The organism is Azospirillum sp. BE72, from assembly GCF_031455875.1.
In the GTDB taxonomy this organism is placed as follows: Bacteria; Pseudomonadota; Alphaproteobacteria; order Azospirillales; family Azospirillaceae; genus Azospirillum.
In genome coordinates, this window is record NZ_JAVDTO010000006.1 from 56524 (window position 1) to 113019 (window position 56496).

A 56496-nucleotide genomic window follows, 5' to 3' on the forward strand; every position below is an offset into this window, starting at 1 on the left:
CAGGATCATGCCGCCGGCGATCAGCGCCGCCATCGATCCCACCGACAGGTCGATGCCGCCGGAGATGATGACGAAGCACATGCCGATGGAGATGATCCCGATGAAGGCCGTGCGGGTCAGCACGTTCATCAGGTTGTCCCAGGTCGCGAAATCCGGGTTCAGCGCCGTGCCGACGATCAGCAGCAGCACCAGCCCGATGACCGGGCCGAAGCGGTGCGGATCGAACCGGCGCGCCGGCTTGCCTGTGGACACGGTGCGGACCTCAGCGGACGGCGTGGGGGCGGGTGTGGGTGCTGACGTCGGTCCCGCTGGCATCTGTCCCGATGGCATGGGCAATCAACTCCTCTTCGCTGAGCCGGTCGGCGGGCACGGTCGCGGTCACCCGGCGCCCGCGCATCACGATCACCCGGTGGCAGAGCCCGATCAGTTCGATCAGTTCGGATGAGATCACGATCACGCCGCGCCCTTCGGCGGCCAGCCGCGCGATCAGGAAATAGATGTCCCGCTTGGCGCCGACATCGACGCCGCGCGTCGGCTCGTCCAGCACGAAGACGCGCGGGTCGGGCTCCAGGAACTTGGCGATGGCCAGCTTCTGCTGGTTGCCGCCGGAGAGTGACGACGCCGTTCCCTGCGGATCGCCGCGGATGCCGAAGTTGGCGACCGCGTGTTCCAGCGCCCGATCCTCCGATGCCGGCGACAGCAGCGGCTGGGCGTGGTGGCGCAGCGTCATCAGGGTCAGGTTGTCGCGCAACCCCATCTTGACGTGCAGGCCCTTGCCCTTGCGATCCTCGCTGAGATAGGTCAGGCCGTTGCGCATCGCCTCTCGCGGGGTGCGCAAGGACACAGTGCGGCCTTCGATCTCGATGGTGCCGGCGCTGCGCGGGCGCAGGCCCAGAATGCCCTCGAACAGTTCGGTGCGGCCGGCGCCGACAAGCCCTGCGAAGCCCAGGATCTCGCCGGGAGCGAGGTCGAAGCTGACATCCTCCGCCCAGCCGGGGACGGTCAGGCCGCGCACCGCCATCAGCGGCTTGCCGATGGCGGGGATGTGCTTGTCGGGGAACATGTCGGTCAGCTCGCGCCCGACCATCAGCGTCGCCATGCGCTGACGCGGCGTCTCGGCGGTGGGGGCGCGGGCGACGAAGCGGCCGTCGCGCATGACGATCACCTCGTCGGTGATGCGCTCCACCTCGTCGAGCTTATGGGAGATGTAGACGATGGTGACGCCGTCCCAGCGCAGCCGGTCGATCAGCCCGAACAGCCGGTCGCATTCGGACGGGGTCAGGCTGGCCGTCGGTTCATCCATAATCAGCAGGCGGGCGTTGCGCAGCTGCGCCTTGGCGATCTCCACCAGCTGCTTTTCGGCGACGATCAGGTCGCGCACCTTGGTGTCGGGGTCGCGCTCGAAGCCGACCTGACGCAGGGCGTGGGCCGCCTGTTCGCGCATGGCGCGGTCGTCCAGCAGCCAGCCGCGCTTGATCTCGTGGCCGAGGAACATGTTCTGGGCGACGGTGAGGTCGTCGGCGAGGCTGAGTTCCTGGTGGATCAGCACGATCCCACGCTTCTCGGCGTCGCGGGAGCTTATGAAGGTCACCGGCTGACCATCGATGCTGAGCGTGCCGGAGGTCGGCGCGTGATAGCCGGCGAGGATCTTCATCAGTGTCGATTTGCCGGCGCCATTCTCGCCCAGCAGCCCATGCACCCGGCCCGGATGCAGGTCGAAGCTGACGCCGTGCAATACACGCACGGCTCCAAACTCTTTGGTGATGCCGTCGAAGGCGACATGCAGGCTCATGGCTCCGCACCCCCTGACGGCCTTTCCACCGTCCGCAAAGCTGCGGCAGGGCGGATGCCGTCCATGACGTTTCTCCCATCGCGGAGCGTGTCGTCCCGGAAGACGCCGCTTCGTCTGTTGAGCGGATGGTAAGCCCGACGCTTTGGACAGACAATGGACGACTTCGAACATAATTTGGTAAAAGTGGGGTGGGTGTGGTAGGGAGGTGGGGTCGTGCTGACTTCGGTTGCCCCCACCCCAACCCTCCCCCGCTGGGCGGGGGAGGGGGCAGGTGCGTGTTCGGAAGGGGAGCGGCAGTCCCTCCCCCGCCCAGCTCTCGCACAAAGCTCCGCTTTGTGCTGTCGCGGCAGGCGGACCATAGGTCCGCTGAGAGCGGGGGAGGTTAGGTGGGGGGCTAACTCCCCATGTTCAGAAAGGCACAAGCCGATGGTTGACTGGCAACGTCTGTCGGACGGCGAGCGCGCCATGCTGGAGCGGCTGTTCTGGTCGGGCGGGCTGTCGCGCGGCGAACTGGCGTCGTCCGTCGACTTCTCCAAAAGCAAGGCAAACCTGGTCATCGCCAGCCTTATCGGCCGCGAACTGATCGAGGAGGGCGGGGTGCAGCCCTCGTCCGGCGGGCGGCGGCCGGAGGTGCTGAGGCTGAGCCACCGCATGGGGGTGCTGGCGGGGATCGACATCGGCGCCACCAGCGTCGACGTGGCTCTGCTCGCGCCGGACATGACGGTGCTGGACCACCGGTCGGAACCTGCGGACGTCCGCGACGGTCCGGCCGCCCTGTTCGCACGTGTGCGAGAAATGCTGCGCGAGGCGCGGGAACGCTGCGGGATCGGTGCCGCGCAGGTGCTGGGGATCGGGGTCGGCGTGCCGGGGCCGGTCGCCTTCGACAGCGGCATGCTGGTCAATCCGCCGCTGCTGCCGGGGTGGGAGAGCTTCTCGATCCGCGATTGTCTGGCCGAGGAGTATGCGGCCCCGGTGTTCGTCGACAACGACGTGAACATCATGGCGCTGGGCACCCATTGGCGCCTGCGCGGGCAGCTTCAGAACTTCCTGGTCGTCAAGATCGGCACCGGCATCGGCTGCGGCATCATCTGCCACGGCATGGTCTATCGCGGGCGGGACGGTTCGGCCGGCGACGTCGGGCATATCTGCGTCGATCCGCAAGGGCCGCTCTGCCATTGCGGCAATGCCGGCTGTGTCGAGGCGATGGCGGCGGGTCCGGCCATCGCCCGCATGGCGGAGGCGGCGGCCCGCGCCGGGGAAAGCCCGCGACTGATGGAATTGCTGGAGCGCAACGGCGCGCTGACCACCGTCGATCTCGGCAATGCCAGCCGGGCGGGCGACGCCGCCGCGAATGCCATCGTCCAGCAGGCCGGCGCCCATATCGGCCGGATGCTGGCCGCGGTGGTCAATTTCTTCAACCCGTCGCACATCTTCATCGGCGGCGGCGTCGCCCGGATCGGCCCGCTGCTGCTGGCCTCGATCCGGCAGAGCGTCTACCAGCGCTCGCTCGCCCTCTCCACCCGGCATCTCGACATCCAGTATGTGCCGGAGGTGGAGAGCGCCGGGGTGATCGGGGCGGCGGTGATGGCGGTGCAGGAAACCATGCTGGCGGGGGCGGGCAGGGAGCGGTCCGGCCGCCCCTGATGCCACTCATGACCCGCTTCTGCATGCGTGTTATGCCGCGCGCACCGCGGTGATGAAGGATGTGACCTCGCCGCGCAGCGTTTCCGCTTCGCGGGCAAGGCTGCTGGCGGCATCCAGCACCTCGGTGGCGGCGGAGCCGGTTTCCAGAACCGCATGGTTGACGCCGACGATGGTGGAGGACACCGAGCTGGTGCCGCGCGCGGCCTCCGTTACGTTGCCGGCGATGTCGCGGGTGGCGGCACCCTGCTCCTCGATCGCGGCGGCGATGGTGGTGGTGATCTCGCTGATGCGGCCGATGGTCTGGCCGATGCCCTGGATCGCCTCCTGCGCGCCGCCGGTGGCGAGCTGGATCTCCCGCACCTTGGCCTGGATTTCGTCGGTGGCGCGGGCGGTCTGGCTGGCCAGCGCCTTCACCTCGCCGGCGACGACGGCGAAGCCCTTTCCGGCCTCGCCGGCGCGGGCGGCCTCAATGGTGGCGTTCAGCGCCAGCAGGTTGGTTTGCGCGGCGATGGTGTTGATCATCTCCACCACATGGCCGATCTGGTCGGCCGCCTCCACCAGGACGCGCATGGTGGTGTTGGTCTGGTCGGCCTGGGTCACCGCTTCGCCCGAGATGCGGGTGGAGGCGGCGATCTGTCGGCCGATCTCCAGGATGGAGGCCGACAGCTCTTCCGTCGCCGAGGCCACGGTCTGGACGTTGGCCGACGCCTGTTCGGACGCCGCGGCGACGGCGGTCGCCTGCTCGCTGGCCTGGGAGGCGGTGGTGGACATGGCGCCGGCGGTGCCCTGCATCTCGGTGGCGGCGGACGCGACGGTCTCCACGATGTGCATCGCCTTGGCGTCGAAGTCGCGCATCAGCGCTTCCAGATGGGCCACGCGCTTTTCCTTGGCGGCCTGTTCGCGCGCCTGTTCGGCGGCGAGCCGGTCGGCAGTGATCATGCTGTCGCGGAACACGGTGACGGCCGCGGCCATGCCGCCGATCTCGTCGCTGCGGTCCAATCCGGGGATCGCCACCGCCATGTCGCGGTCGGCCAGCCGGCGCATCGCGTCGGTCATGGAGCGGATCGGGTCGCTCACCCGGCGCTTGGCGACGATCAGACCGACGATGGTCAGGGCGATGGCGGCCACCACCAGAAGGCCGGCAATGACGGCGTCGCGCGTGGCATGGGCAGCCTGCGCATCGGCACGGGCGACCATCCGGTCCACCGCGGCAAGCGCGGCATCGACGATATAGCCCTGGCTGGTGGTGTCCTGTTGGCGCATCGTGCCGATCTCCACCGGCGACTTGCGTCCTTCGGCGAGCGCGGCGAGCACCGCCTTGCGCTGTTCGACCAGCGGGCCTTCGAAATTCACCCTGGCCTTCTCGACCGCGCTGCGGATGGTGTCGGGCGTGTCGGGACGGGCGGCGGATTCCGTCACCAGGGTCCAGGCCTGGGTGGTGCGGCCGATAGCCTCCGCCACCGCCTGTGCGTCGGCCGCGGTCCAGGCTTGGCCGGTGGCGACCGCAGTCTGGATGCGCAGCGCCATGCCGCCGGCATTCAGCCGGGTGTTCCAGGCGGCGCGCTTGATGCCCAGCAGGTGATCGACCATCGGATCGGCCAGCTTCAGAGACGCGTCCAGCAGATCGGTGGCGGCGGTCAGCGCGTCGAGATAGGCGACCGGCGCCGTCGCCCAGGCCGCGGCCACCGACGGATCACGCGCCGACTTGCCCTGCCGGAGGGCATCGTCGACACGCCGACGCAATTCGGCGAGCGTGTCGTGCGTGCTGCGCAGCTTTTCCGTTGCAGCCGGCAGGCCGGGAAGGTCGAGCCCGCCCAGCTTGGCGGCGATGGCGGCGTAGCCGGCCTCCGCCACCTCGCGGTTCGCGGAGATCTGGCGGAGTTCGGTGTCGCCGAGCGATCCTTCGGCCCCCAGCGCCGGTCCGACCAGCCCGCGCTCCAGCCGGATCGCCAGCAGCGTGCGCAGCAACTCTCGACTGGTCTCGCTGAGCGCGGCGACCCTGTCGGCGGTGCGCGTCCGGTTCACCACGTCGATCATCGTGTAGGTGCTGGTGGCGATCAGCAGCAGGCCAAGCGCGGCGACGACAAGGCCAAGCGTGGCGCGGATCGACAGCCGCGGAAGGAGCGTGATCATGGTCAGGTCCTGTCTATGCGAAGAGTTCCGGCCTGTGCGGAGGGAGCGGCCGTAACGCCGGCCGGCATGAGCCCGGGAGGTGTCCGGGTTCGTGCGGCAGTGGGCATTCGACGTGGTCCATGGTTTAAACCAAAGACAATAAAGGAAGCAGAGCGGTCAGCCCGGCTCTACCCTTATTGACAACTGGACAGTTCCTTCCGCCGGGGCATTCCTTCGACGTTGATATACTAGTATGTTAACTCATAAAATTTTGAGAATGCAGGCATATTCAAAATGTGGATCAAAATGCCGCAGCAGGTCCCGTGGAAACTGTCAGTAAAATTTGCAGAAATTTCGAATAAAAGAGCCAAGAGCGGGCTAGGCTACCTTGTGATGGTAAGGTGCGCGCGGGTTTTGCGATCAGTGTTTGTGCATCCCTCGACTTTGTTCGGACCAGGCGCTTTCATGAGGCCATCGGCGCAACCCTGATTTGCTGGACTGCGCCGCTGAGCGTCAGTGAACGCCGCCACTGTGACCACCGGGGCTTCCTCCCGGCCCGGCGCCTGATCCGGGACCATGTCCGCGGGGGCCCCTGCCTGGACCGCCACCGCGGCCGAAGCTGCTGCCGGGTGTGCCAGCCGGTCCCCTGTCCGGTCCGCTGAACCTGCCGCCGGCCGGCGAGGATGCACCGGGTGAAGGTAGGCTGCCGGCGCGCGCCGGGCCGGATGGTGCATCTGCGTCGGTGGCGGAGCGGCCGGGTTCCGGTGTCGGTCCATCCATGCCCGGCCCACCCGGTGGGCCGTCAGGACGCTGACTTTCACGCGCCAGTCCGGCGGCGCGTGCCGCGGGGTCGGCGCCGGACAGCGACCGCCCGCCCAGGCGCGCGGCACCGAAGGCGCGGCTGCGGCCGAGTCCGCCACCGGATGTCACCACGCTGTCGATCACCACCCGTGCCGGCGCCGCGCCGCGATCCGCCATGTCCAGCTGGGGGCCGCCGGGGAACGCCGTCTGTCCCGACGAATCCACATAGGTTTCGACCGACAGTGCGCCGACAGCCGAGCCGAAGGGGTTGAAGGGATCTAGAGTGACCGACAGCGCCGCGTTGCCGGAGGCATCCGCCGCAGCCAGAACTCCGGCGACGCGGACGAGGCTTCCGACCGGAGGCATGGCAGCGCTCACCCCGCGCCGAAGCGTTACCCCGGCGACGGTGAGAGTGGTGGGTGTGGCCGCATCCAGCCGGCCGCGCAGGATCCAGCCCCGGGCCGGGTCCCAGGGATCGACCCGGCTGGCATCGACGACGCCGTCCGGCCGGCGCAGGCCGGAAACGGCGACCCAACGGCCGCGGGTGAGCGCGGTGGTTCCCTCCGCATCGGCGAGGTCTATGCGCTGCCCCATCACCAGACCGCTGCCCCCCTCCGCCCGCTCCACCGGACCGGCCACGACATAGCGGACCTCCAGCGTGCGTGCGGTGAGCCCGGTCGGTCCGCCGGGGCTCGCCGTCATGGCGACCGTATGGCCGAGCCTGACCTCGCCGGGCTCCGCCGGCCGGCCTTCGATCCGCACCGCCGTGGTGGGCGGCAGATCGACCCGCAGGCCGTTGACCCAGACGCTGCCGAAGGCGGTCACAGTGCCGATAATTCCCGTTTTGCCAATCCCTGTCCCGCCGATCCCGCGGTCGGTGACCGAAATGCCGGTTCCCCCGATCCCGCGGTCCGCGACGCCGCCATCGCGGGAGGAGCCGTCGCGCAGAGGGCCGCAGCCGGCGGCGACCAGCATCAGCGTCAGCAGAAGGTTGCGGGCCGGAGTGCCGGGCGGGCGGCGAAGCGGGGGGCTGGCTGAATCGGTCACGGCGGGGCGGCTCCCCCACCGGCATCGGTGGTTTCCTGCGCAGGCGCGGGCGGTTCCGCCTCGTCATAGAGGTAGAGGCCGGCGGTGAAGCGGTGGTTGGCGTCCTCGCGGCCTGCATCGCCGTCGGCAAGGTCGGCGGCCATCCGGTTCAACTCCACAAGCATCGCCATGCCCAGCCGGTCCGCCTCCCGGCGCAGGGCGGCGATGGACTCGGGGCTCAGCCGGTCATAGGCCAGCGCCCGTTCCAGGAAGGGCGGCGCGCCGCCCGCCAGATTGTGCCCGGCCGCCGCCAGATGGTCGGCAAGGTTGCGGCCATAATAATAGGCGAGCTTGTCCAGGTCGCCGCGCGGCACATGCGCCGCCGCAGCGAGTTCGAGCAGGCCGTCCGGCCGCTCCGCCACCAGCCCGGCATGCAGCAGTTCGTCCAGCAGGGCGCGCGGGCGAATGTCTTTGCTGATGGCGGTGACCAGCGTCTCGAAACCGGCCTCGCCATCGGCTGAAGCGGTGCGGGGCAGGGGGCGCGGTTGGCCGTCGGCATCGCGGAAGGCGGCTTCGGTCAGCCAGCGGCTCAACACCTGCGATCCGAACGACGGTGCCGCGGCGGCGGCGGCCTCCGCCGGCGGCGGAGCGTTGCGGATCTGGCTGACGTCCTTGCGGTGGACGCCGGTCAGCAGGGTGATGCGGCTGTCGGTTATCGGCTTCCCGGGGAGCGCGAAGCCTCGCTCCGCCACCTCGACATACACCGATTTCAGCAGGTTCGCCAGCATCGGCCAGGATATCCCGAAGCCGATCAGCGTCCGCACCAACGGCACCAGCACCCGGCGAACCGCCGTCAGCACCCCCGGCGGGGGAGCCGCCCCGGACAGGCGGGCCCCCTTCGGGCTGTCGGATTCGGGGTTGCGGGTCGGCACGCGCCGGAAACTCCAACAAAGCTTGGCAATGACGAGGGCGATCATGCCCCGGGACAGAGCCGACAATAGCGCGGCTCAGCGGAAAGGGAATCACCTTTTCGCTTGATGTGGGAAATTTTCCCACGCATCATGCCGGCGGTGCACCGGTTCCGCTCCGGCGCATCGTTCCAGCGCCCCGTGGTGAAGGAGCGGCCGTCCGGCCGTAACCCGCATGAGCCTAGTATCGTTCGACCAGTCCGCCCACCGGAACTCACCGGCTCCATCCTCGGTCCTTCCTTTCCGAACGCGAGCGTCCGACATGGTGTCGTCCACCGCCCGTCGCGCGGCCTTCAACCGATCCGCCCTGGTCCGCAGTGGCCTGTTCGGGGCGCTGGCGAATCTGCTGGTGGCCGGCAGCGCGCTTTATGCCGGTCCGCTCCAGTCGGCCCTGTGGGACGGCGCGGGGTATGGTGCGCTGCTTGCTCTGGTCGCCGTCGCGCTGGGACTGTTCGCCCTCCATGCCCTGCTGGACTTCGCCCAGGCGCGGGAACTGGCGCGGCTGATGCCGTCGGGAGGAGCCGTGGCGTGGCTGGACCGCGTGTGGGTGCTGGAGGCCGTGTGGGCACCGGTCCATCTGGCGGTCCTGGCCTTGCTGCATCCGCTGCTGGGCGCGCTGGCGATGGCCGGCGTCGCGGCGCTGGCGGCGATGATCGCGCTTGGCGCCACCGGACCGGCGAACCCGATGACGGGGAGGTCGCAGGTCGGCCGACCGGTCGGTAGCGACGGCTTCGGCTGTGCCGACGCCTTCCTGGCCGGTCTGCGCTTTTGCGAGACGGTCTATCGGGTGCTGATCGTGGGGATGGCCGCCGCTCTGCTGATGCGGGGCGACCTGCAGCCCGGCCTATTCGTCGCCACGTCGCTGATCGGCATCGCCGCGATGCGCACCGCCTCCCGCGCCGCCGCCCGCCGGCATGCGGATGTCAGGCGGTGGCCGCCTTGCTGATGGCCGGCCGGATCTGATCCGCCCCCACCTGATCCGGGCTGCTCGCAGAGAGGAACTCGCAGAGAGGAAAAGGCCGGTCCGCCCAGAAACGGGCGGCCGGCCTTTCGCTTGTTGACCTCTCGCTTGTCAATTCGGCGTCAGATCGCCGGCCAGGTCTCCGCCACCAGCCGGCGGACCTCGTCGGCACTGTCGGTGCCCAGCGCCGCTTCGGCGACGCGGCGGCAGTCCTCCATGCGCAGGGTGCGGATGAAGGCCTTCAGGTCGGCGATCACCGCCGGGGTGGCCGACAGTTCCGTCACGCCCAGCCCGATCAGCAACGGCGCCGCCATCGGGTCGGAGGCGGAGCCGCCGCAGACCGCGACCGTCCGGTCATAGGTCTTGGCCCCCATCACCGCGAGACGGATCAGCCGCAGCACGCCCGGATGCAGGGCGTCGAGCTGTGCCGCCACATGCGGGTTGCCGCGATCCATCGCCAGCACATACTGGGTCAGGTCGTTGGTGCCGATGGACAGGAAATCGGCCACCGCGCTGATGCGGTCGGCGATGAGCGCCGCGGCCGGCACCTCGATCATCGCGCCCAGCTCGATCGGTTCCGCACGGCCGAGCTTTGTCCGCTCCTCGTCCACCATCCGGCGTACCGCCAGCAGTTCCGACGGCGAGGCGATCATCGGCACCATGATGCGGCAGGCGCCTGCCGGCTTCACCCGCAGAATGGCGCGGATCTGCGCGCGCAGAAGCTCCGGTTCGCGCAAGCCCACGCGGACGCCGCGCAGGCCCAGCACCGGGTTCTCCTCCTTCGGCAGCGGCAGATAGGACAGCGGCTTGTCGCCGCCGACATCCAGCGTGCGGATCACCACCGGCCGGCCTTCAAGCGCGTCGGCGATCTGCTGGTACTGCTGATACTGCTCGTCCTCGGTGGGGGCGGACTGGCGTTCCAGGAACAGGAATTCGGTGCGCAGAAGGCCGCAGCCCTCCGCCCCCTCCATCACGGCGCCGGGGGCGTCGCTGACCCGGCCCAGGTTGGCGAAGACCTCGATCCGCGTGCCGTCGGCCATGCGGCAGTCCTCGCCGGCGGTGCGGCGGTTCTCCTCGCGGCGCGCGGCGCGGGCGGCGACGGCGGTGCGCGTGGTCGCCAGCATGTCCTCCGGCGGGAAGACCAGAAGTTCGCCGCGGTTGCCGTCGATCACGACGGGGGCGCCGTCCGGTACCCGTTCCGCCTGCCGGCCGAGCGCCACCACGGTCGGGACGCCGAGCGCCGCCGCCAGGATGACGGCGTGGGAGGTCGGGCCGCCATGCGTCATGCCGATGCCGGCCAGCCGCCCCGCCGGGACGCCGGCAAGGTCGGAGGGGAGGATTTCGTCGGCCAGCACGATGCTGCCGGCCGGCAGTTCCGCCAGACCGACGCTCGGCGCCTTGCCGGCCAGCACGGCCAGCACCTGCTGTTCCAGGTCGCGCAGGTCGGCCGCCCGCTCGGCCATGCGCGGGTCGGCCAGCGCCGCCAGCGCATCGGCCTGCAGCCGCGCCGTCCGCTGCCAAGCCCATTCCGCGCTCTTGCCGGCGCGGATGTCGGCAAGCGCGCCGTCCAGCAGTTCCGGATCGTCCAGCAGTTCGCGGTGGGCCTGGAAGATGGCGGCGTGTTCCGGCATCCGTTCGGCCGAGCGGCCCAGTTCCGCGATCACGCTGTCCAGCGCCCGATGCAGCCGCGGCTCCTCCACCGCCGGTCCGGCGCCGTCCTCCGCCACGCGCACGGCGCTGCGGAAGCGGCGGACGACGGATCCCACCGCCTGTCCCGGCACGGCGATGGTGCCTTTCAGCAGCACCTCCTCGCCGGGGCCGAAGGGCGGGCCGACCTCCTCCTCCACCGGTTGGGCCGTAGGGGCGGCGGGCGTGGCGGCAACCGGCGCTGCCGCGGTCGCGGCACCGTCGACGACGGGATCGCCCAGCCCGCCTTCGATCAGCACGGCGATGCTCTCCGCCATGTCCTGGGCTCCGGGGCCCGCGGCGCGCACGGTCAGCCTGTCGCCCAGCACGGTGCCCAGCCCCATCAGGGCGACGACGCTCTTGGCGTTCGCGCTGCGGTCGCGGCATTGGATGGTGACGGTCCCGGGATAGGCCTTGGTGGCGGCGACAAGCGTTGCGGCCGGCCGGGCATGCAGCCCGTTGGCGATGGGCATGACGACGCCGCGCTCACCCGTTTCGTCCGAGTCTGGAGCGGCGGCGGAAGCCCCGGCATCGGCGCCGCTGCCGCCGTGGATGGTCATCGCCGGCTCGCCCACCGCGATCTCGCGGTTGACGGACTGACCGTCGACGGTGAAGCCGTCATTCACGACGACCATCATGCTGACCAGGCTCTGCGCCCGGCTTCCCACCAGATCCATGTCGAAGCTGATCAGGGGATCGCCGGCCTTTACCGCCTGCCCGTCGCGGACATGGGCGGTGAAGCCTTCGCCGTTCAGCCCGACGGTGTCGACGCCCAGATGCAGCAGCACCTCCGCACCGCTGGCGGCGCGCACGGTACAGGCGTGGCGCGCGCGGTGAACCGACAGCACGACGCCGTCGCAGGGGCTGCGCAACTCGTTCTCGGTCGGGTCGATGGCCATGCCGGTCCCGACGAGCCCCTGGGCGAAGGCGGGGTCGGGAACCTCGGTCAGCGGCATGGCCCATCCGGCCAGCGGTGCTGCAAGCGTGATCGCGGTCATGATTGGTTGGTCCTCATTCTTAACGCATCGACCCCAGCGGGCGCCTTCGCGTCGGACGGCCGTCATCGTCTCACGGCTGCCCGATCGTTTGTATGCGCGCAGACGCCGCATAGCCCAAGCGCAATTCCCGCTATAGATTATCGAAACTTCCTGTCCGGAAAAGGCGGAAGCCGACGGCCAATCCGCGCCCGGCCTTGCGCATCCGGGATAAGCCTCAAGCCTTGCCTGACAAGCTATGTCGCCTATGTCGTGAAACCTGTCCCCCTTGCGGGTTGTATTCCCGTTCGGTGATGACGATGTTGCCGCCGCCGGACAAATTGCGGGAGAGCCGCCATGGCCTTGAACCCCTTTGCGTTTCTACAGAAGATCGGCAAATCGCTGATGCTGCCGGTGGCGGTGCTCCCCGTCGCCGGCCTGCTGCTGGGCATCGGTGCGGCAAACTTCGAATGGATGCCGCCGCTGCTGTCGATGCTGATGAAGAATTCGGGCGACGTGATCTTCGGGAATCTCCCGTTGATCTTCGCCATCGGTGTTGCGCTGGGCTATACCGAGAATGATGGCGTGTCGGCCATCGCCGCCACCATCGGCTATATCGTGATGCTGGCCACGCTGGGCGTGATGACCACGGTCTGGGGGATGGAGCCCAAGACCATCATGGGCATCAAGTCCATGGAAACCGGCGTGTTCGGCGGCATCCTGGCCGGCGGTCTGGCGGCGGCGATGTTCAACCGCTTCTACAAGATCGCTCTCCCGGCCTATCTCGGCTTCTTCGCCGGCAAGCGCTTCGTGCCGATCATCACCGCGCTGGCCGCCATCGTGCTGGGCGTCGTGCTGTCGGTGATCTGGCCGCCGATCCAGGGCGGCATCAACAGCTTCTCGCACTGGGCTGCGGTGAACGATCCGCGGTTGGCCGCGACCATCTACGGCTTCGTCGAACGCCTGCTGATCCCCTTCGGCCTGCATCACATCTGGAACGTGCCCTTCTTCTTCGAGATCGGGTCCTTCCAGAACGCCGACGGCCAGATCGTCCATGGCGACATCGCCCGCTATTTCGCGGGCGACCCGACCGCCGGCATTCTGTCCGGCGCCTTCCTGTTCAAGATGTTCGGCCTGCCGGCCGCGGCCATCGCCATGTGGCATGCCGCCAAGCCGGAGAACCGGGTGCGCGTCGGCGGCATCATGATCTCCGCGGCGCTCACCTCCTTCCTGACCGGCATCACGGAACCGATCGAATTCTCGTTCCTGTTCCTGGCGCCGGTGCTGTACCTGATCCATGCGGTGCTGGCGGCGACCTCGCAGTTCATCATGAATTCGCTGGGCGCCCATATGGGCTTCACCTTCTCCCAGGGCGGCATCGACTTCGTGCTGTTCAACGTGCTCAGCCCCTATTCGCAGAAATGGTGGCTGGTGCTGATCCTGGGGCCGATCTATGCGGCGATCTACTACGTGGTGTTCCGCTACACCATCCAGGCGTTGAACCTGAAGACCCCCGGCCGCGAGGATGCGGCGGAGGGAGCCGCGTCGACCGCAACCGGCAGCGAGCGGGCGCGCGACCTCGTGCTTGCCTTCGGCGGGCGCGGCAACATCTCCAACCTGGACGCCTGCATCACCCGACTGCGCGTGGTGGTGCAGGACCCGACCCGCGTCGACGAGGGCAAGCTGCGCGGCATGGGCGCCTCCGGTATCCTGCGGGTGCGCGACAGCGTGCAGGCGGTGTTCGGCACCCTGTCGGAGAATCTGAAGACGGAAATGCAGGAGTATCTGCGCAGTGCCGGTCCGGAAGCCGACGGTCCTGCCGCCGTCGCGGCGCCTGTTTCCGCCAAGCCGACCGCCGCTTCGTCCTCTGCCGCTCCGGCCGCACCGCTGCCGACCGACCGCGCCGCCCGCATCGCCGAGGCGCTGGGCGGTGCCGGCAACATCAAGACGCTTGCCGCCTTCGCCACCACCCGCCTGCGCATCGAACTGACCGATGCCGGCAAGGCGAATGCCGAGGCGCTGAAGCGGGCCGGCGTCCGTGCCGTAATGGGGTTGGGCGCCAACGGCCTCGACCTGATCGTCGGCAACGACGCCGACGCGCTGGCCGGCGCGCTGACCGGCCTGCTGCCGGACGGGCGCCGCGCCGCCGAATAGCGCGCGTCGAATCTGGTATTCGACTGGTTTTATCATGCGGCGCGGCCCTTCCAGGTCGCGCCGCTCTTCTTTTGCGTATTGATGTTGTGGCTGCGACGCGATTCCACCAATGGATGCTGGCCTCCGGCGTAAGAAGGTCTTAGATTGGTATCTATACCGGTCAATCGCGAGCGCCGCCATGACAGAGCAGAAGCCGCCCCGAAACCTCCCCCTGATGGCAACGGAGGCGGCAGAGGCGCCCGCCGCGGTGGCGCGGCAGATCGAGCGTTGCGGCGCCGGCTTCGCCGAATTGGGGGAGCGGCTGCGCCGTCATCCGCCGCGCTTCGTCGTCACCTGCGCCCGCGGCAGTTCCGACCATGCGTCGGCCTACGGCAAATACCTGATCGAAACGCACATGGGCCGGGCGGTGGCCTCCATCGGGCCGTCCATTGCCTCGGTCTATGGCGGACAGCTGAGCCTGGAGGGCGCGCTGTTCGTCGCCGTTTCGCAGTCCGGCCGCAGCCCTGACCTGCTGCGGCTGGTGGAGGCGGCGAAGGCCGGTGGGGCGCTGGTGGTCGGCTTCGTCAATGCGGAGGATTCGCCCCTGGCGGGCCTGTGCGACCATTGCCTGCCGCTGTCGGCCGGGCCGGAGCGCAGCGTCGCCGCGACCAAATCCTGCATCGCCTCGTTCGCCGCCTTTCTGCAGTTGGTCGCCCACTGGCAAGACGACCCGGTGCTGAAATCCAGGCTGGCCGCCCTGCCGCAGAGGCTGGAGGCGGCGAAGGCGCTGGACTGGAAACCGGCGTTGATGTCGCTCGTCAATGCGCGGAACCTCTATGTGCTGGGGCGCGGCGTCGGCTTCGGGGCGGCGCTGGAGATGGCGCTGAAATTCAAGGAAACCTGCCGCCTGCATGCGGAAGCCTTCAGCGCGGCGGAGCTCGTCCACGGCCCACTGGCGCTGGTCGGTCCCGGTTTCCCCGTGCTGGCGCTGACCCAGGCCGACGCGGCGGAGCCGCACACCCGCGCGGTGGTTGAACGCGTCGTCGGTCTGGGGGCCGCCGTCGCCACGATGGAAAGCGGCCTTGCCGGCACCACGTTGCTGCCCAGCCTGCCGGACCTGGCGCCTGAGGCCGCGCCGCTGGCGGCGTTGCAGAGCTTCTACGGCGCGGTCTATGAACTGGCGCTGGCCCGCGGCATCGATCCCGACAGCCCGCCCAACCTCGCCAAAGTGACGAAGACCGTCTGATGCGACAACTCCTGACCGGCGCCCGGATTTTCACGGGCGAAACCATCCTCGACTGCCGCAGCCTGCTGGTTGGGGATGGCCGCATCCTCGATATCGTCGCCCCCGGCCGCAGCCCGCCGGGCGTCGACCGGACGGTGGAACTGAAGGCGGACGACCTGCTGGCTCCCGGCTTCATCGACATCCAGGTGAATGGCGGCGGTGGCGTGTTGTTCAACGCGCAACCGACGCCGGAAGCGACGCTCGCTATCGCCGCCGCGCACCGGCGCTTCGGCACCACCGGCCTGCTGCCGACCATCATCACCGACACGCCCGAGTGCCACCGTGCCGCCGCCGAGGCCGCGGTGACGGCGGTGGCGCAACCCGGCAGCGGCGTGCTGGGCATCCATTTCGAGGGGCCCTTCATCAGCCCGCAGCGGGTGGGCGCCCATGACCCGCGCTTCGTCCGTGCGCCGGACGAGGCCGATCTGGACTTCATCGGCGGCCTGCCGGCGCGGATGCCGGGCGGGCGGGTGTTGCTGACCCTGGCGCCGGAATGCGTGGAGGATGCCGCCTTGTCTCGGCTGATGGCTGCCGGGGTGATCCTGTCGGTCGGGCACACCATGGCGAGTGCCGAACGGGTGGTGGAAGCCTTCGACCTCGGTGTGCGCGGGGTGACGCACCTCTACAACGCCATGCCCGGCATCGCCAACCGGCAACCCGGCCCGGCCGGCGCGGCGCTGGCCGACCGGCGGCCCTGGTGCGGGCTGATCGCCGACGGGCATCACGTCCATCCGCTGATGATGCGTGCGGCGCTTGCCGCCCGGCCGCGCGGGCGGATGATGCTGGTGACCGACGCCATGCCGCCGACGGGCACCCACGCCGACAGCTTCGAACTGAACGGCCGGACGATCTACCGGCGGGACGGCCGGCTGGTGCTGGCCGACGGAACGCTGGCGGGCGCCGATCTCGACATGGCGACCGCGGTGCGCAATGCGGGAACGCTGATCGGCCTGCCGCTGGAGGAATCGCTGCGGATGGCGTCGCTCTATCCGGCGGAGTTTCTGGGGATGGCGGGCGAGCGTGGTCGGATCGCGCCGGGCTGGCGGGCGGATCTGGTGCTGCTGCAGCCGGACCTGACGGTGCGCGGGACCTGGGTGGAGGGGGAGTGGCGGGGGGCTTGAGGTGGCGGAGTGTCGGCTTCGGGTGCCCCCACCCCAACCCTCCCCCGCTCTCGGCGGACCTACGGTCCGCCTGCCGCGTCAGCACAAAGCGAAGCTTTGTGCGAGAGCTGGGCGGGGGAGGGAGCAAGTGCTTGTTCAGAAAGGCAACGGCAGTCCCTCCCCCGCTCAGCGGGGGAGGATAGGTGGGGGTCTAACCCCGCAAGGATCACCCACCAACCGCCACGATCTCCAACCCATCCTCGTCCACCCGCACCCGCAGCGCCGCCAGATCGGGCAGGCACAGATTGTCGCCCAATTCATGCGCCGGCAGCGTCGTGGTCAGTCCGATCACCCGCGCACCCGCCGCTTTGCCGGCCTCCAGGCCAGCCGGGGCGTCCTCGAACACCACGGTTTCGCGCGGGTCGAAGCCGAGCTTCTCGGCGGCGGTGCGGTAGCCTTCGGGGTGGGGTTTGCCCTGGGTGACGTTGTCGGCGCCGATCAGCAGGTCGGGCAGGGGCAGGCCGGCCTGGGCGATCCGCTGTCTCGCCATGCCTTGCGGTGCGGAGGTCACCACCGCCCAGCGATGGCGGGGCAGCGATTGTAGAAGCTCCAGAGCGCCGGGAACGGCACGCACGCCTTCGGTGTCGTTGATGTAGCACTCCTCCACCAGACGCACCTCCTCGTCGATGTCGGCACCGGCGGGGGCGAAGCGTCGGACGGTTTCGATGCTGCGGACGCCGTGGCAGACGGCCAGGATGGCGTCGGGGTCCAGATCGTGCCGGGCAGCCCAGCTGCGCCAGGAGCGTTCAACGGGGCCCGTGGTGTCGATCAGGGTGCCGTCCATGTCGAACAGGATGGCGCGGACACGGAACGGGGTATCAAGGGCAGGCTTCATCGCGCGCTCTCGTCAGGATTTTTCTGCGTGGGAGGGAATGATCCGCAGGGATCAGGCCAGCGACAGCTCCACGACGAAGTCATAGGCGTCGCCGCGGTAGTGGGAACGGACGAACTCCAGCGGGGTTCCGTTCTCCAGGAAGGTGCGGCGCTCAATGTAAAGGGCGGGGGCGCCGTCGGGAACCCCCAGAAGCGCCGCCTGATCCGCCGGCAGGCGAATGGCAGACAAGCGTTGCAGGGCACGGAAGGGCGGATGGCCACGCCCGCGCAGCGTCTCGTAGAGGGAACCCTGCACAAGATCCGGATCGGGCAGGAAGCCGGCCGGCAGGGCGCTGAGTTCGATGGCGAGCGGCGTTCCGTCGGCCAGCCGCAGCCGGTGCAGCCGCACCACCTCCGCCCCCGGACGCAACCCCAGCGCCATCGACTCTTCCGGTGTAGCCGTGGCGAGGGACCGGCTGAGCCAGCGCGAGTCCGGCTTCAGCCCACGCCCGCCGATATCCTCGGTAAAGCTGGTCAGCGCAGACAGGCGCTGTTCCACATGCGGGCTGCGGTTGATGAATGTGCCGGCCCCCTGGCGCTGGTGCAGCAGCCCTTCCGCGATCAGCTCGCGCAGGGCCTTGCGCACGGTGACGCGGGACACGCCGAAGGTCTCCGCCAGCTCGCGCTCGCCGGGCAGGGCATCCTGGTCGGTCAGCCGCCCTTCCACGATCAGTGTCCGCAGATGACGCGCCAGCTGCAGGTAGAGCGGCAGCGGCAGGGCATCCGACAAGGCGGTCGGGTCGAACGGAGCCGCGGCGGCGGTGGACATCGGCAACCACTCCAATGCTCTGGGACCGGTATGATACCACTGAAAGGCCAATTGGGAGAGGCAGACGCGGGTGCCCGCGGCGTGGTGAAGTCGTCCGCCAATTCCGTCCGGGTGATCGTCAGGCCCATCGCCGGCCAACTGGCCGGGGAGATCCGGGATACGCTGAACGTATCGGCCGGCATGCGGGTTTGAATGGATGTTATGGCTCCCTCTCCCGCCCGCGGCAGGAGAGGGCGATTGCCGCCAATGCGATGGTGCCGTCAGGCCGGCTCATGCTCGTCGGCGAAGATGGCCTTCAGGTCGATCCGGGTGTCGGTCTTGGCCTCCAGATCCAGCTGACGCTCGACCTCGTCGAGATGCTCGATCATCAGCGCGGTCGCTTCGCCCGGCGCGTTGCCGATCAGGGCGGCGATCAGGCGGCGGTGATCGTCGGCGGAACAGGTGTGCGACGACCGCCGTTCGAAGGCCGCGATGGCAAGGCTGGAGCGGTCGATCAGGTCGGCCAGGATCCCCGTCAGCGTCGCGTTGCCGGCGAATTCCGCCAGCAGCAGGTGGAATTGGCCGGACAGCCGGATCATCGCCTTGCGGTCGGCCGCAAGCTCCGCGGCATCCTCCAGGGCGCCATGGCCGCGCAGCTTATCCAGCACATCGTCGGGCAAAGGGCGCGGCATCCGTTCCAACCGTTCCATGATCGCGCGTTCGATCACCCGGCGGGCCTCGAACACCTCGCGTGCCTCCTTCGGCGTCGGCTTGGCGACGAAGGCGCCGCGGTTGGGGATCAGCGTCACGACGCGCCGCTGCGCCAGCAGAAGCAGAACCTTGCGCACCCGCTCGCGGCTGACCCCGAAGGCCTCCGCCAGGCTTTCCTCGGTCAGCTTGGTGCCGGGCGGCAGGCGGCGGTCGGCGATCGCCTCGCCGATGCTGCGGACGATACGGGATTCGGCGCTGGCGCGGGTCCCGGTGCGGGCGCGGGGCGTGCGGCGGGCTGGCTTGGCGGTCGCGGCGGTCGTCATGGGCTGGCAAGGTGCTTTTAACGGTGTCCGGGAAACGTACTCCAGATTGTGCACAAACCGGGCCAGGAGGTAAACGGCAATCGCCCGAATGACGGGGTGGTGCCCGTTGCAACCAAGGCTGCCCAAAATAGCGCCATCGCGCCAATGCACTGCACAAATGCCGCGCCATTGCGCAGCGAGATGTCGAAAAGCTGGCTGATTTGCAAGAGTCCACCGCTGGCACGCGACATGCAAAATGCGAAGCGGTCACAAACGACCGCGCAGATTGTGCACAATTTTGGAGGCGCTCCGATGACGGCAGGTTCGACGGTCGAACTCGTGAAGCTGCGCAAGGCCTATGGCGCGACCGTGGCGGTGGACGGCATCGATCTGCGGATCGCCGCCGGCTCCTATTGCTGCCTGCTGGGGCCGAGCGGTTGCGGCAAGACCTCCACCCTGCGGATGATCGCCGGGCATGAGGACATCACGGATGGCGACCTGCTGATCGGCGACAGGGTGGTCAACGACGACCCGCCGGCCAAGCGCGGCACGGCGATGATGTTCCAGAGCTACGCCCTGTTCCCCCATCTGGACTGCACCGACAACGTCGCCTTCAGCCTGAAGATGAAAGGAGTCGGCAAAGAGGAGCGAAGGCGCCGGGCGCGCGAGATGCTCGACCTCGTCGACATGAGCAAATACGCCGGCCGCCTGCCCTCGCAGTTGTCGGGCGGACAGCAGCAGCGCGTCGCGCTGGCCCGCGCGCTGATCACCCAGCCGGGCGTGCTTCTGCTGGACGAGCCGCTGTCGGCCCTCGACCCCTTCCTGCGCGTGCGCATGCGGGAGGAGCTGAAGCGCCTGCACCGCGACATCGGCATCACCTTCATCCACGTCACCCACAGCCAGACGGAAGCGATGGCGCTGGCCGACCTCGCCGTGGTGATGAACCAGGGGCGGATCGAGCAGGCCGGCCCGCCGCGCGAGCTGTTCAACCGGCCGCGCACCGCCTTCGTCGCCCGCTTCATCGGCGGCCACAACGTCATCGAGGGCGGGGTCGTCGGCGGCGCCGGGCGCTGCGCCGTGCGCGCCGACCGCATCCTGCTAGGCGGGTCCGAACTGCCGACGGAAATCCAGGTGGAGGGCACCGTGCGCTCGCTGGAGTATCACGGCGCCTCCGTCCATCTCAGCCTCGACATTGCCGGCGCCGACGAGTTCGCCGTCGTGCTGGACGAGGCCCGCTATTTCGACGCGCCGGTCGGCGTGGGCGACCGCGTGCGCGCCGGCTGGAGCCGGCGGGACGTCCACCCGCTGGCGTCCTGACCCGCCTTTCAAAAGCGCTACCAAAAAACAACACGACGAACAGACTGGAGGCTCAGCGATGACCGACACCCGTACTCCTTCGACTCTTTCCACCGGCGTCAGCCGCCGCACCCTGCTGAAGGGCACCGCCGCCGTGGCGGGCACCGCAATCGGCTCCGGCGCCATCACCGGCTTTCCGACCATCTGGGCGCAGAACATCAAGAACATCACGCTGCGCCAGTTCGGCACCGGCGTGTCGAACCTGAATGCCGTCGCCGACAAGGTGAAGGAGGATCTGGGCTTCACCCTGCAGATGACGGCGCTCGATTCCGACGCGGTGACGCAGCGCGCGGTGACTCAGCCGAAGTCCTACGACATCGCCGACATCGAATACTGGATCTGCAAGAAGGTCTTCCCGGCCGGCGTCATGCAGCCGATGGACGTTTCCAAGATCAAGAATTTCGACAAGATCGTGCCGATCTTCGTCACCGGCAAGCTGACGCCGGACAGCGCCATCGCCCAAGGCACCGCCCCCCACACCGTCGGCTTCGTCGAGGGCAAGGACAGCACCAAGTTCGCCAAGTCGCCGACCCAGTGGATGACGCTGATCCCGACCATCTACAACGCCGACACGCTGGGCATCCGCCCCGATCTGGTCGGCCGGCCGATCTCCAGCTGGAAGGATTTGCTCGACCCCGCCTTCAAGGGCAAGGCGTCGCTGCTGAACATCCCGTCCATCGGCATCATGGACGCCGCCATGGTCTGCGAGGCGATGGGCGAGATCAAGTACGGCGACAAGGGCAACATGACCAAGGAGGAGATCGACAAGACCCTCAAGATCATGACCGAGGCCAAGAAGGCCGGCCAGTTCCGTGCCTTCTGGAAGACCTTCGACGAAAGCGTCAACCTGATGTCGTCGGGCGAGGTCATCATCCAGTCGATGTGGTCGCCGGCCGTCGCCGCCGTGCGCGCCAAGGGCATCCAGTGCGTCTACCAGCCGCTGAAGGAAGGCTATCGCGCCTGGGGCGGCGGCCTCGGCATCGCCAAGCACCTGAGCGGGCTGGAGCTTGAGGCGGCCTACGAATACATCAACTGGTATCTGTCGGGCTGGGTCGGCGCCTATCTGAACCGCCAGGGCTATTATTCGGCCGTGCTCGACACCGCCAAGCAGCACATGACTCCGGAGGAATGGGCCTTCTGGATGGAGGGCCAGCCGGCCAAGACCGACATCCTCAGCCCTGAAGGCAAGGTGATGGAAAAGGCCGGCGCCGTGCGCGACGGCGGGTCGTTCCAGGACCGCATGGGCCGCGTCGCCTGCTGGAACGCGGTGATGGACGAGGACCGCTACATGGTCCGCAAGTGGAACGAGTTCATCGCGGCTTGATGCGCTGAAGCTCTGGTCGCACTTGCCCCCACCCTAACCCTCCCCCGCTTCGCAGGGGAGGGGATAACTCCCTCCCTTGCGAAGCGGGGGAGGGAAGGGGCCCGCGGCGCCAGCCGTGGGAAGGATGGGGGCAAGCGCGGCGACCACCTCAAACACCACCTCAACCCGCAGGACCCCGCCCATGACCCTGACCGCCGAAACGTCCCGACCGTCCGTCACGGCCGCCGCCGGCAGGGCGCGGCGTCCCCGTCTGCTGCCGCGCGTTGTTCCCTATCTCCAGGCCGCGCCGCTGACGGTCGCGCTGCTGCTGTTCCTGCTGGTGCCGATCCTGACCATCATCGCGGTCAGCTTCTGGGATTACGACAGCGTGCGCATCTACCCGGACTTCGTGCTGACCAACTACACCGAACTGCTGAGCTCGCCGGTCACTTGGAAGACCTATCTGAACACGCTGAAATACGCGGCGCTGACCTGGGCGATCACGCTCGTCATCGGCTTCACGGTGGCGTATTTCCTGGCTTTCCACGTCCGGTCCACCACCTGGCAGATGGTGCTGTTCCTGGTCTGCACCATTCCGTTCTGGACCTCCAACATCATCCGCATGATCTCGTGGATCCCGTTCCTGGGACGCAACGGGCTGCTGAATTCCGGCCTGATCTCCGCCGGGATCATCGACCAGCCGCTGGAGTTCCTGCTGTTCTCCGACTTCTCGGTGGTGCTGGCCTTCGTCCACCTCTATGCGCTGTTCATGGTGGTGCCGATCTTCAATTCGATGATGCGCATCGACCGCGCGCTGATCGAGGCGGCGCGAGACGGCGGCGCCAGTGCGGCGCAGACGCTGTGGAATGTCATCCTGCCGCTGACCAAGCCCGGCATCGCCATCGGCTCCATCTTCGTGGTCACGCTGGTGATGGGCGACTTCATCACCGTTCGGCTGATGAGCGGCGGGCAGAGCGCCTCCATCGGGCTGATGATCGCCAACGAGATCTCGCTGCTGCAATACCCGGCCGCCGCAGCCAACGCGGTGGTGCTGCTGGCCGTCGTCCTGATCATGGTGGTGGCGATGCTGCGCGTCGTCGACATCCGCAAGGAGCTGTGAGCGATGAATTCATCACGCCGGGGCCTGTCCTTCTACCTGCTGGGGGCCTTCTTCGCGCTGTTCGTGCTGTTCCTCTACGGCCCGACCGCGACCATCCTGATCCTGTCCTTCCAGGGGCCGGAGGGTGGCTTGACCTTCCCGATGAATGGCGTCTCGCTGCACTGGTTCCGCAACCTGTTCGAACAGCAGGCGGTGGGCGATTTCGGCGGATCCTTCCGCCGCTCCATCGCGCTTGGGCTGATGGTGATGGTGCTGACGGTGCTGTTCTCGGTCCTGGCCGGCTTCGCCTTCCGCCGCCGCTTTCGGGGCAGCGGGGCGCTGTTCTATCTCGCGGTCGCCAGCCTGATCGTGCCGTCGATCCTGGTCAGCCTGGGCATCGGCCTGTTCTTCAACATCCTGGGGCTGGAGCCGGCCTGGTACAGCTCGGCGCTGGGCGCACATCTGACCTGGACGCTGCCCTTCGGCCTGCTGATCGTCTTCGCCATCTTCAACCGCTTCAACCCGGCCTATGAGGAGGCGGCGCGCGACCTCGGCGCCTCGCCCTGGCAGACGGTACGCCATGTCGTGCTGCCGATCCTGCTGCCCAGCCTGATCGGCGTCGGCCTGTTCGGCTTCACCCTGTCCTATGACGAGTTCGCCCGCACGCTGATGACCGCCGGCAGCTTCAACACGCTGCCGCTGGAGATCTACGGCATGACCACCAACGTCACGACGCCGGTGCTCTACGCGCTGGGATCGCTGACGACGGTCTTCTCCTTCACCGTGATCGGCGTGGCCTTGCTGGGCCTGATCCTGCTGCGCCGCCACCGCCTGCGCCGAAGCGGCATTTGAGGATTTTCACCACCATGCGCATTCTGGTCGTCAACCCGAACAGCACCGCCTCCATGACCGGGCGGATCGCCGCCGCGGCCCGCAGCGTCGCCGCGCCGGGCACCGAGATCCTGGCCGTCAACCCGCCGACCGGCCCCGCCAGCATCGAGGGCTATTACGACGAGGCGCTGGCCGTCCCCGGCCTGTTGGCGGAGATCGACCGGCACCAGCGCGGCAGCGACATCGCCGGCACCGTGATCGCCTGCTTCGACGATGTCGGGCTGGATGCCGCGCGCAGCCTCGCCACCGCGCCGGTGATCGGCATCTGCGGGGCGGCGATGCAGACCGCCGCGCTGCTCGGCGGCTGTTTCAGCGTGGTGACGACGCTGCCCCGCTCCATCCCCGCGCTGGAGCGGTTGGCCCAGCGTTACGGCATGGCCGGCCGCTGCACCATCCGCGCCGCGGGTGTGCCCGTCCTGGCGCTGGAGGACCCGGCATCCGGCGCCGTCGAGCGCGTGCGCGCCGAGATCCGCCGGGCCATGGAGCAGGACGGAGCCGAGACCATCGTGCTGGGCTGCGCGGGCATGGCCGACCTCGCCCGCTCACTGAGCGAGGAAATGGGCCTGCCTGTGATCGACGGCGTCACCGCCGCCGTGAAGCTGGTGGAGGGGCTGGCGGCGCTCGGCCTCCGCACCAGCAAGGCCGGCGGCTATGCACCGCCGCTGCCCAAGACGCGGTGACGCGTCCGCCCTTTCACACCCCCTTCGTCAAACCCGTGGCGGATCGGGGCACTCCAGTGTCGGCACCACCGGCAGCGCCCCTTGGCCGGCCTCCGCGCCGCCGGTCAGGCCCTCCAGTATCCGCCGGGCCGCGTCTGCGCATTGGCTGCGCAGTTCGGGCACGGCGGTCATTTCCCAGAAGGGCGCCTTGGCGACCGGGCCGAAGGCCAGCAGGCGGGGAGCCGGGGTGCCGTCGGCGGCGATCACCGCACCGCCTTCCGTCACGTCCAGCCCCAGCCGTAGCGCATCCGGCCGCGCGAGGCCGCGGTCCAGCAGCGAGCGCACCAGCGGATGGCGGATGCGGGTGTAGTCGCAATTGGTGCCGGTCGCGTTGATCAGCGCATCCGGCGACAGCACCCGCACCGCTCCACCGCCGCGTTCGACGATGTGCAGGTCCAGCCCCGTGGCGGTCAATGCCGCATCCCTCAGCCGGCCCGGCAGGATCGTCAGCTGGCCGCTGGCTCGGGCGGCGGCGATGCGGTCGGCCACCTGCGGCGCCATGCGGTGGCGGTGCACCTCCCAGAAGGGGCGGGCGTGACGGAGAAAGCGGCGGCGCTCCTCCATCGGCAGATGCGCCCAGATGCGGTGATGGTGCGGACGCAGCGCGTCGAAGGCAGAGCGCCAGTCATAGCCGGCCGCCACCGCCCGCCGCGCATCGGCCTTCAGCGCGATCAGCACGTCCAGCACCGTGCTGGGCAGCACGTCGGGATGCAGGAAGGAGGTGTAGGGCCGCACCTCCTCATGGCGCAGCGGCAGCAGGCCGCGGCGCGACACGGCGGTGATCGGGCCGCGATGCTCCTGGTCGAGCAGCGACAGCACCGTGTCCACCATGGTCAGGCCGGTGCCGAGGATGGCGACCGGGGCGTCCTGGTCGATGCGGCCGATGGCGGCGGCATCCCACGGGTCGCCGATGAAGCGGTCGGACGCGAAGGCCTCCGCCGCCGTCGCAGAAGACAGGCAAGGTGCGGAGGGCGGGAAGTTGCCGATGCAGAGCGCGGCGGTATCGGCGCTGACCACGCGGCCGTCGCCGAGACGTACATGCACGGCGCGCTTGCCGTTGGCCGGATCCTCGGTGCGGACGTCCACCGCCTCGCCGCGGATCAGGTTGAGGCGCGCGTGGGCGGGGGCCTCGGCCTGCGCTTCCGCCAGTACGTCCTGGATGTAGGCGCCGTACAGGGCGCGCGACACGAAGGCGTGGCCGCTGGGCGGCACCGGCTGTTCCGGCGTCGGCCCCTCCGCCCGGCTCCACAGCCAGCGCAGGAAATGGCGCGGGTCGTCCGGATAGGCGCTCATGTTATAGGCGCGGACGTTCAGCACATGGGCGCCGTTGGGGGTGGAGTAGGCGACGCCGGTTCCCGGTCTGCTGCCATATTCGATCAGATGGACCACCAGAGGCGCCCGCGCGCAGCGCAACAGGTGGGCCGCCAGCAGGCTGCCGGTGAATCCCGCGCCGACGATGGCGATGTGGCGCTCAAGAAGCCCCAGGGGATTGCCGCCGGGCGAATGGAAGTGAGGCGTTGCAGGCATCGGAGTCCGTCCTTCCGTGAGTCATTCCGGAAAAGGCCGGCCGTTGGCGATCAATCCCCCCGATTCGGAACTGCAAAGGCCGTGTCGGGGCCGGGGGACTCGCGTCGGCCGTGTGTCTGCTCGGTCCGCTTCGTTCTCTCCTGCTTAACACACGCTGTCGGCACGCGCCATCGGCCGAAGGGCAAATACCCCGACGAAAGTAGAGATCAGGATGGTACAACAAGGAAAGCTCGGAAAATATGGAGGGCTTTGTCGATTTCGAGTGGAGCCCGCATCTCACGCCGCTGCCCGTTCCGTGGACCGCATGATCCCGGTCGCCAAGCCGACGCCGATGTGGCACATGCGATGGCACGCTCCGCTATAGTCCGATCCGCCCCATGACCTGCCAGGAACCCGCCATGTCCGTGTCCGCCATCCCCCACCCGTCCGCGTCCGACCGGCTTGAGGCGGCGCTTGCCCGCATCGCCGATCCGGAGCGGCAGGGCGCGATGGTCTTCACCGAAATCTATGCCGACGAGGCACGGGCCGCCGCGGCCGCCAGCGACCGCCGGGCCGCGGCCGGCCGGCCGCTGGGGCCGCTCGACGGCCGGATCGTCTCGGTCAAGGCGCTGTTCGACATGGTGGGCGACACCACCGCGGCGGGTTCCGCCATCCTGCGCGGCCGGCCCGCAGCCCGGCGGGATGCCCATGCCGTGGCGCGGCTGCGTGCCGCCGGCGCCGTCATCGTCGGCCGCACCCACATGACGGAGTTCGCCTTCTCCGCCGTCGGCATCAACCCCCATTACGGCAATCCCGGCAACCCGCGCGACCGGTCGCGGGTGCCGGGCGGCTCCTCCTCCGGTGCGGTGATCTCGGTGGTGGACGGCATGGCGGAGATCGCGGTCGGCAGCGATACCGGCGGTTCGCTGCGCATTCCGGCGGCGCTGTCCGGCGCGGTGGGGTTCAAGCCGACCTCCGGCCGCCTGTCGGCCGAAGGCGCCTTCCCGCTGTCGCCGTCGCTGGATGTGATCGGCCCGGTTGCCGCGACCGTCGCAGACGCGGCCTTGCTCGATTCAATTTTGGGTGATAGCGACCCGGCGCCGCTGGCCCCTCTGCCGGTTGCCGGCCAATCCTTCCTGGTGCCTCGGTGGCGGTTGTTCGACGGGATCGAGCCGGCGGTCGCCGCTGCTTTCGAGGCGGCGCTTGACCGCCTGCGGGCAGCCGGGGCTCACATCGTCGAGGGCTCCATCGACGCCGAACTGGACGCATTGGCCGATCTGGACCGCATCGGCGTCTTCACCGCCATCGAGCTTGCGGCGACGCTGGCGGAGCTTGGCATCACCGCGCTCGACGGCATCGATCACAAGACCCGCGCCCGCATCGAGGCCGGTGGCCGGACGCCCGCCGCCGATTACGTCCGCATGCAGCGCCGCCGTGCCGACCTGATCCGCCTGATGGACGAGCGGCTGGCCCGGCATCCCGTCCTGCTGCTGCCCACCGTTCCGCTGACCGCCCCCGCCATCGCAGACGTGCTGGACGACGCCGGCTTCCACCGCGTCAACCTGCTGCTGCTGCGCAACACCCGCATCGCCAACCTGTTCGACGTGCCGGCGATCTCGCTGCCGGTGCCGTCCGCCGGACTGCCGGTCGGGCTGATGGCGATGGGCCGCCGGGGCAGCGACCGCAGCCTGCTGGGCATCGCCGCCGGGTTGGAGGCCGCGTTGGCGCCCTGAGCCCCGGTTGCCCCCGCCTTCCTTCAGGCGACCGGAGACTGCCAGAGCCAGACCAGCCCCGCGACCGCGCCGGCCACGAGAAGGACCAGCGCCAGGATAATGGCAAGGGCGGTGCGGCGGTCCTTCGCCTCGCGCTGTTCCGCTTCGCGCCGCTTCTTCAGCAGATATTGCTGTTCGGGGCTGAGGAAACGTCCGGCGGCGGCATCGGGCGTGGCTGCGAAGCTCGGCCTGCGCCCCTTGGTGACTGTCTGCGCCGTCGTTCTCGCCGCCGTCCCTCTCACCGCGGTGGTGAGGCCGCCGGGCGACGGCCTGCCCGTGTTGATCGTGTCCGCCGCCGTCCCGCGGGCGGCCGTCACCTGCCTGCCCCTGCGCTTGCGCGGTAGCTTGCGCCGTCTGGTCGCCATACCCGTCCCCTTGCTGTCCAACATCCCTCGAGTCGCGGCGGGGAGCATACCCGTCCCGGCCGTCCGGCGCAGCCGATCACAAGAGGATCTGCGGAAAGTTACATAGAACGGTCTGCCCGCCGTCATCCGGCCCGCCTCCACTCCCTGCGGCGAACCGGCGCACATCCCCTTTGGGGTCTGGAAGTCCGATGCATACTAGTATACTACTCTATGACCCGTTCTGTTCCGGGCGGGCATGACAGCAATCGATTGGGAGGGTCACCATGCTCAAGAACGATGACGACCATCAGCTGGTGGCGAAGGCGGTGAATGCGCTGCGCGACGCCATGTTGGCCGGCGACGGCGCCACGCTGAGCGCGATGACGATGGAGCAGCTGACCTATGGCCATTCCAACAGCCGGCTGGAAGACAAGGCGGGCTTCGTCGGCAGCCTGGACGGCAAGAACGCCTTCAAGGCGCTGGACCTCAGCGACCATGTGATCCAGGTGGTCGGTGACGTCGCCATCGCCCGCCACACCTTCGATTGCGTCAACAACCTGGCCGATGGCAAGACCAGCACCGCCCATATCAAGGTGCTGCAGGTCTGGAAGAAGGTCGACGGCAGCTGGAAGCTGCTGGCCCGTCAGGCCTCGCCGCTGCCGGCCTGACCGGATCAGCGCCTTGCTCAGAAATCCAGCAGGGCGTTGTCGATCACCTCCTTCATGACGAAGAAGGTCCGCGTCTGCCGCACGCCGGGCAGGGCGATCAGCTGTTGCCCGTGCAGCTCGTTGAAGTCGGCGATGTCGCTGACGCGGATCTTCAGGAAGAAATCGAAGTCGCCGGCGACCAGATGGCAGTCCAGCACGAAGGGCAGCTTGCGGATCGCCTTCTCGAAGTCGCCGAAGCTTTCCGGTGTCGAGCGGTCCAGCACGACCCCGACGATCACCAGCGTCCCGCGGTCCACCTTCGCCGGCGCGATTTCCGCCCGCACGGACCGGATATATCCCTCCTCGAATAGGCGTTGCGTGCGCCGGTGGCAGGTCGCCGGGCTGACATGGACCGCGGCGGCGACATCCGCGTTGGTCATACGGCCATCCCTTTGAAGATGCTGCAGAATCCGGCGATCCACCGCATCGAGCTTTTCAGTCATGAAAGACTCTTCCATTCTTCTGCCTGAAATGAGGCTATCCGTCTCCCCAAGGGCAGACAATGCTGGGATTGCAGGAAATCTGCGGCTGAACTATGAAAGCACCTTTCAAAAAGGCGGTGATACCGTTGCTCCACCTCACCATTGGAGCATGCCACGATGCGCCTCGACCGTTTCGAACGCTATCCGCTGACCTTCGGCCCGACCCCGATCGAGCTTCTGCCGCGCCTGACCGCCGCGCTCGGCGGCAAGGTCGAGATCTACGCCAAGCGCGACGACTGCAACTCCGGCCTCGCCATGGGCGGCAACAAGCTGCGCAAGCTGGAGTACATCGTTCCGGACGCCATCGCGTCGGGGGCCGACACGCTGGTGTCGATCGGCGGCGTGCAGTCCAACCACACCCGGATGGTGGCGGCGACGGCGGCGAAGATCGGCATGAAATGCGTGGTGGTGCAGGAAAGCTGGGTCCCGCACGAGGATGCCGTCTATGATCGCGTCGGCAACATCCTGCTGACCCGCTTGATGGGGGCGGACAGCCGCATCGTTCCGGACGGCTTCGACATCGGCATCCGCAAGAGCTGGGAAGAGGCCATCCAGTCGGTCAAGGATGCCGGCGGCAAGCCCTACGGCATTCCGGCCGGCGCGTCGGTGCACAAGTATGGCGGGCTCGGCTATGTCGGCTTCGCCGAGGAGGTGCGCAAGCAGGAGGCCGAACTCGGCTTCAAGTTCGACTACATCGTCGTCTGCGTGGTGACCGGCTCGACCCAGGCCGGCATGATCGTCGGTTTTGCCGCCGACGACCGTGCAGACCGCGTGATCGGCATTGACGCTTCCGGCACGCCGGAACAGACCCGCACCCAGGTCCGCCAGATCGTCGACAGCACGGCCGAACTGGTCGAACTGGGCCGCAAGGTCCGCGACGACGAGATCGTCATCCTGGAAGACTACGCCTATCCCGCCTATGGCGTGCCGAGCGCCGAGACCAACGAGGCCATCCGCCTCGCCGCCCGCACCGAAGCGATGATCACCGACCCGGTCTATGAGGGCAAGTCGATGCAGGGCATGATCGACCTCGTCAAAAAGGGCTTGTTCCCGGAGGGTTCCAAGGTGCTCTACGCCCATCTCGGCGGGGCGCCGGCGATCAACGGCTACAGCTACACCTACCGCAACGGCTGAGTGCGGCCGGCAGGACTGTGCAGGTGGACTTGACCAATCGGGATGGCTTCTCTTGAATCCCGCGCGTGATGCGGCCGGACGTCCGGCCGCATACGCCGGGGCAATCCCGGACGCTCCTCCTGCCAAGGCCGCTCCGCGCCATGCCCCGTTTCGCCGCAAACCTGACGATGATGTTCACGGAGCGGCCGTTCCTCGACCGCTTCGACGCCGCGGCGGATGCAGGCTTCCGCGCCGTGGAGTATCTGTTCCCCTACGACCATGCGCCGGACGAGATCGCCGGGCGTCTCCAGCACAATCGCCTGACCCAGGCCCTGTTCAACATGCCGCCCGGCGACTGGGCGGCGGGGGAGCGCGGTCTGGCCGCTCTGACCGGCCGCTTCGATGAGCTGAAGGCCGGCGTCGCCACCGCGTTGCGCTATGCCGAGGCGACGGGTTGCCGCCGGCTGCACCTGATGGCTGGGCTGGGCGATTCCGGCGATCCGGCGGCGGCGGCGTGCTATCACGATGCGGTGCTGCATGCCGCCGATGCGCTGGGCGAACGCGGCATCGAGCTGATGCTGGAGCCGATCAACGGCCGCGACATGCCCGGCTATTTTTTGAATGATTTCGCCGCCGCGGAAAGCATGATCGCCGGCATCGGTCTGCCGAATGTCCGGCTGCAGTTCGACATCTACCACCGGCAGATCCTGCATGGCGACGTCACCATGGCGCTGCGCCGGCTGATGCCGATGATCGGCCATATCCAGATCGCCTCGGTCCCCTCCCGCCATGAACCGGATGGGGAGGAACTGAACTGGCCCTTCCTGTTCGCCGAGTTGGACCGGCTGGGCTATGGCGGGTTCGTCGGCTGCGAATACCGTCCGCGGGGCCGGACCGAGGACGGACTCGGCTGGTTCGGCCCCTACTGCGACTGACCGGCCGCGGCTGATTGGGCCACGACCGGCCGGCCGTTATGCCAGGACGGTGTCGTACAGCAGCTTCAGGTTCAGCACGACGATCACCGTGGCGACGATCCAGGACAGGGTGGCGACCCAGCCGGGAACGACGAAGTTGCCCATCTTGCTGCGGTCGGTGACGAAGCGGACCAGCGGGATCACCGCGAAGGGCAACTGCATCGACAGCACCACTTGGCTGAAGACCAGAAGTTGCGCCGTGCCGCGTTCGCCATAGATCGCCGTCACCACCACCACCGGGATGATGGCAAGCCCGCGGGTCAGCAGCCGGCGCGCCCAGTGCGGCAGGCGCAACCGCAGAAACCCCTCCATCACGATCTGGCCGGCCAGAGTCGCCGTCACCGTGGAATTCAGGCCGGAGGCCAGCAATGCCACCGCGAACAGCGTGGAAGCGATGCCGAGGCCGAGCAGGGGCGACAGAAGCTCGAACGCCTGTCCGATCTCCGCCACCTCGGTATGGCCGCTGCCGTGGAAGACGCTGGCTGCCAGGATCAGGATGGCGGCATTGACGAACAGGGCCAGCATCAGCGCGATGGTGCTGTCGGCGGTGGCCCAGGTTATGGCGTCGCGCCGCCCCTCCTCCGTCCGCGGATATGCGCGGGTCTGCACGATGGAGGAATGGAGATACAGGTTGTGCGGCATCACCGTCGCCCCCAGGATGCCGATGGCGATGTAGAGCATCTCCGGGTTGGTGACGATCTCCGCCGACGGGACGAAACCGTGCAGGACGGCGGCCACCGGTGGAGCGGCGGCGGCGATCTGCACCATGAAGCAGCCGGCGATGACCACCAGCAGCGCGATCACGAAGGCTTCCAGATAGCGGAACCCCCGCTGCATCAGCAGCAGGACCAGGAAGGCGTCGAGCGCGGTGATCAGCGCGCCGCCGATCAGCGGGATGCCGAACAGCAGGTTCAGCGCGATGGCGGTGCCGATCACCTCGGCAAGGTCGCAGGCGATGATCGCCGCCTCGCACGCCACCCACAGCACCAGATTGACCGGTCGCGGGTAATGGTCGCGGCAGGCCTGCGCCAGATCGCGCCCGGTGACAATGCCGAGCCTTGCCGCCAGCGACTGCAGCAGGATCGCCATCAGGTTCGACAGCATGATGACGGCCAGCAGCGTGTAGCCGAACTGCGACCCGCCGGCGAGGTCGGTCGCCCAGTTGCCGGGATCCATGTAGCCGACCGACACCATGTAGCCCGGCCCGGCGAAGGCCAGCATCCGGCGCAGCCACAGGCCGCCCTGCGGCACCGCGATGGATGCGTGGACCTCCGGCAGGCTGAGCCGCGTCTCTCCATCCGCGCTGGAATATTTCCAGGCCTTCGGGGTTGGCAGGGCGGCTTCGGCTTCCGACATCGGCGAGACTCCTGGCCGAGTTGCGAATTGGTATCAGTCAAGTATGTACCGGGACAACGAGTATGCAAGGTGCTATACTTTCCGTACCGCAACTTTTTGCCGGAATCGCCATCCACCCCCGAAGGATGCGGCTCCTGAAGGATGGGGCCGGCCGGATCGATGGTGGGCTTGACGGCCGGCGGTTGGCGTCGGAGGGTGGGGCGCAACCGTTTGGGCATGGCTTTCAGAGGAGTCGACGCGCGCGATGGCCGAATCCCGGAAGTCGCCTGATTGGGAAGAGGGTGGAGCAGCGCCAGCCGAAACTGCCTTGCCCGATGCCGAACTGCATGCCGAGGGGTTCCGCCGGACGCGGGAGGCGCAGCGCTCCGCCCTGGCCGAGGATTATGTGGAACTGATCGCCGATTTGATCGAAAGCGGGCAGGAGGCACGGCAGGTGGACATCGCCGCGAGGCTGGGCGTGGCGCAGCCCACCGTCGCCCGCATGCTCGACCGGCTGGCGGCGGAGGGGTTGGTCACCCGCAAGCCCTACCGGGCGGTGTTCCTGACCGATGCCGGCCGCCGGATCGCCGAGGAAAGCCGGGAGCGCCACCAGACGGTGGAGGCCTTCCTGCGCTCCCTCGGCGTCAGCGCCGACATTGCCCGCATCGACGCCGAAGGCATCGAGCACCATGTCAGCGCCGAGACGCTGGACGCCTTCCGCCGCGCGCTGGCGCGGGGCGGCTGACCGTCATCCCGCCTCAATGGCGTCCTCAGTGGCTCCCGCAGGAGCCGCCGTGGCGCCGCACCGGCTTCGGGCCCGCCGCCTCGCAGCCGCGGCAGCCCCCGCCGCAACCGCCCGCCGGCGACGGCGGGGCCGGGCGGCCCGCCAGACGGCGCAGGCGGTCGCGGGCGGCGGCCGGCAGCAGGATGGTCCAGGCGACCCAGGCGAAGGCCAGGGTGACGATCAGGCCGACGACGAGTGATTCCATCATCGCTCACCCTCCCAGCAGGGCGCTGGACACCCGGAAGGTGACGAAGGCGGCACCGTAGGCGAGCAGCGTCATGTAGGCGATCATCACCAGCATCCAGAACCAGGAGTTGGTCTCCCGCTTCACCACCGACAGGGTGGAGACGCATTGCGGGGCGAACACGAACCACGCCAGCAGCGACAGCGCGGTCGGCAGGCTCCAGTCTGCCGCCAGCACGCCGGACAGCGAACCGGACAGCGCGTCGCCCGTCTCGCTCAGCGCATAGACGGTGCCGAGGGCTGCCACCGCCACCTCGCGGGCCGCCATGCCCGGAACCAGCGCGATGGCGATCTGCCAGGTGAAGCCGATGGGCGCGAGCAGCGGCGCCAGCGCGTGGCCCAGCATCCCGGCGAAGCTGTAGTCGATCGCCGGGCCGGTGGCGCCCTCGGGCGCGCCGGGGAACGTGCCGAGGAACCACAGCAGGATCATGATGGCGAAGATCACCGTGCCGGCGCGGGCCAGGAAGATGCGGGCGCGTTCCAGCAGGCCGATCAGGATGTCGCGCGGGCTGGGCAGCCGGTAGGCCGGCAGCTCCATCAGCAGCGGCTCGCGCGCGCCCTTGAAGATCGTGCGCTTCAGCACGAAGGCGACCGCCAGCGCCGACAGGATGCCCGCGGCATAGAGCGTGAACATCACCAGCCCCTGCAGCCCGATCATGCCGCCGGCCACCGTCCGTTCGGGGACGAAGGCGGCGATGATCAGCGTATAGACCGGAAGCCGGGCCGAGCAGGTCATCAGCGGCGCGATCATGATGGTGGCCAGCCGGTCGGCGCGGTTTTCGATGGTGCGGGCCGCCATGATGCCGGGCACGGCGCAGGCGAAGCTGGACAGCAGCGGGATGAAGGCCCGGCCGTGCAGGCCGACGCCCCCCATCAGCCGGTCGAGCAGGAAGGCCGCCCGCGCCATGTAGCCGGTGGATTCCAAGATCAGAATGAAGAGGAACAGCACCAGGATCTGCGGCAGGAAGATCACCACGCTGCCCACCCCGGCGATGATGCCGTCGGTGATCAGGCTCTTCAGCATGCCGTCGGGCAGGGCGGCGCCGGCCGCCGCCTGCACCCAGCCCAGGGCGCCGTCGATCATGTCCATCGGCAGGGCCGCCCAGGCGAACACCGCCTGGAACATCAGGAACAGCACCAGGAACAGGAAGGGCAGGCCGATGGCCGGGTGCAGCAGGGCCGCGTCGATGCGCTGCGTGGCGAGCGACGGCTTGCCGGCGTCGCGGAGCGCGGCGGCCAGGATCGCTTCGACCTCCTGATGGTAGGCGCGCAGGTCACGCGCCGACGGCTCGCTCCAGCCGCAGGGGGAAGGGGGGCCGTCGCCCGCCATCACCATCATGCTGCGGTCGATCTGGTCGAGCAGGCCGACCACGCCTGTGCGCTTGATCGCCACCGTCGGCACCACCGGCACGCCGAGCGCCGCCGACAGGGCCGCCGCGTCGACGCGGCAGCCGCGCGCCTCGGCGACATCCATCATATTGAGCGCCAGGATGATGGGGCGGCCGAGCTTCTTCAACTCCAGCACCAGCCGCAGATGCAGGCGAAGGTTGGTGGCGTCGGCGACGCAGACCATCACGTCCGGCGGCGTTTCATGCTCGAACCGGCCGAGCACGACGTCGCGCGTCACCTCCTCGTCGGGGGACCGGGCGCGCAGGCTGTAGGTGCCGGGCAGGTCGAACACCTGGACGCGGGCGCCGGCAGGGCTCAGGAACTCGCCCACCTTGCGCTCCACCGTGACGCCGGGATAGTTGGCGACCTTCTGGCGGGCGCCGGTCAAGGCGTTGAACAGGGCGGTCTTGCCGCAGTTCGGATTGCCCACCAGCGCGATGCGCGGCAGCGGGGCCAGAACGGGTGCGGCCATAACGGCAGAATTCGACATCGCGGAAATCCTTTCCGCAGGAAGGGGAGGCGACGCTCAGCCGAGCGTCACCAGAACGGCGTGCGCCTCCGCCCGGCGCATGGCCAGGGTGTGGTCGTTGATGCGCACGGCAAGCGGATCGGAGCCCGGGAATCCTTCATGCAGGATCTCCACGCGGGCGCCTTCGATCAGGCCCATCTCGATCATGCGGCGTTCCAGTTCGCCGGGCGGCAGCGGGGTGGCGACCGCGCTCTCGTCGAGACCGGTCACCACCGCGCGCTGGCCCTTGCGCAACGCGCTGAGACGGCAGCCGTCCACGGCGGACGGCGGGTCGGAGGAGGTGCCGGGCGCCGGACCGGGCGTCATGCGGGCAACGGGGGAGGAAACGGTAACGGAAGCGGGTCCGGAGGACGGACCCGACACGGGGGCAGTCATTGGGGATCACCTTTCGGCTGCACGGCACCGACAGGGCGTGCAATTCGGCGGCACCGGGCCGCAGGCGCCATAATGATGCGAATCACTCTCAACAGCGATGTGGCGAAGCGTCGCAAAGCCCTGCCTTGCACATGCCGAAAAGGCGGAGGCGGACAGGGAGCGTGGTCATAGGCCCATTTTTTCATGCAATTTTGGTATGCAGGCTCGGTGTGAGTTGCCATGCACGAACAGCCAGTGGACCCACTTCGCGTGGAGGCGCTGGGTGCACCCCAATCTGAAATAGCGCCGAAAGGCGTATGCTGCACTGCAACCGACATTTGTCCTTGGGCGATGGGGATCGCGGTTGCTTTGGTATGTACTGTAACGCAGACAATAAAACGGTCTTTATTTACATAGCAAGATAGTTGTTCCCTATCTCTGCGAGTATCGGTCAGCATTTTACCAAAGATTTTCAGTATCAGTGATCTGAACAAACTGCATACGCGGATATGTAACAATCCTGAAGGAACGTTTATTTCCGATGCAATTTCGGTTTACCAAATCTTTGGAGTTACGATTTAGCCTCCAACTCACTTCTTGAAAGCGGTTGTGTGTTTGGAGCTGTCTATGCAACCAAATTCGGTCGCACGTCCGCGCGTGACTCTGCCTGTCATCACAGCAATTAGCCTCTTCACCCTGTCTTTTCTGGTTTGCGCTAAATTTTATGCAAACGTTGCCTCGGCAATTGAGTTCGATGCCGCACAAGTTGTGCTCGGTGCCGTTCGTGATCGCTTGATGACGGTTGCCGCCGTGGTTTCGACTGTGGTGGCGCTGTTGGCTCTGTGGGCGCCGGCCCAGCTGCGTGCGGCCGGAGCCACGCCCTTGCGCGCCATCATGATGGTGACGACGGCCCTGATCGCCTTCGCGGCCGGGACGCTGCCGCAGCTGGCCACCGTGTTGCCGGCCGAGGCACTGCGCGGCGTCCTCTACGACGGCGGCGTTCTGCTGCTCGTTTCGCTTCTGCTGGTGTTCGAGGTTCTGCTCCTGCTTGCCGCCGCGCCGCGCCGCCCGGCACCGGCATCGGAACCCGCATCGGCGGTGGCGGGAATGCGCGCCGCGCTGTTCCTGTTCATGCTGGCGGAAGAGCTGTCGCGCTCCTTCCTGCCGCTCTACACGCGCGAGCTTTACACGCCGGTGCCCGGCCTGTCGGAAACCCTGATGATGGGGCTGCCGATCGGGCTGTTCATGGCGCTGGTCGCGGTCTTCACCCCCTTCGCCGGCGCCTGGGCCGACCGGTTCGGCAGCCGCCGCACCCTTCTGCTCGGCACCCTGCCGGCGGTTGCCGGATTCGCCGGGACGGCGCTGGCCGGGTCGCTGGCCGAACTGCTGCTGTGGCGCAGCGCCTGCGCGCTCGGCTATGCGGTGATGTTCATCGGCGCGCAGGGCTTCATCGCCCGCCACACCCCGGCCGGACAGCGGGCGCGCGGCATGGCGCAGTTCGTCGCCGCCGTGGTCGTCGCCGGGCTGTGCGGCGCGCCGCTGGGCGGCATCCTGGCCGACCTTCTCGGCTATCGCGCCACCTTCGCGGCCTCGGCCCTGCTGGCGCTGGCCGCCGCCGTCGCCGCTGCGACCCTGCTTCCGGCCGACCGGGTGGAGTGGGCGCAGAACCGCCGCTTCCGCCTGGGCGAGGTCACAGGCCTGCTCGCCAATCCGCGCTTCGTCGCGCTGCTGCTGTTCTCGTCGGTGCCGACGAAGCTGATGCTGACCGGCTACCTCTTCTATCTGGTTCCGGTTTCCCTCCATGCGGCGGGCGAGACTCCGGCGGGGATCGGCCGGCTGATGATGACCTATGGGTTGATCATCGTGCTGCTCGGTCCCTGGGTGTCACGGCTGTCCGACCGAACCGGCCGCCATGCCCTGTTCGCCGGGATCGGCGGGCTGGTCGGCGGGGCCGGCACGCTGGCGATCCTTCAGGACCCCGGCGTTGCGGGCATCCTGGCCGGCATCGCGGCATTGGGTGTCGCCCACGCGCTGAACAACGCCACCCAGCTGGCCCTGGTGCCGGAGGTTTGCCGCACGGAATGCGCCCGCATGGGCGAGTCCAGCGTCTTCGCCGTCTACCGCCTGCTGGAGCGGGGCGGATCGGTGGCCGGCCCGCTGCTGGCCGCCGCCGTCGCCGACCGCTTCGGGATTCAGGCGGCGCTGGTGACCCTGGGTGGCCTGGGCATGCTGTGCGGCACGGCCTTCTGCGCGGTGTTCTTGCTCGCTCCCGCCACAGCCCCCGCATCACGGACGGCCGGGGAGGGCGCAGCCCCATGACCACGGCGTCTCCCCTGCCATTTCCGCATTCATCGATCCCCCACCCATCTCTCACGGAGGCGAAGACGCCCATGCCTGACCAGATGCTCGTGGAGCCCCTTCGCGCCATGCCGGCCCCGCCGCTCCGCGGCGGCCAGACCCTTCCTGCCGATGGCCGCCACTGCCGCGCGATGGAGGCGTTGCGCGCCACGCTGGATGCGCTCGGCATCGGATCGGCCGAAGAGATCAATTGGAAGACTTACGAGACGATCATGCGGGTGATCGAGCCGTTGATCGGGGCCGGCCACACCCTGCGCCATTTCGACTATACCCACAGCGCCGAGCTGCAGCCCGGCACGGTGGAGCGGCTGCGCACCGACTACAGCATCCGCCTCGCCTACACGGAATGGGGAAGCCCGCAGAATCCGGCGCTGATCTGCCTCGGCGGCATCGCCAACTCGGCCCGGCGCTTCGACTACATCGCCCGTGCCTTATCTCGCCATTACCATGTCCTGTGCCTGGACTGGGCGGGGCGCGGCCGCAGCGGCTGGCTGGCGGACCAGTCGGACTACAGCTTCGACGGCAACGTCGCCCAGGTGCTGGCGCTGATCCGGCACAAGCGGCTGGGGTCGGTCACGCTGCTCGGCTCCTCGCTTGGCGGCAACGTCGCCATGCGGGTGGCGGCTCAGGCGCCGGAGCTGGTCGACGGCCTGATCCTCAACGACATCGGCCCCTTCATCCCGAACGAGCGCCGCCGCCGCCGCGCCGAATCGGTCGCCCGCCACTATGTCTTCCGCCATCCGGCCCAGCTGTTCCACCGCACCGGCGCCGCTCAGAAGAACGACGGGCCGGTGGACGACACCGTGCTTCTGCACAACAGCTTCCACCAGACCCGCTGGTCGGAGGAGAATGGCGGCCGGGTCTACCGCCACGACATCCGCGCGCTACAATGCTACCGCGACGGCGCCGCCCAGGACCACGACCAGTGGGACGACTGGCAGCGGGTATCCTGCCCGGTGCTGCTGGTCCACGGCATGATGAGCGACGCGCTGCAAGAGTCGACCATCGCGCGGATGATGGAGAAGCCGCGGGTCGGCGTCGTCCATGTGCCGGACGTCGGTCATACCCCGACGCTGAGCGATCCGCTGCACATCGATACCCTGCGCCGCTGGATGGCGGCTCCCCATGGCTGGCCGGCGGAAAGCACCATCGGCTGGACCGCGGGCGCCGACCGCATCCTGTTCCGGTGAGGGGGGCGATGACCGACCGGTTCCATTTCGTGCGCCACGGCCAGACCGAGGACAACCGCCGCGGCGTGCGCTGCGGCGGCGACCGCGACATTGCGCTGACCGAGATGGGCATCGAGCAGGCCCGCCGGGCGGCGGAGCGTTTCCGCGACCAGGGGCACGATTGCGGCCTCGTGATCGCCGGGCCGTTGCGGCGCACCTCGGTCACCGGCGCGCTGTTCGCCGAGGCGCTGGGCGTCCCGCTTCTCTCCCGCGACTGGCTGCGCGAGCGGCGGCTGGGGGAGTGGAACGGGCTGCCGATCGAGCTGACCCGCCCCTGGTTCGCCGCCGGCGAAACACCGCCGGGTGGGGAGAGCGAGGGCGTGTTCGCCGCGCGCGTCCTCGACGGGGTGGAGGAACTCGCCACCTCGCCCGCCAATTCCGCCGCCGACCTGCTGGCCCGCCGGCCGCTGCTGGTCGGCAGCAAGGGGATCGGCCGCATCCTTCTGCACCGTCTGGCCGGCCGGCCGGGGGTGGAGCTGGAGAATTGCGAGGTCGTGGCCTTCACCCGCCTGTCCGCCCCGCCGGGCGGGCCGGGGCGGTGGCGCTGCGACCAGCTGGAGAGACTGGCCGGATGCGCGGCCTGAGCGAAGACCACCAACAGACCAACCAATTCGAACGATGCGTGGATGCCATGCGGTGCCGCGTGGATCAGGACTGAGGAGAAGGGCGTGATGAAGCTCAAGATTGGTACGCGGCTGATGCTGCTGGTGTTCGGCGTGGCGCTGCTCAGCACGCTTGCCGGCGCCACCGTCCACCTGACGGGAATGCGCACGAACCTGATCGAACAGCGCAAGGCCAAGGTCAAGGAGATGGTGGACGCCGCATCCTCCGTGATCGCGCTGTATGGCGAACAGGAGAAGGCCGGCAAGCTGCAGCGCTCGGAAGCGCAGGAACTCGCCCGCAACGCCGTGCGCGCCATGCGCTATGGCAACGGCGAGTATTTCTTCGTCTACGACTATGCCGGCGTCAGCCTGGTCCATGGCCTGCGCCCGCAGGTAGAGGGCAAGAACCTGCTGAACCTGAAGGATCCCGACGGCGTTCCCTTCAACGTCCAGATGACGGACGCGGCAAAGGCCGGCGGCGGCTTCGTCGCCTTCCGCCACAAGCGCACCGACGCCGCCGACCCGTCGCCGAAGATCGCCTACGCCACCGGCTACCAGCCCTGGCAGTGGATGATCGGCACCGGCGTCTATACCGACGACGTCGATGCGGAATTTCAGGCCCGCGCCCTGCGTGAAGTGGGCGTCACCCTGCTGCTGCTGGCGATCAGCGTCGCCATCGGCATCTGGGTCTCGCGCGGCCTGTCGCGCCCGCTGCTGGCCGTTCGCGACGCGCTGGGCCGGATCGGCGGCGGCGACCTGACCGTTTCCGTTCCCCATGCCGACCGTCCGGATGAGATCGGCGACATGGCCCGCGCCGTGGCCGGCCTCGCCACCACGCTGCAGACCGCCCGCGACGAGAGCCAGCGCGCCGAACTGGACCGCGCCGCCCGCGACATCCAGCGCGAGCGCCTGTCCGCCCGCGCCGCCGAGTTCGCCCGTGCGATGGACGAGGTCGTGGCGACGCTCAGCACCACCACCGTCGCCCTGCACGAGCGCACCGCCGCCCTCAGCAACGACGCCGCCAGCACCACCGATCAGGCGCATGCCGCCGCCGGCGCCGCCCAGGGCGCATCCGACAGCGTCGAGTCGGCGGCTCTCGCCAGCGAGGAGCTGCGCGGGTCCATCGCAGCCATCAGCCGTCAGGTGGAAAGCGCCGCCCAGACCGCATCCCGCGCGGTGACCGAGACCTCCAACACCACCGGAATCGTCACCGGCCTCGCGTCGGCCGCCGAACAGATCGGCGCGGTGGTGGAGCTGATCAACTCCATCGCCGGCCAGACCAACCTGCTTGCGCTGAACGCCACCATCGAAGCGGCGCGTGCCGGCGAGGCCGGCAAGGGCTTCGCCGTCGTGGCGAGCGAGGTGAAGAGCCTCGCCACCCAGACCGCCAAGGCGACAGAGGACATCCAGTCGCAGGTGGGGGCGATCCGTGCGGCCACCGCCAACGCCATTGGCGCCATCGAGGGCATCGCCAGCCTGATCACCAACCTCAGCGCCCTGAACGGCGAAGTGGCGTCGGCCGTGCAGCAGCAGGAGGCGGCGACCCACCAGATCTTCGCCAACGCCCGGACGGCCGCCGACAACTCGCGTCAGGTCACCAGCAGCGTCGGCTCGTTGTCGGCGACCATGACCACCACCAGCGAGCGCATGCGCCTGGTGTCCACCAGCGTGGAAAGCGTGTCGGAGCAGTCGGAGCGTCTGAAGGACGAGGTCCGCCGCTTCGTGGCCGAAGTCAACGCGGCCTGACCGGATGGTAATGCGCTCCCGGCGGTACAGGCCGCCGGGAGCCGCCTCCCGGTCGATTTCTTCGCTTCTGAAGCCCCTCTCCCCTTGTGGGAGAGGGGTTTGGGGTGAGGGGTAGCACAGTTATAAATTCCAACGGCTTTCAGCCGGCTGCCCCCTCATCCCAACCCTTCTCCCACAGGGGGAGAAGGGCTTTTGGCGCGGAACGGCGCGACTCCGACGCTAAATGCAATAGCTTCCGCCGATTTCTGCCCTCTCATTTCCGCCCTTGTTCCGGTTGTGCGGCCGGGACCAAATAGGGACCTGAAATGGGGCCGTCGCCCGGTGGCAGCGGTCGGGAAGGCAGATGATGACTGAGATTCAAAAGGATCCCTTCGCCGCGGCGGCATCCTTCAATGCCGGCGTCTATGGGACCAGCATCCGGCCGGTGCAGGCCGACAGGCTGGCCGAGGCCGTGCGCCGCCTGTTGCGGGCTGCCGGCAGCGAGGCGGAGGAGGCGCGGGTGGTGGCCGACCATCTGGTCGAGGCGAACCTGCGTGGGCATGACAGCCACGGCGTTGGCATGCTCGCCATGTATATGCCGGCCATCGCTGCCGGATTGCTCCGCCCCAACCAGCACGCGACCGTGATCGGCGAGTCCGGTCCCTTCCTCTCGGTCGCGGGCGGAAGCGGCTATGGTCAGCTGATCGCGCGGGAGGCGACGGATCTCGCCATCCAGCGGGCAAGGCGGGACGGGCTGGCGGTGCTGTCCCTGCGCGACAGCCATCACATCGGCCGCGTCGGCTCCTATGGCGAGCAATGCAGCGATGCCGGCCTCGTCGCCATGGCCTTCGTCAATGTCGTCACCCGCCCGGCGGTCGCGCCGCATGACGGCACCCGGCCGCGGCTGGGCACCAACCCGATCTGCATCGCCATACCCGCCACGCAGGCTACTCCGGCCCTGATCCTGGATTTCGCCACAAGCGCCGTGGCCGTCGGCAAATGCCGCGTCGCCATGGGCAAGGGGCAGGAGATGGCGCCAGGATTGCTGCTCGACTCTCAGGGTGAAGCCACGCGCGATCCCGGCGTGATGTTCCGGGATCCCTCCGGCGCGCTGCTGCCGCTGGGCGGCCACAAGGGCTTCGGCCTGTCGCTGATGTGCGACGTGCTGGCCGGCGCGCTGGCGTCGGCGATGCCCGGCACGCCATCGCACCAGGATTCCGGACGGGTGATGAACAACATGTTCGCCATCGTCTTCGACCCGGCGCGCGGCGGCAACGCCCAGTGGGCCGCGGATCTCGACGATCTGGTCGCCTATATCCGCGACACGCCCACGGCGCCCGGCGCCGACTCCATCCAGCTGCCGGGCGAGCCGGAAAGCCGCACCCGTCGGCAGCGGCTGGCCGCCGGCATCCCACTCGACGGCGCCACCCTGGCGATGCTGGACAGCCTGGGCCGCGAGCGCGGCGTGGAACTGGCAGAGTTGCTGGCCTGACCATTTGCGACGCCTGAAGGGCGCGGCCGCAACCGCTTCCGCGCTCCTGTCGCCCCTGCCTCTGCCCGTGTTCCTGCGAAAAATCCGAATTGATCCATATCAAGGTCTTTCGCAGCGCTGCACACTAGTATACTAGTACACACGAACACAACGCGGCCAGCGAGCCGCGCGCTCCCGGCGCAAACCCCGAGCGGGCATTTCAGGAGCCTAGCGTCATGAACATCAAGAAGCGCATAGACAGCATCCCCGGCGGGATGATGATCGTTCCACTGTTCCTCGGTGCGTGCCTGAACACCTTCGCCCCGAACACCGGCAAGTTCTTCGGCTCCTTCACCAACGGGCTGATCACCGGCACGCTGCCGATCCTGTCGGTCTGGTTCTTCTGCATCGGCGCCAGCATCAGCCTGAAGGCCACTCCGCTGGTCCTGCGCAAGAGCGGCGTTCTGGTTTCGGTGAAGATCATCACCGCGGCGCTGGCCGGCGTCGTCGCTTCCTGGTTCATCCCGACCGAGGGCATCTCATCCGGCTTCCTGACCGGCCTGTCGGTCCTGGCGATCATCGCCGCTATGAACGACACCAACGGCGGCATGTACATGGCGCTGATGCAGCAGTACGGCACCAAGGAGGAAGCCGGCGCCTTCTGCCTGATGTGCCTCGAATCAGGCCCCTTCATGACCATGGTCACGCTGGGCATCGCCGGTCTGGCCGTCTTCCCGTGGCAGACCATGGTCGGCGCCCTGCTGCCCTTCGTCATCGGCTTCGCGCTGGGTAACCTGGACAAGGATCTGCGTGCCTTCTTCACCCAGGGCGTGGGCGTCATGGTTCCCTTCTTCGCCTTTGCGCTGGGCAACAACCTGAACTTCACGACGATCCTGAACACCGGCCTGCTGGGCATCGTCCTGGGCGTCGCCGTGATCGTCGTCACCGGCACGACGCTGGTCCTGGCCGACATCTTCCTGGCCAAGGGCAACGGCACGGCCGGCATCGGTGCCGCCTCCACCGCCGGTGCGGCCGTCACCGTCCCGCCGATCATCGCCTCGATCGAGCCGTCCTTCGCCCCGTCCGCCCCGGCCGCCACGGCCCTGGTCGCCACCAGCGTGGTCGTCACCGCCCTGCTGACGCCGCCGCTGACCGCCTGGTGGGCCCGCCGCTTCGGCGTGCTGTCGCCCCGCTACCAGGCCGCCGAAGCCGCCAAGTCCGTCCAGACGGCACAGGTCGCCGCCGCCGAGTAAAGCCTCAACGCAGTCCCGGCAGCGCTCCGCCGCAGCCGGGACCGCCCGATTTCAAACGGGTCCGACGCCAGCGTCATCGCCCGCCTTCAGAGGAACGCCGTCATGAAGATCACCACCCGGTACGACACCCATCCGGCCGACGCGCGCGGCTACGACACCGAGACCCTGCGCGACCGTTACCTGATCGAATCGATCTTCCAGGCCGACGACATCGTCCTGACCTACAGCCACGTCGACCGCGTCGTCGCTGGCGGCGCCATGCCGGTTTCCGCCCCGCTCGCCCTGGTCGCGACCAAGGAGATCGGGTCCGACACCTTCCTGGAGCGCCGCGAACTCGGCCTGTTCAACGTCGGCGGCGCAGGCCGCGTGACCGTCGACGGGACCGTCTACGATCTGGAGACCCGCGACGCCCTCTATGTCGCGATGGGCAGCGTCGACATCCGCTTCGAAAGCCTGGACAGCGGCAATCCGGCCAAGTTCTATCTGGTCAGCACCCCGGCCCATGCCCGGTTCGAGACCATGAAGATCTCCGCCGCCCAGGCCAAGCAGCGCCCGCTGGGCGAGACCGCCACCGGCAACAAGCGCGTCATCTACCAGATGATCCACCCCGACGTGGTGCGCACCGCGCAGCTGGTCATGGGCCTGACCGTGCTGGAAAACGGCAACATGTGGAACAGCATGCCGTGCCACACCCACGAGCGCCGCTGCGAGTTCTATTTCTACTTCGACCTGCCGGAAAGCGCGCGGCTGTTCCACTTCATGGGTGAGCCGACCGAGACGCGCCACATCGTGGTCGCCAACGAGCAGGCGGTGATCTCGCCGTCCTGGTCGATCCATTGCGGCGTCGGCACCCACAGCTACTCGTTCATCTGGGCGATGGGCGGCGACAACCAGACCTTCGACGACATGGACCAGGTTCCCCTGGCCTCAATGCGCTAACGGAGACGTGACACATGACCAAGCCTTTCGATCTGACCGGTAAGGTGGCCCTGGTCACCGGCGCCAACACCGGCATCGGCCAGGGGATCGCCCTGGCCCTGGCCCAGGCCGGCGCCGACATCGCCGCCGTCGACGTCGTCTCGCTGGACGAGACCAAGGGCCTCGTCGAGGCCGCCGGCCGCAAGTTCCACGCGATCCACGCCGACCTGACCAGCATCGCCCCGGTCCAGGGGCTGGTCGAGGAGACGGTCGGCACCCTCGGCCAACTGGACATCCTGGTCAACAATGCCGGCCTGATCCGTCGTGCCGACGCGGTGGACTTCACCGAGGCCGACTGGGACCTGGTGATGAACATCAACATCAAGACGGTGTTCTTCCTCTGCCAAGCCTTCGGCCGCTATGCAATCAACAACGGGCGCAAGGGCAAGATCGTCAACATCGCGTCCATGCTGTCCTTCCAGGGCGGCATCCGCGTGCCCTCCTACACCGCGTCGAAGAGCGGCGTCGCCGGCATCACCAAGCTGCTGGCCTGCGAATGGGCGGGCAAGGGCATCAACGTGAACGCCATCGCGCCGGGCTACGTCGCCACCAACAACACCGCCGCCCTGCGCGCCGACGAGAAGCGGAACGCCGAGATCCTCGGCCGCATCCCGGCCGGCCGCTGGAGCGTGCCGTCCGACATCGGCGGCCCGGCGGTGTTCCTGGCCTCCGACGCGGCCGACTACATCCACGGCACCATCCTGCCGGTCGACGGCGGCTGGCTGGCGCGCTGAGCGCCGGGGGACTACGGTTCCAGCCTTCTGCACGGCCTGCATTCCGGGAGTTCTCCGGGATGCGGGCCGTCCGCTTTTCCAGGGTCGTTTACGCTACGGCCTGGGTGCGGAGATCTCGACCGGCATGCGGACGAGATCGCGGTTCCAGGTGATCCTGCACCCGGTCAGGTTCAGCCGCGTCATGTAGAGGTAGGCGGCCCCGCCGACATCCTCGAAATTGCGGCTCTTGCTGACGGGGTCGAGAAGGGCGGGGTAGTCGAAGGCGGCAGCATCGCCGCAGCCGTAGCGGAACAGCAGGGGTGCCGCCCACAGCAGCTGCGGTTTCGACCAGGTAAGAAGGTCAGGAGAGGTCGTGGTCCAAATGCCGGTCTGTCCGTCGCGGGTCATCGCCAGCGTGGCGATGAATTGGCCGCTCGCCCGATGGCGGACGACGCTGCGGACGGTGCCTTGCAGTGTGCCGGGCGCCACCGGGGCGCAGAGATGGGCTTCCGGCGCATCGCTGGTCTGTCCGTCGCGGACGAAGCGGACCGCGAAGGACTTTCCATCCCAGCCGCGCCAGGATTGCGGATCGGCGAGGTTGTCGGTCCGCATCAGGCAGGCGCCGCGCTTCTGCGCGCCGAACCGTTCGGCCCATAGGAAGGCGTACCAGTGGTCGCCATGGCGGACGATGTTGCTGGGGGCGAAGTAGCCGGTGCGTTTGCCGGCGTCGCCGCTGTAGGCATAGGGCAGGGTCGCGACGGTGTGGTCGGGCGGCGCGGCGCTCAGCCGGAAGCTCGCCCCGCCATCGCTGGAGACCGCCGCGGTGATGCTGTTGCGCCAGCAGCGCATGTAGTCGCCGGACGGGCAGAGCGCCCGCCGCTTTTGGGCATGGAACTCGTTGCTGACCAGCGCGAACACCGTGCTGCCGTCCAGTGTGTGGAAGGACGAGATCCAGCTGCGGTCGTCGTGAAGGCGCGGGTCGTCCTGCCCATGTCCCTGGAAGATGACGGCGCAGTTGGGGCGCACGGCATCCAGCGACGGGCCGGTGAGGGCCCGTGCTGTGGAGTGCGAGGCGATCAGATGCACGGTGCCGCCGGCATCGCGGAAGGCGCGCGCCGGCGTGTCCGGCGCATCGCTCTTCGCACAGGCGTCGTGCTGCCAGGAGGTGACCGTTTCCGGTTCCCCGGCCTTTCTGACCGTCAGCGCCTGCGCTCCCGCCGTCCCCGACATCAAGGCAAGGCCCAGGGATAGCGCGAGCGCCGCAGTCCGGCGGGTCCTTGCCAACGTCACTTGCCGACGGCGATGGACTTCAGGAAGGGGGCCGGCTGCAGCCGGTTGGCGATCAGGAAGTCCAGGTAGCGGGTGGCCGACTCCGCGCGGTGGCGGTCATAGGCGTCGGGATCGAAGCTGATCAGGGACTTCAGGCGCATACGGGTCAGCGGCGCCGTCAGGTCGGCGGCATCGACATAGGGAACGCCGGTGTTCTCGCACAGCTCGCGCGTGCGGGAGTCGATGGTCACCGTCAGGCCCATCCGCTCCGCCTGGATCGCCAGGGCGACGCCGTGATAGCGGCAGCCGATGGTCAGGTCCTGCTGGCGCAGAGTGTCCATCCAGGCCGGCACGTCATAGTAGGAGCGCATGTAGTTCCGGCACCAGGCCTTGAACTCCTCGAAGGAGTAGTGCGGCACGGTGTGGCGGTGGATTTCCTTCAGCGCATGCGCGTCGATGCCGTCGAACAGGCCGCGGGAGGCCTTGATCATCTCGCCCATCGACTGGACGATGTACTGGCCCGGCGCGATCGGGTCCATCATCAGGGCGATCAGCTGGTGTTCGATCTCCCGCGTCTTGACCCAGGCCTGATGGCCGCCGGCCACCGTGATCGAGCGCGGCAGGTCGAGAGCCGACCAGTTCGCGTGGATCTTGCGGCCCAGGCCCGGAGCCTGGTTCAGGAAATGCGACGGGCAGCCGCCCGGCAGGGAGCCGGTGATGCCGAGCTTGTCCAGCTGCGCCGTGGTGTAGGCGCCGCGGGTGTAGATGTTGGGGGAGGTCGCGGAGGACGGGTTCGACGCCGCGATCACCTGGGCCCAGCGCAGCGTGCCGGGGCTGAGTTCGATGTCGTGGTCATAGCTGTTCGCCTGGGCGCCGAGGCCAATGGCGACGACCGGCAGTCCCGACTTTTCCAGATTCTCCGCCATCTGCCCGTAATCGGTGTGGCGGCCCAACTGGTTGGCGCAGGGGATGACGATGATGTCCGCGTTGTTCCTCAGCGTCTCGGCCGAGGATCCCCAGCTGAAATGCTTCACCGGATTGGTGATGTGGCTGCAGATCGAATGGACGAAGGCGAGATTGCCGTTGTTGTGGCCGATGCCGTTGTACAGGTCGTCGAATGCGGCGTTCGAATACAGGCCGAGATTCGGCGTCTTCCACAGCACCGCGACGCGCAGAGGCTGGGACGACGCACGGCCGGAGCCTTGTCCGGAAGTGTGCGGCCGGTCGACAGGAGTATCGATGACGATGTCTTCAAGCATGTCGGCTCTAGCCTCGGGTCGGTGGATGCTGGAAACGAACCGACCGTATGCGCAGAAGAGGTACGACTGCAAGTGACATCCGAAAAATAACACAAAGAGGAAAATCGCAGACTATGCTTTGAATTTCTATGCAAAGTGGGGCGTATATGGGTTAATGACCGGCACACTGCGAGATATCCTGTGATGTTTCATGGAAATGCATCGAAAATCGAATGAAGTTCCTGCGGGGCAGGTGGAAGCGTGGCGCCAGAGCAATGGGCTTGAAACCGGCGAAGCGCCGTCCTATTTCAGGCGAAGTTCCCGCCAATCCCGACGCGGGGCCAAGCGTAAGCTAAGGTGCCAGGAAAATTCGCCTGGGCGCCCCTTTAATCCGTTGTCAAAATTCCTATATAAAGTTCGTTGCGCCGTTGAAAGCGCCGGCCCCTACAGGATGGTTTCCTCTTTTGTGATCGATCCGTTCCCTTCGGTTCGGCTGCGCTGAACGGCGTGGCCCTGCCTCTCCTCTCCGGCCCCGTGGCGTGCCGGCTGCCGCGATCCTTCCCCGGTCGCGGCGCTGCCCGGGGGGCTGGAGAGGACCCCATCACGATCCAGCACCGCAACCGGTGCACGCCGTCCGGCAGCGTCGAATGCCGGCAACGCAACGAACAAACAAACCCACCGTCAACAGGACCGACCCGAACGACGCGGGGGGCAACCCCCTGCGGCGCCGTTTCCGTCGGCTGGGAGAGACAGAGACACCATGCAGCGAGACGCCGAGACCCATACCGTTCAAACCCGCACCACCCAATCCAACTCCACCGGGCCTCGTATGAACGAGCCCCGTTCCGCCGAACCGATGCAGCTTTATCTGCAGGATGCCCGCAAGTACCAGTACCTGACGCCCGAGCAGGAGCATGAGCTGACCGTCCGCTGGCACGACCACCAGGACCCGGCGGCACTCGACCAGCTGGTCGGCAGCCATCTGCGGCTCGTCGTCAAGATGGCCCGCGGCTATCTCGGCTATGGCCTGCCGTTGTCCGATCTGGTGGCGGAAGGCAATGTGGGCGTGATGCAGGCGGCGCAGAAGTTCGATCCCTCCAAGGGCTTCCGCTTCGCCACCTATGCGTCCTGGTGGGTGCGTGCGGCGATCCAGGAATATGTCCTGCACAACTGGTCGCTGGTGAAGATCGGCACCACGGCCGGCCAGAAGAAGCTGTTCTTCAGCCTGCGCCGCCTGAAGGCGCGGATGCAGGAACTGGAAAGCGGCGACCTGTCGCCGGACGCGGTGGAGACCATCGCCACCGAGCTGAACGTGTCGAAGACCGAGGTGGTGGAGATGAACCGTCGCCTGGGCAATGACCGTTCGCTGAATGTCGGGCTGTCGGAAGACGGCGATGCCGAATGGCTGGACCTGCTGGCCGACGATCGCCCCGATCAGGAGACGACGCTTGCCGATTCCGAGGAACGCCGTCGGCGCCAACAGTTCCTGAAGCTGGGGCTGGGCGTGCTGGACGACCGCGAGCGGCGGATCCTGGTCGCCCGCCGCCTGCGTGACGAGCCGCTGACGCTGGAGGAGCTGAGCCAGACCTTCCACGTCTCGCGCGAGCGCGTCCGGCAGCTGGAGGTGCGTGCCTTCGAGAAGCTCCAGAAGGCGGTGATCGCCAACGCCCGGACGGAGCAGGCGGCGATGGAGAAGAACCGCCTGCTGTCCCGCGCCTGATCGCGCGGGTTCGAACCTGTTGTCTCGAATTTGAGTGTCCTGGGGCGCGGCTTTCAAAAGGCCGCGCCTTTTTCTTGTCCGGACTCCTCACTCCCCCTCGAATGACACCACCCGCATCTCGCGCCCGGCCAGTAGCGTGCGGTCATGGCCGCCGCAAGATGGGCAGGGGGAGATCAGCGTTTCCGGGGAGAAGTCGGTCCCGCAGCCGGTGCAGCGGGCCTTCAGCGTGATGCGGTTGACGACGAGTTCCGCCCCCGCCGCAGCCGTACCCTCCGTCACGATGGGAAAGCAGAACAGCAGGGCATCCGGATCGATGGCGGATGCGACGCCTATGTCGACCGTCACGCGGGTGACCCGGTGCAATCCCTCACGGCGGGCGCTATCCGCCACGATGGCGACGATGCTTTCGCACAGCGACAGTTCATGCATCGATTACACCCGCCGAACGACCAGCCGCCAATTGTATCAAGTCTTCACCGCAATCGGTCTGCGCGCGTTGATGTAAATCATATCGGAGCATGCCAAGTCGTGATAAAGCTGGCTTGTCTGTTCCAAAGATTGCCAGACCCGCCTTCCAGACCAAGTCGCCAGACGGGCCCTATGTTTTTCCGATCATAGCGGGCCAAGACTATGAACGACAAAACGGCGCATATCCTTCTCTTCCCCAACGTTCCCCTCTGCGGGATGGAACCGGTCATTGCCGGTTGCCACCCACCCTGAGCCGGGATCCGTCCTGACGGATCGGCATCGTCCCCGGACCGGTCCCCGACGGACATCACCCGCGCATCCCGTGCGCCGCATGCCGGCGCCCTCCCTGTCGACGCAATGGGACCGCCCGTCATCGTGGCGGCCATCCGCATTGCGTGCGGGATTGCGGGACCATCCGGGGTCATCCCAGAGCCGGACGCGCAAGAACGGCCGCCAACCGCAAGCGGCGACCGCGTCACGGTATCGAGGAGGTCATCGACCATGAGCATGATGCTGATGATCCATCCGGACAAATGCACCGGATGCCGCAACTGCGAACTGGCATGCTCCATGGAGCATGAGGGGAGCTTTCGACCGAAGGCGTCCCGCGTCCATGTCTATACGTGGGAGCGCGAAGGCTTTTCCGTTCCCATGATGTGCCAGCAGTGCAAGGATCCCGCCTGCGTCGCCGTCTGCATGCCCAAGGCCATGCACCGCAACCCGGCGAACGGGCAGGTGGAGCTGGATGCCGGGAAGTGCATCGGCTGCAAGATGTGCGTGCAGGCCTGCCCCTTCGGCTGCGCGTCCTGGGATTTCCAGAGCCTGCAGATCCTGAAATGCGACACCTGCGACGGTGCGCCGTCCTGCGCGGCAATCTGCCCCACCCACGCGCTTGAATGGGTCGAGGACACCGTCTCGGCGCAGGCGCGCAAGCGCTCCTTCGCCGCCAAGCTCAAGAACGCCTTCGCGGAGGTCTGATCATGCATGGCTGGATTGGAAAAATCCTTCGGGTCGATTTGGGCACCGGCAAGATCACGACCGAAGCGATGAAGCCCGACTTGGCGCGCGATTACATCGGCGCCCGCGGGCTGGGCACAAAATACATGTATGACGAGGTCGATCCCACGGTGGATCCGCTGTCGCCGGCGAACAAGCTGATCTTCGCCTCCGGACCGATGACCGGGACCTTCGCACCGTCGGCGGGGCGCTACGACGTCGTCACCAAGGGTCCGCTGACTGGCACCATCGCCGCGTCGAACTCCGGCGGCGCCTGGGGGCCGGAGCTGAAATACGCCGGCTACGACATGCTGATCCTGGAAGGCCGCGCGGCCAAGCCGGTCTATCTGTGGATCCAGGACGACAAGGTGGAAATCCGCGACGCCGCCCATTTGTGGGGCAAGGACGTGCCGGAAACCACCGAGGCGCTGAACGCCGAGACGGCGGCCGACGCCAAGATCGCCTGCATCGGCCCGGCGGGCGAGAAGCTGTCCTACATCGCCTCGATCATGAACGACATGCAGCGGGCGGCCGGCCGCACCGGCGTCGGCGCGGTGATGGGTTCCAAGAACCTGAAGGCGGTGGTGGTGCGCGGCACCGGCGCCGTGACCGTCGCCGACAAGGAGGCCTTCCTGGCCGCGGTCGCCAAGGCCAGCACCATGATCAAGGAGCATCCGGTCGGCGGCACAGGCCTGCGCCTCTACGGCACCAACGTGCTGGTCAACATCCTGAATTCGGTGGGCGGGTTGCCGACCGGCAACTTCCAGGACGGCCATTTCCCGACCGCCGACAAGGTGGGCGGCGAGACGCTGGCGGCCAACCAGCTGCAGCGGCCGAAGGGCTGCTTCTCCTGCATCATCTCCTGCGGCCGCGCCACCAAGGTCAGCAACCCCAAATACAAGGGTGAGGGCGAAGGGCCGGAGTATGAGACCGCCTGGGGCTTCGGCCCGGACTGTCGGATCGACGATCTGGATGCGGTGGTCAAGGCCAATTACTACTGCAACGAATACGGTCTCGACACCATCTCCATGGGCAGTACGGTCGCCTGTGCCATGGAGCTGTTCCATCGCGGCATCATCACGCGGGACGACACCGAAGGGCTGGATCTCGACTTCGGCAACGCCGACGCGATGGTGGAGGCGGTGCGGCTGACCGGTCTCGGCCAGGGCTTCGGGAAGAAGCTGGCTCTGGGCTCCTACCGGCTGGCGAGCCTCTACGGCCATCCGGAACTGTCGATGACGGTCAAGAAGCAGGAAATGCCGGCCTACGACCCGCGCGCGGTGCAGGGCATCGGCCTGAACTATGCCACCAACAACCGCGGCGGCTGCCATGTCCGCGGCTACACCATCAGCCCCGAAGTGCTTGGCGTGCCGGTGAAGGTCGACAAGGACAGCATCGACGGCAAGGCCGAACTGGTGGCCCTGTTCCAGAACCTGACGGCGGCGCTGGATTCGAGCGGATCCTGCCTGTTCACCACCTTCGGCATCGGCGCGCCCGAATTCGCCGAACTGATGACCGCGCTGACCGGCTTCGCCTACACCGGCGACAGCTTTATCGAGGCGGGCGAGCGGATCTGGAACCTGGAGCGGCTGTGGAACCTCAAGGCCGGCCTGACCGCCGCCGACGACACGCTGCCGCCGCGCTTGCTCAACGAGCCGATCGTGACCGGCCCATCGAAGGGGGCGGTCAGCCGCCTGCCGGAAATGTTGCCGCTCTACTACGGTGCCCGCGGCTGGGACGCCCAAGGCGTTCCGACCAAGGAGAAGCTGAGCGCCCTGGCGCTGGCTTGATCCCGCCGGGCCGCAGCCGGCAGGAAAAGCTGGCAAGTGCATTCGGACCTGGGACGGCCGCATTCGGCTTGGAAGCCCTTCTCCCCTTACGGGAGAAGGGTTGGGATGAGGGGTAACGGCCGAAGGCCGTCGGGTTCTTAAGGTTGTACCCCTCACCCCAACCCCTCTCCCACAAGAGGAGAGGGGCTCTCGTGGAGCAGGACGGCCGTTTGCGAAGGTCCGGCAGGAAGGCAGTTGTGCCATGAAAGTCTCCTATTTCGCGCTGCTGCGCGAAGCCACCAAGAAACGCAGCGAGATCCGGGAGCGGCCGGCACCGACCGTCCGCGACCTGCTGCGCGATCTGGTCGCCGAATACGGCCCCAACTTCGCCCGCTGGATCCTGAAGGACGGTGAACTGGCCGGCTTCGCCATCATCCTGGTCAACGGCCAGGACGTGCGCGGCCTGCAAGGGCTCGACACGCCGCTGACCCCGGATTCAGACGTCTTCATCTTTCCGCCGCTGGCCGGCGGCTGAGAAAGGGGCGGGCCATGACCTCCATCACGCTCCCCATTCTTCTTCTGCTTGGCGGCTTCGTCCTGCAATTGCTGCTCGCCCGCCTGCTGACGCCCGTCGGCAAGGGCGTGCTGGCGACCGCGACGGTCTTCGCCTCCTTCCTCGCCACGCTGCCGCTGGTGCCCGCCGCCATGGCCGGCATTGCGATGGAGGCGCCGCTGCTGCCGGTGTGGGACGGGCCGTTCTCCCTCGGCCTGCGCATCGACGGGCTGGGCATCCTGTTCATGCTGATGGGCACCGGCATCGGCGCCGCCATCCTGCTGTTCTCCGTCCGCTACATGGAGCATGAGGAGCAGGGCACGACGCGCTTCTACGCGATCATGCTGGTCTTCATCGCCGGACTGCTTCTGCTGGCAAGTGCAGCCGACATGCTGGGCGCCTATATGGCATGGGAGGTGATCGGGCTGTGCTCCTACAGTCTGGTCGGCTTCTGGTACAATCAGAGGGCGGCGACCGACGGCGCCCGCAAGGTGCTGGTCATCACCCACTTGGCGGGCTACGGCTTCCTGATCGGGCTGGTGCTGGTCTATTCCCGTGCCGGCACGCTGGTCTGGACCGATCCGGCGGTGGGGTCGGCCTTCACCTCCGGCGTCGCGGCGCTGTTCATCGTCGCGGCGATGGCGAAGTCGGTGATGTTCCCGCTGCACACCTGGATTCCGGAGGCGATGAACGCCCCGACCCCGGTGTCGGCGCTGCTGCATTCCGCCTGCTACGTCAAGGCGGGCGTCTATCTGATCGCCCGCATGTACGTGATCGGGGATGGGCAATGGCAGGCCGCGCTGGAGGTGCCGCTGCTGGCGGTCGGCTGCGTCACCATCCTGGTCGGCGTCATCTTCGCCATGGCGCAGACCGATCTGAAGCGGCTGCTGGCCTTCCACACCGTCAGCCAGCTCGGCTACATCGTCGTCGGGCTGGCGCTCGGCACCGATCTCGGGCTGGCGGCCGGCCTGTTCTATTGCCTGAGCCATGCGCTGTTCAAAGGCACGCTGTTCATGTGCGCCGGCGCCATCCAGCACGCGACCGGCACCCGCGACCTGCGCGACCTCGGCGGCCTCGCCACCGCGATGCCGGGGACGGCGAAGGTGTGGATCGTCGCCGCCGCGTCGATCGCGGGCGTGCCGCTGACCAACGGATTCGTCGCCAAATGGCTGCTGTTCGGCGCCGCGCTGGACAAGGGGCTGCTGGTCGTGGTGCTGGTCGGCTGGATCGGCAGCATCCTGACCGCCTTCTCCTTCCTCAAAGCTACCGTCAATGCCTTCTACGGCGTGCCGTCCAAGGCGCTGCTCGGCAAGCACATCCACGACGCGTCGCCCAGCATGCTGGCCGGCATGGGCTCCATGGCGGGGCTGTGCCTGCTGTTCGGGCTGGCGCCGCAGCTGCTGATGGTCCCGGTGGTGGCGCCGGCCGTGCGCTCGCTGGGCTTCGACTGGGCGGTGCAGATGAGCTGGCTCGGCATTCTGACCGACCGCGGCAGCATCGCGATGACGGTCGGCGGCGTGGTGGTGCTGGCATCGGCCATGCTGGGCCTGCTGGTCTACCGGCTGGCCCAGGCGCCGGCTCCTGGGCTGGTCTCGGTCTATTCCGGCGGGGAGCCGCTGCCGGCCGGCGACCGGCCCGGCGCGGTCGACTTCGCCGAGATGGCCGAGCACGCCTTCCATCCCGTCTATTCGCTCGATCCCGATCCCGCCTACCTGCGGATCTGGCACGCCCTGACCCGTGCGGCCGGTGCGGCGCAGACCGCGGCAGGTGCCGTTTTCGAGGATCGTCCGCTCCTGGCCATCGGTCTCGTCGCGGTCGCGGCGCTGGCCGGCGTGTGGCTGGTCTGAGCGCAGCCGGAGGCATCCATCATGGACATGGTGCTGATCCCCCTTTTTCTGGCGATCGCGCTCGGCGTCGGCCTCTATGCCCGTGCGATCCCGCAGGGGAATGGCGGATGGTGGCGCTTCGCCGCCGCGACCGTCGCCCTGGCGGTCGCCGCCCGGCTGGCCGGACATGGCTGGGCCGCCACCCTGCTGGCCTCGGCCGCCGAATTCCTGGCGGTGGGCATGGTGTGGAGC

At 68.1% G+C, this 56496-nt stretch carries 49 protein-coding genes (2 of these 49 cut by a window edge); 30 read left to right on the forward strand and 19 right to left on the reverse strand.

The window, feature by feature from the left end:
* Positions 1-252 carry the 5' end (the start) of an ABC transporter permease gene (locus tag J2Y49_RS17650; RefSeq protein WP_310116170.1) on the reverse strand. 723 nt of this gene lie to the left of the window's left edge, so the window shows 252 of its 975 coding nt (coding positions 1-252); it begins with the start codon at positions 250-252; its stop codon lies off the left edge, out of view.
* A gap of 10 nt (positions 253-262) precedes the next feature.
* The gene (locus tag J2Y49_RS17655; protein ID WP_310116171.1) at positions 263-1792 is read right to left on the reverse strand and encodes a sugar ABC transporter ATP-binding protein; all 1530 of its coding nucleotides are present in this window, start codon (positions 1790-1792) and stop codon (positions 263-265) included.
* A gap of 426 nt (positions 1793-2218) precedes the next feature.
* Between J2Y49_RS17655 and J2Y49_RS17660 the strand changes: the two genes are divergently transcribed.
* A complete protein-coding gene (locus J2Y49_RS17660; RefSeq protein ID WP_310116172.1) occupies positions 2219-3436 on the forward strand; it encodes an ROK family protein in 1218 nt (405 codons plus the stop codon).
* A gap of 30 nt (positions 3437-3466) precedes the next feature.
* Here J2Y49_RS17660 and J2Y49_RS17665 read toward each other — a convergent pair whose 3' ends face one another.
* The 3 genes from J2Y49_RS17665 to J2Y49_RS17675 form a co-directional block, all read right to left on the reverse strand.
* Positions 3467-5569 carry a HAMP domain-containing methyl-accepting chemotaxis protein gene (locus J2Y49_RS17665; RefSeq protein ID WP_310116173.1) on the reverse strand — a complete coding sequence of 701 codons (2103 nt, stop codon included), beginning with the start codon at positions 5567-5569 and terminating at the stop codon, positions 3467-3469.
* A gap of 492 nt (positions 5570-6061) precedes the next feature.
* Entirely contained in the window at positions 6062-7396 is a 1335-nt protein-coding gene (locus J2Y49_RS17670) for a hypothetical protein (RefSeq protein ID WP_310116174.1), read from the reverse strand.
* Positions 7393-8307 (reverse strand): DUF6502 family protein, encoded by a 915-nt coding sequence (locus J2Y49_RS17675; RefSeq protein ID WP_310116175.1) that lies wholly within the window; start codon positions 8305-8307, stop codon positions 7393-7395. The genes J2Y49_RS17670 and J2Y49_RS17675 overlap by 4 nt, the downstream gene beginning before the upstream one ends.
* Positions 8308-8605: 298 nt before the next feature.
* Between J2Y49_RS17675 and J2Y49_RS17680 the strand changes: the two genes are divergently transcribed.
* The gene (locus tag J2Y49_RS17680; RefSeq protein WP_310116176.1) at positions 8606-9289 is read left to right on the forward strand and encodes a hypothetical protein; all 684 of its coding nucleotides are present in this window, start codon (positions 8606-8608) and stop codon (positions 9287-9289) included.
* A gap of 137 nt (positions 9290-9426) precedes the next feature.
* Here the strand turns inward: J2Y49_RS17680 and ptsP are convergent, their stop codons facing one another.
* Positions 9427-11988 (reverse strand): phosphoenolpyruvate--protein phosphotransferase, encoded by a 2562-nt coding sequence (gene ptsP, locus J2Y49_RS17685; protein WP_310116177.1) that lies wholly within the window; start codon positions 11986-11988, stop codon positions 9427-9429.
* A 333-nt stretch (positions 11989-12321) separates the two neighbouring features.
* Between ptsP and ptsG the strand changes: the two genes are divergently transcribed.
* From ptsG to nagA, 3 genes are all read left to right on the forward strand, one after another.
* Positions 12322-14118 (forward strand): PTS glucose transporter subunit IIBC, encoded by a 1797-nt coding sequence (ptsG, locus tag J2Y49_RS17690; RefSeq protein WP_310116178.1) that lies wholly within the window; start codon positions 12322-12324, stop codon positions 14116-14118.
* A 178-nt stretch (positions 14119-14296) separates the two neighbouring features.
* A complete protein-coding gene (locus J2Y49_RS17695) occupies positions 14297-15343 on the forward strand; it encodes an SIS domain-containing protein (protein WP_310116179.1) in 1047 nt (348 codons plus the stop codon).
* Positions 15343-16503 carry an N-acetylglucosamine-6-phosphate deacetylase gene (gene nagA / locus J2Y49_RS17700; RefSeq protein ID WP_310116180.1) on the forward strand — a complete coding sequence of 387 codons (1161 nt, stop codon included), beginning with the start codon at positions 15343-15345 and terminating at the stop codon, positions 16501-16503. Before J2Y49_RS17695 ends, nagA begins: the two co-directional genes overlap by 1 nt.
* 205 nt (positions 16504-16708) lie before the next feature.
* On the opposite strand, the gene J2Y49_RS17705 is transcribed toward nagA, so the two are convergent.
* Both J2Y49_RS17705 and J2Y49_RS17710 read right to left on the reverse strand, forming a co-directional pair.
* Positions 16709-17377, reverse strand: a complete 669-nt coding sequence (locus J2Y49_RS17705) for an HAD family hydrolase (RefSeq protein WP_310116181.1) — start codon at positions 17375-17377, stop codon at positions 16709-16711.
* Between the two features lie 51 nt (positions 17378-17428).
* Positions 17429-18184, reverse strand: coding sequence for a GntR family transcriptional regulator (locus tag J2Y49_RS17710; RefSeq protein ID WP_310116182.1), 756 nt, complete (start codon positions 18182-18184; stop codon positions 17429-17431).
* 30 nt (positions 18185-18214) lie between these two features.
* On the opposite strand from J2Y49_RS17710, the gene J2Y49_RS17715 reads away from it, so the two are divergent.
* Entirely contained in the window at positions 18215-18376 is a 162-nt protein-coding gene (locus J2Y49_RS17715; RefSeq protein ID WP_310116183.1) for a hypothetical protein, read from the forward strand.
* Between the two features lie 68 nt (positions 18377-18444).
* On the opposite strand, the gene J2Y49_RS17720 is transcribed toward J2Y49_RS17715, so the two are convergent.
* Positions 18445-19197 (reverse strand): GntR family transcriptional regulator, encoded by a 753-nt coding sequence (locus J2Y49_RS17720; protein ID WP_310116184.1) that lies wholly within the window; start codon positions 19195-19197, stop codon positions 18445-18447.
* A 291-nt stretch (positions 19198-19488) separates the two neighbouring features.
* On the opposite strand from J2Y49_RS17720, the gene J2Y49_RS17725 reads away from it, so the two are divergent.
* From J2Y49_RS17725 to J2Y49_RS17745, 5 genes are all read left to right on the forward strand, one after another.
* Positions 19489-20493: an ABC transporter ATP-binding protein gene (locus J2Y49_RS17725; protein ID WP_310116185.1), complete on the forward strand. Its 1005-nt coding sequence runs from the start codon at positions 19489-19491 to the stop codon at positions 20491-20493.
* Positions 20494-20551: 58 nt separating this feature from the next.
* Positions 20552-21856 (forward strand): PotD/PotF family extracellular solute-binding protein, encoded by a 1305-nt coding sequence (locus J2Y49_RS17730; protein ID WP_310116186.1) that lies wholly within the window; start codon positions 20552-20554, stop codon positions 21854-21856.
* 181 nt (positions 21857-22037) lie between these two features.
* On the forward strand, positions 22038-22955 hold the full coding sequence (locus tag J2Y49_RS17735; protein ID WP_310116187.1) for an ABC transporter permease: 918 nt from the start codon (positions 22038-22040) through the stop codon (positions 22953-22955).
* Between the two features lie 3 nt (positions 22956-22958).
* Positions 22959-23786 (forward strand): ABC transporter permease, encoded by an 828-nt coding sequence (locus tag J2Y49_RS17740; protein WP_014189100.1) that lies wholly within the window; start codon positions 22959-22961, stop codon positions 23784-23786.
* A gap of 14 nt (positions 23787-23800) precedes the next feature.
* The gene (locus J2Y49_RS17745) at positions 23801-24505 is read left to right on the forward strand and encodes an aspartate/glutamate racemase family protein (protein ID WP_310116188.1); all 705 of its coding nucleotides are present in this window, start codon (positions 23801-23803) and stop codon (positions 24503-24505) included.
* Positions 24506-24532: 27 nt separating this feature from the next.
* Here J2Y49_RS17745 and J2Y49_RS17750 read toward each other — a convergent pair whose 3' ends face one another.
* Positions 24533-26071: an FAD/NAD(P)-binding protein gene (locus tag J2Y49_RS17750; protein WP_310116189.1), complete on the reverse strand. Its 1539-nt coding sequence runs from the start codon at positions 26069-26071 to the stop codon at positions 24533-24535.
* A 398-nt stretch (positions 26072-26469) separates the two neighbouring features.
* On the opposite strand from J2Y49_RS17750, the gene J2Y49_RS17755 reads away from it, so the two are divergent.
* Positions 26470-27783: an amidase gene (locus J2Y49_RS17755; protein ID WP_310116190.1), complete on the forward strand. Its 1314-nt coding sequence runs from the start codon at positions 26470-26472 to the stop codon at positions 27781-27783.
* A 23-nt stretch (positions 27784-27806) separates the two neighbouring features.
* On the opposite strand, the gene J2Y49_RS17760 is transcribed toward J2Y49_RS17755, so the two are convergent.
* Entirely contained in the window at positions 27807-28187 is a 381-nt protein-coding gene (locus J2Y49_RS17760; protein WP_310116191.1) for a hypothetical protein, read from the reverse strand.
* A 263-nt stretch (positions 28188-28450) separates the two neighbouring features.
* Between J2Y49_RS17760 and J2Y49_RS17765 the strand changes: the two genes are divergently transcribed.
* Positions 28451-28834 (forward strand): nuclear transport factor 2 family protein, encoded by a 384-nt coding sequence (locus J2Y49_RS17765; RefSeq protein WP_310116192.1) that lies wholly within the window; start codon positions 28451-28453, stop codon positions 28832-28834.
* Between the two features lie 17 nt (positions 28835-28851).
* On the opposite strand, the gene J2Y49_RS17770 is transcribed toward J2Y49_RS17765, so the two are convergent.
* Positions 28852-29331: an Lrp/AsnC family transcriptional regulator gene (locus tag J2Y49_RS17770; RefSeq protein ID WP_149224405.1), complete on the reverse strand. Its 480-nt coding sequence runs from the start codon at positions 29329-29331 to the stop codon at positions 28852-28854.
* A gap of 141 nt (positions 29332-29472) precedes the next feature.
* Between J2Y49_RS17770 and J2Y49_RS17775 the strand changes: the two genes are divergently transcribed.
* On the forward strand, positions 29473-30489 hold the full coding sequence (locus J2Y49_RS17775) for a 1-aminocyclopropane-1-carboxylate deaminase (RefSeq protein ID WP_310116193.1): 1017 nt from the start codon (positions 29473-29475) through the stop codon (positions 30487-30489).
* 140 nt (positions 30490-30629) lie between these two features.
* A complete protein-coding gene (otnI, locus tag J2Y49_RS17780; protein ID WP_310116194.1) occupies positions 30630-31403 on the forward strand; it encodes a 2-oxo-tetronate isomerase in 774 nt (257 codons plus the stop codon).
* Between the two features lie 36 nt (positions 31404-31439).
* On the opposite strand, the gene J2Y49_RS17785 is transcribed toward otnI, so the two are convergent.
* The gene (locus J2Y49_RS17785; protein WP_310116195.1) at positions 31440-32798 is read right to left on the reverse strand and encodes an Nramp family divalent metal transporter; all 1359 of its coding nucleotides are present in this window, start codon (positions 32796-32798) and stop codon (positions 31440-31442) included.
* A gap of 244 nt (positions 32799-33042) precedes the next feature.
* Between J2Y49_RS17785 and mntR the strand changes: the two genes are divergently transcribed.
* Complete coding sequence (mntR, locus tag J2Y49_RS17790; RefSeq protein WP_310116197.1) at positions 33043-33522, forward strand: manganese-binding transcriptional regulator MntR; 480 nt, start codon at positions 33043-33045, stop codon at positions 33520-33522.
* 25 nt (positions 33523-33547) lie between these two features.
* Here mntR and J2Y49_RS17795 read toward each other — a convergent pair whose 3' ends face one another.
* From J2Y49_RS17795 to J2Y49_RS17805, 3 genes are read right to left on the reverse strand one after another with little or no spacing between them, the layout of a single operon-like run.
* Complete coding sequence (locus J2Y49_RS17795; RefSeq protein WP_310116198.1) at positions 33548-33769, reverse strand: hypothetical protein; 222 nt, start codon at positions 33767-33769, stop codon at positions 33548-33550.
* A 3-nt stretch (positions 33770-33772) separates the two neighbouring features.
* Positions 33773-35683 carry a ferrous iron transporter B gene (locus J2Y49_RS17800; protein WP_310116199.1) on the reverse strand — a complete coding sequence of 637 codons (1911 nt, stop codon included), beginning with the start codon at positions 35681-35683 and terminating at the stop codon, positions 33773-33775.
* A 36-nt stretch (positions 35684-35719) separates the two neighbouring features.
* Positions 35720-36097: a FeoA family protein gene (locus tag J2Y49_RS17805; RefSeq protein WP_310116200.1), complete on the reverse strand. Its 378-nt coding sequence runs from the start codon at positions 36095-36097 to the stop codon at positions 35720-35722.
* 774 nt (positions 36098-36871) lie between these two features.
* Here J2Y49_RS17805 and J2Y49_RS17810 point away from each other — a divergent pair.
* From J2Y49_RS17810 to kduD, 8 genes are all read left to right on the forward strand, one after another.
* On the forward strand, positions 36872-38395 hold the full coding sequence (locus tag J2Y49_RS17810) for an MFS transporter (protein WP_310116201.1): 1524 nt from the start codon (positions 36872-36874) through the stop codon (positions 38393-38395).
* 71 nt (positions 38396-38466) lie between these two features.
* A complete protein-coding gene (locus J2Y49_RS17815; RefSeq protein WP_310116202.1) occupies positions 38467-39624 on the forward strand; it encodes an alpha/beta hydrolase in 1158 nt (385 codons plus the stop codon).
* 8 nt (positions 39625-39632) lie between these two features.
* Positions 39633-40247, forward strand: a complete 615-nt coding sequence (locus J2Y49_RS17820; protein ID WP_310116203.1) for a histidine phosphatase family protein — start codon at positions 39633-39635, stop codon at positions 40245-40247.
* Between the two features lie 87 nt (positions 40248-40334).
* Positions 40335-42011, forward strand: coding sequence for a methyl-accepting chemotaxis protein (locus J2Y49_RS17825; protein ID WP_310116204.1), 1677 nt, complete (start codon positions 40335-40337; stop codon positions 42009-42011).
* Positions 42012-42357: 346 nt separating this feature from the next.
* Positions 42358-43482 carry a malate/lactate/ureidoglycolate dehydrogenase gene (locus J2Y49_RS17830; protein ID WP_310116205.1) on the forward strand — a complete coding sequence of 375 codons (1125 nt, stop codon included), beginning with the start codon at positions 42358-42360 and terminating at the stop codon, positions 43480-43482.
* Positions 43483-43697: 215 nt separating this feature from the next.
* Positions 43698-44714, forward strand: a complete 1017-nt coding sequence (kdgT, locus tag J2Y49_RS17835) for a 2-keto-3-deoxygluconate transporter (RefSeq protein ID WP_310116206.1) — start codon at positions 43698-43700, stop codon at positions 44712-44714.
* Between the two features lie 102 nt (positions 44715-44816).
* Positions 44817-45653, forward strand: coding sequence for a 5-dehydro-4-deoxy-D-glucuronate isomerase (gene kduI, locus J2Y49_RS17840; protein WP_310116207.1), 837 nt, complete (start codon positions 44817-44819; stop codon positions 45651-45653).
* A gap of 14 nt (positions 45654-45667) precedes the next feature.
* Positions 45668-46426, forward strand: a complete 759-nt coding sequence (kduD, locus tag J2Y49_RS17845) for a 2-dehydro-3-deoxy-D-gluconate 5-dehydrogenase KduD (protein WP_310116208.1) — start codon at positions 45668-45670, stop codon at positions 46424-46426.
* Between the two features lie 93 nt (positions 46427-46519).
* On the opposite strand, the gene J2Y49_RS17850 is transcribed toward kduD, so the two are convergent.
* Positions 46520-47635 carry a hypothetical protein gene (locus tag J2Y49_RS17850; protein ID WP_310116209.1) on the reverse strand — a complete coding sequence of 372 codons (1116 nt, stop codon included), beginning with the start codon at positions 47633-47635 and terminating at the stop codon, positions 46520-46522.
* Between the two features lie 56 nt (positions 47636-47691).
* Complete coding sequence (locus J2Y49_RS17855; protein WP_310116210.1) at positions 47692-48933, reverse strand: polysaccharide pyruvyl transferase family protein; 1242 nt, start codon at positions 48931-48933, stop codon at positions 47692-47694.
* Between the two features lie 808 nt (positions 48934-49741).
* On the opposite strand from J2Y49_RS17855, the gene rpoH reads away from it, so the two are divergent.
* Entirely contained in the window at positions 49742-50632 is an 891-nt protein-coding gene (gene rpoH / locus J2Y49_RS17860) for an RNA polymerase sigma factor RpoH (protein WP_310116211.1), read from the forward strand.
* 87 nt (positions 50633-50719) lie between these two features.
* Here the strand turns inward: rpoH and hypA are convergent, their stop codons facing one another.
* Positions 50720-51061 (reverse strand): hydrogenase maturation nickel metallochaperone HypA, encoded by a 342-nt coding sequence (hypA, locus tag J2Y49_RS17865; protein WP_310116212.1) that lies wholly within the window; start codon positions 51059-51061, stop codon positions 50720-50722.
* A 540-nt stretch (positions 51062-51601) separates the two neighbouring features.
* Here hypA and J2Y49_RS17870 point away from each other — a divergent pair.
* The 5 genes from J2Y49_RS17870 to J2Y49_RS17890 all read left to right on the forward strand — a co-directional run.
* The gene (locus J2Y49_RS17870; protein WP_310116213.1) at positions 51602-52078 is read left to right on the forward strand and encodes a 4Fe-4S dicluster domain-containing protein; all 477 of its coding nucleotides are present in this window, start codon (positions 51602-51604) and stop codon (positions 52076-52078) included.
* A 2-nt stretch (positions 52079-52080) separates the two neighbouring features.
* Complete coding sequence (locus J2Y49_RS17875; protein ID WP_310116214.1) at positions 52081-53886, forward strand: aldehyde ferredoxin oxidoreductase family protein; 1806 nt, start codon at positions 52081-52083, stop codon at positions 53884-53886.
* Between the two features lie 241 nt (positions 53887-54127).
* Entirely contained in the window at positions 54128-54400 is a 273-nt protein-coding gene (locus tag J2Y49_RS17880) for a MoaD/ThiS family protein (protein WP_310116215.1), read from the forward strand.
* 14 nt (positions 54401-54414) lie between these two features.
* On the forward strand, positions 54415-56265 hold the full coding sequence (locus J2Y49_RS17885; protein WP_310116217.1) for an NADH-quinone oxidoreductase subunit L: 1851 nt from the start codon (positions 54415-54417) through the stop codon (positions 56263-56265).
* A gap of 21 nt (positions 56266-56286) precedes the next feature.
* Positions 56287-56496, forward strand: the 5' end (the start) of a protein-coding gene (locus J2Y49_RS17890; RefSeq protein ID WP_310116218.1) for a proton-conducting transporter membrane subunit. Its footprint extends 984 nt past the window's final position; 210 of the gene's 1194 nt are visible here — the first part of the coding sequence; it begins with the start codon at positions 56287-56289; its stop codon lies off the right edge, out of view.

Excerpts from the sequence above, each read along its gene's own strand:
- hypA (WP_310116212.1), bottom strand. The coding sequence starts at position 51,061 with ATGCATGAACTGTCGCTGTGCGAAAGCATCGTCGCCATCGTGGCGGAT.
- J2Y49_RS17720 (WP_310116184.1), bottom strand. The coding sequence starts at position 19,197 with ATGACGACCGCCGCGACCGCCAAGCCAGCCCGCCGCACGCCCCGCGCC.
- J2Y49_RS17875 (WP_310116214.1), top strand. The coding sequence starts at position 52,081 with ATGCATGGCTGGATTGGAAAAATCCTTCGGGTCGATTTGGGCACCGGC.
- J2Y49_RS17750 (WP_310116189.1), bottom strand. The coding sequence starts at position 26,071 with ATGCCTGCAACGCCTCACTTCCATTCGCCCGGCGGCAATCCCCTGGGG.
- J2Y49_RS17745 (WP_310116188.1), top strand. The coding sequence starts at position 23,801 with ATGCGCATTCTGGTCGTCAACCCGAACAGCACCGCCTCCATGACCGGG.
- rpoH (WP_310116211.1), top strand. The coding sequence starts at position 49,742 with ATGAACGAGCCCCGTTCCGCCGAACCGATGCAGCTTTATCTGCAGGAT.
- J2Y49_RS17825 (WP_310116204.1), top strand. The coding sequence starts at position 40,335 with ATGAAGCTCAAGATTGGTACGCGGCTGATGCTGCTGGTGTTCGGCGTG.
- J2Y49_RS17810 (WP_310116201.1), top strand. The coding sequence starts at position 36,872 with ATGACGGTTGCCGCCGTGGTTTCGACTGTGGTGGCGCTGTTGGCTCTG.
- J2Y49_RS17715 (WP_310116183.1), top strand. The coding sequence starts at position 18,215 with ATGATACCACTGAAAGGCCAATTGGGAGAGGCAGACGCGGGTGCCCGC.
- J2Y49_RS17660 (WP_310116172.1), top strand. The coding sequence starts at position 2,219 with ATGGTTGACTGGCAACGTCTGTCGGACGGCGAGCGCGCCATGCTGGAG.
- kduI (WP_310116207.1), top strand. The coding sequence starts at position 44,817 with ATGAAGATCACCACCCGGTACGACACCCATCCGGCCGACGCGCGCGGC.
- J2Y49_RS17880 (WP_310116215.1), top strand. The coding sequence starts at position 54,128 with ATGAAAGTCTCCTATTTCGCGCTGCTGCGCGAAGCCACCAAGAAACGC.
- J2Y49_RS17785 (WP_310116195.1), bottom strand. The coding sequence starts at position 32,798 with ATGTCGGAAGCCGAAGCCGCCCTGCCAACCCCGAAGGCCTGGAAATAT.
- mntR (WP_310116197.1), top strand. The coding sequence starts at position 33,043 with ATGGCCGAATCCCGGAAGTCGCCTGATTGGGAAGAGGGTGGAGCAGCG.
- J2Y49_RS17680 (WP_310116176.1), top strand. The coding sequence starts at position 8,606 with ATGGTGTCGTCCACCGCCCGTCGCGCGGCCTTCAACCGATCCGCCCTG.
- J2Y49_RS17805 (WP_310116200.1), bottom strand. The coding sequence starts at position 36,097 with ATGACTGCCCCCGTGTCGGGTCCGTCCTCCGGACCCGCTTCCGTTACC.
- otnI (WP_310116194.1), top strand. The coding sequence starts at position 30,630 with ATGCCCCGTTTCGCCGCAAACCTGACGATGATGTTCACGGAGCGGCCG.
- J2Y49_RS17855 (WP_310116210.1), bottom strand. The coding sequence starts at position 48,933 with ATGCTTGAAGACATCGTCATCGATACTCCTGTCGACCGGCCGCACACT.
- J2Y49_RS17795 (WP_310116198.1), bottom strand. The coding sequence starts at position 33,769 with ATGATGGAATCACTCGTCGTCGGCCTGATCGTCACCCTGGCCTTCGCC.
- J2Y49_RS17770 (WP_149224405.1), bottom strand. The coding sequence starts at position 29,331 with ATGGAAGAGTCTTTCATGACTGAAAAGCTCGATGCGGTGGATCGCCGG.
- kduD (WP_310116208.1), top strand. The coding sequence starts at position 45,668 with ATGACCAAGCCTTTCGATCTGACCGGTAAGGTGGCCCTGGTCACCGGC.
- ptsG (WP_310116178.1), top strand. The coding sequence starts at position 12,322 with ATGGCCTTGAACCCCTTTGCGTTTCTACAGAAGATCGGCAAATCGCTG.
- J2Y49_RS17695 (WP_310116179.1), top strand. The coding sequence starts at position 14,297 with ATGACAGAGCAGAAGCCGCCCCGAAACCTCCCCCTGATGGCAACGGAG.
- J2Y49_RS17725 (WP_310116185.1), top strand. The coding sequence starts at position 19,489 with ATGACGGCAGGTTCGACGGTCGAACTCGTGAAGCTGCGCAAGGCCTAT.
- J2Y49_RS17820 (WP_310116203.1), top strand. The coding sequence starts at position 39,633 with ATGACCGACCGGTTCCATTTCGTGCGCCACGGCCAGACCGAGGACAAC.
- J2Y49_RS17830 (WP_310116205.1), top strand. The coding sequence starts at position 42,358 with ATGACTGAGATTCAAAAGGATCCCTTCGCCGCGGCGGCATCCTTCAAT.
- kdgT (WP_310116206.1), top strand. The coding sequence starts at position 43,698 with ATGAACATCAAGAAGCGCATAGACAGCATCCCCGGCGGGATGATGATC.
- ptsP (WP_310116177.1), bottom strand. The coding sequence starts at position 11,988 with ATGACCGCGATCACGCTTGCAGCACCGCTGGCCGGATGGGCCATGCCG.
- J2Y49_RS17765 (WP_310116192.1), top strand. The coding sequence starts at position 28,451 with ATGCTCAAGAACGATGACGACCATCAGCTGGTGGCGAAGGCGGTGAAT.
- J2Y49_RS17800 (WP_310116199.1), bottom strand. The coding sequence starts at position 35,683 with ATGTCGAATTCTGCCGTTATGGCCGCACCCGTTCTGGCCCCGCTGCCG.
- nagA (WP_310116180.1), top strand. The coding sequence starts at position 15,343 with ATGCGACAACTCCTGACCGGCGCCCGGATTTTCACGGGCGAAACCATC.
- J2Y49_RS17740 (WP_014189100.1), top strand. The coding sequence starts at position 22,959 with ATGAATTCATCACGCCGGGGCCTGTCCTTCTACCTGCTGGGGGCCTTC.
- J2Y49_RS17775 (WP_310116193.1), top strand. The coding sequence starts at position 29,473 with ATGCGCCTCGACCGTTTCGAACGCTATCCGCTGACCTTCGGCCCGACC.
- J2Y49_RS17710 (WP_310116182.1), bottom strand. The coding sequence starts at position 18,184 with ATGTCCACCGCCGCCGCGGCTCCGTTCGACCCGACCGCCTTGTCGGAT.
- J2Y49_RS17665 (WP_310116173.1), bottom strand. The coding sequence starts at position 5,569 with ATGATCACGCTCCTTCCGCGGCTGTCGATCCGCGCCACGCTTGGCCTT.
- J2Y49_RS17730 (WP_310116186.1), top strand. The coding sequence starts at position 20,552 with ATGACCGACACCCGTACTCCTTCGACTCTTTCCACCGGCGTCAGCCGC.
- J2Y49_RS17885 (WP_310116217.1), top strand. The coding sequence starts at position 54,415 with ATGACCTCCATCACGCTCCCCATTCTTCTTCTGCTTGGCGGCTTCGTC.
- J2Y49_RS17705 (WP_310116181.1), bottom strand. The coding sequence starts at position 17,377 with ATGAAGCCTGCCCTTGATACCCCGTTCCGTGTCCGCGCCATCCTGTTC.
- J2Y49_RS17760 (WP_310116191.1), bottom strand. The coding sequence starts at position 28,187 with ATGGCGACCAGACGGCGCAAGCTACCGCGCAAGCGCAGGGGCAGGCAG.
- J2Y49_RS17850 (WP_310116209.1), bottom strand. The coding sequence starts at position 47,635 with ATGTCGGGGACGGCGGGAGCGCAGGCGCTGACGGTCAGAAAGGCCGGG.
- J2Y49_RS17870 (WP_310116213.1), top strand. The coding sequence starts at position 51,602 with ATGAGCATGATGCTGATGATCCATCCGGACAAATGCACCGGATGCCGC.
- J2Y49_RS17815 (WP_310116202.1), top strand. The coding sequence starts at position 38,467 with ATGCCTGACCAGATGCTCGTGGAGCCCCTTCGCGCCATGCCGGCCCCG.
- J2Y49_RS17655 (WP_310116171.1), bottom strand. The coding sequence starts at position 1,792 with ATGAGCCTGCATGTCGCCTTCGACGGCATCACCAAAGAGTTTGGAGCC.
- J2Y49_RS17755 (WP_310116190.1), top strand. The coding sequence starts at position 26,470 with ATGTCCGTGTCCGCCATCCCCCACCCGTCCGCGTCCGACCGGCTTGAG.
- J2Y49_RS17735 (WP_310116187.1), top strand. The coding sequence starts at position 22,038 with ATGACCCTGACCGCCGAAACGTCCCGACCGTCCGTCACGGCCGCCGCC.